Raw genomic sequence first — 57671 nt, 5'->3', positions numbered from 1 at the left:
CCAAGTCGAACGCGAGTATATTTATCCGTTTCTTCCACACGCTCTGGAAAATGGTTTAATAGGTAATCAAAAGCTTTTTGTACAGTTGGAAGAATAGATTCAGCTAGTTCGACTTGCCGAATATCCATTGCTGCTGACGAAGTTGCATCCGTGCGGAAATCGTCTTCTGATAGATTAGAAACAGTAGACACTAACGTGGTGAAAGATGTATCGGACTCATGAGATTGTTCTTTGATAGTTGCACTCAATTTTTCAGCATCAGTGTAAGACAAAGTACTCTGCACTTCACCATCTAGAGTAACTCTTAACACGATGCGATCGCCTAAACTAGAAACCACCCTAATAGTTTCGCCATCCTCTAAAAATGCCGTCCAATCTTCTATGACGTTGAGCTTATCTTGCTTTAACTTTTGATTATTATCCAATAGAATATTGACTAATAAAGTCTCCATTTCTAACCGATGCGTTTCTTCTACTTGGACTTTAGAATTTACACGCTCATTTTCAATCTCGTCATTTGAATCAATATCAGACTCTAGCAGATCCAATAATTGCCTTCTCAAATGAGGAGAAGCATTTAGATCGTCCAACTTTGATTCCTCGTCTTCCCTATTTTCTTGCTTTATTGTCCGATCGTCTAAAGATTCTTCCTGTGTAAAGAAAGAACCTTTATCTGATTCATCCACTTTATCGATTGGATAATCTTCATTATCTACCCGTACCCAATTATCAATTAAACCTTGATTTTCATATAAATGTTTTTGTTTTAGAGAAGTTAAACCTTTTTGCTCTGAAATATGAACTTTACGTTCTCGATCTTTGTTTAAATCTATAAAATAGGCTGCATTAGTTTTGAGTAAACTTATCTGAGCGTAGGCATATTTTTCTCCAGCTAATGAGACTGCAAAATCAAGCGCAGCAATACAACCGTGATAAAAATCCTGAGTTTCGTTTGGACAAATGCAATCTTCTTCTATATCAGAATCTAAGTTAGCTTCTGCACCAATTTGTTTGAGTTTAGCGATGTAGCTGGGAGATAATCTACGGATGAACGAGTTACGATCGCTAATGGCTGGAGTGGAATTAGGATCAGTTTGAGAAGAATTGGTTTCTGTATCTATAAATTTTGCTATTTTAGCTTCTAATAAAGTGAGCGATCGCACCCCATCTTCTTCATCTATTAGCTTAACTGCTCGGTCGAATCCAACCAACAATCCCTGGTAAAAATCTTGGCTTTCTCCTGCTATTGTTTGGTCAGTTGCTATGTTCTCGAAAAAGACAAGTCCTATTTGTTTAAGCCTGGAAATATGATCGAAGGAAAATCTCTGCATGATAGCTAAAGACATAAGCGTTCAGTTACCTTGATAAGGCGTATCTCAATAACCAAAGCTATCACGTACTCATGTTGCTATCGGTAAGTCTACTGGATTAACTGTGTTTAATCCGAACGATACAGAACAAAGCAGATGCTTTTATTCTATTCTTGTTACCAAAAGCGCGATCGCCTAATTACCAACTGCTATTTGACCCTAACCAATTAAAAAAGGACAAATTTACTCTATTTTGATTAAAGTACCAAAATCCCTCCTAACCACCAACTTTGTCATGTTTTGGTGAAATAGCCCTAGCAACGCCACGACTTGGCGTACCGCAAAAAACAGGCACAAACGATATAGATATAGACAATGCTGCTTCCCCAAAGTAAAACTATACATCGATACAACCCTAAAAAATAAACGATCATCCTATAGAGATATCGCGCAAATGTGAGAGTATATCTATAGTTATTTTGAACAATTAGAGTACAGTGATTCACGCCCAAAGTGAAACCATCCTCAATCTTCATTCAAGCAAAAAACTGGTTACAATCTTAACCGTAGCCTCCTTCACACAGAGTCGAACGGTGTGCAATAGGAGAAAAAAATGTCCAATACGAAGGTAATTTCGCTATTTAATCAAGCGGGCGGAGTGGGTAAAACGACAGTCACGCTCAACCTGGGCTATCAGCTTTCTAAGCGAGGCAATAAGGTTCTTCTCATCGATATCGATCCCCAAGGTTCTCTAACTCTCTTCATGGGAATTGACCCGGCTTCCTTAGAAAAAACTGTATTCGATGCCATCGTCAACGAAGAACCTTTGTCCATCCTCAATAAAATTCACGGCATGGATTTGGCTCCTACCAACATTAACCTCAGTGCTGCTGAAATCCAACTGGTAAACATGGATTTTCGGGAAGTTCGCCTCCTTGATGCGATCGCTCCCATTAAGGAAAACTACGACTTCATACTCATCGACTGTCCTCCCAGTTTGGGATTATTGAGTTACATCAGTTTGGTAGCTGCTACTCATGTGTTAGTGCCGATCGAAACTCACTACAAAGCCTTTGAGGGAACCAACCTCCTTTTACAAACCGTTGCTAGAGTCAGAAAGAAAGGAAACCGTTCTTTACAAATAGCCGGGTTTGTTCCTTCTCGCTACGCCGCGACTAACTCCCAGGACAAACGCACGCTCAAAGCAATTCAAGAACAATTCGCTCCCGTCGCTCCGGTTTTTAGCCCAATCCCCCGAATAACTGCTTTTGTAGATGCGTCAGAGAAACAAGTTCCACTTGCTGTCTACGAACCCAGAAATGCTGTGATTAAAATATTAGACCAGTTAGCTGTAAAAATGGAGAAACTCAATGCCAAGTAAAAACGACCAACCCTATAAAGGTAAAGCGAACTTGAACGTTTTATTTGGAGATGATGAAACCGATGAATCGCCTGAAAAAGTATTAAGTATTGACTCAATAAAACTTCCTGCTTCTCAACCCCGTCGATACTTTGATGCCCAAGCAATGCAATCTTTAGTTGAATCCATCAAAGCTGATGGCATTCTCCAGCCTTTGCTGGTTCGTCCTCTAGGTAATAATCTATACGAGCTAATTGCAGGTGAAAGGCGCTATAGAGCCGCTCATGAAATTGGTTTGAAAGAAGTTCCTGTTACTATTCGGGAACTGACAGAGCAACAAGCGTTACGTATAGCTTTGGTTGAAAACCTACAAAGGGAAGACCTTAACCCGGTAGAAGAAACCGAAGGTATTTTGGAACTACTTTCCCATCATCTGGAATGTTCGACGGATGATGTCAGCAAGCTACTTTACCGGATGCAAAACGACGTTCAGAGAACGAATGATAACGTTATCATTCAACCGGAAGCTGAAACGGTTATTAAGGTTTTTGAGCAGTTAGGAAAAATGGGATGGGAGTCTTTTGTTAGTAATCGGCTTTCTCTTTTGAAGCTCCCAGAAGACATACTTGAGAAGCTTCAAGAAGGAAAAATTGAGTATACGAAGGCAAGAGCGATCGCTAAAGTTAAAGATGAAAAAAGCCGAAAAGATTTGCTTGAAACTGCCATATTAGAGAATCTTTCTTTAACTCAGATTAAAGAGCGGATTGCTGCCATCAAAACAGGCACAACAGAAGAAAAAGCAGAGTCAGGTCTAAAAAATCAAATTAAAGAAGCTTTGACAAAAGCTAACAAGTCAAAAGTTTGGAGCGATCCCAAAAAGCAAAAACGCCTCCAAAAAATCCTCACCGACCTGGAAGCTTTGTTAGTAACTTAGGGGACTAATAGTTTAGCTCTTAAGCCTTTGTAAAAAAATGCTCTATCACTTGATAGGGCATTTTTTCATCGATCTAGGTCACGGATTAGCTGTGAAATCGTGCAAGAAAGCTATCACTTTAGAAATAGAAGCCATTTTGAAAATTCTAACTAGCGACAGCAATGAATAATAAATCATCTTTTCGGTAGAACTCACTCAATCTTACCAGTTGATAATTTGGGCTTTTAGAAACGAAAAAAACAAACGGCAATTCAGATCAAATCTTACAAAGGCTCATTACTATGTCACAAGCTAACACTGTCTCAAACTGTATGCTATTTCCTAGAACAGCCCACTTAATAACTCCAACTGACTATCTCATAGAATTCGAGCAAGTTCTAAGCTCTCTCGTCCAAGTCTGGCATAATTATCAGCCGGATGATTCGCTAGCAGCCGAAAGAAAACAAGACCTAGAGTGGCTAAAATCAAAGCTACGCGATTATCGGCTCAACATTCACAACTCATCCAACAGTCACAAGTTTTGGCAAGGCTTGATGGTAGGCAAAGATAGCCGAAGAACCTTATCAGACCAAACTTCCAAATCGGTTGGACAAATTTTATTAGGAGTTTTTAAACCCACAAAATCACAACAAATCTATGACTTTGGAGTAGAAGTTGGATGGTGCTATGCTCGGCTGAAAGACTACTTACAGCGGATTAGAAAACAGCGAAAGTTAGAAGAAGCCCAACAGCATCGCGATTATCAAAAAATTTCTAGCTTAATCCGCCAAACAGATGAGACGGACTCGCTATTAAGTATCGGCTGGGTGCGAGAAAGGAAATTGGGCAAATGAAAAATAGAAAGAGCAAAATTCTGGCAGTTGACGATGCAGCCGATAACTTATTTATGATTCAAACCATCCTTTCGGAAGAGGGTTATTACGTCAGTACGAGTTCTAACGGATTGGATGCAATAGCAAGTATCGAAGCATCGCCACCCGACTTAATCCTTCTGGATGTGATGATGCCTAATGTTGACGGCTACGAAGTGACTTTCAGAATTCGTTCTAATACTCAACTGCCTTTTATTCCAATTCTGCTCGTTACGGCTGACGAATCAACGAATATAGCAGATGGGCTGGATTTGGGTGCTGATGATTTTGTTTACAAACCAATTGAAGTACAAGAATTATTGGCTCGCGTTCGCAGTCTTCTCAGGTTGAAACATACCATCGATGCGATGCAAGAAATGACAAAGGCAAAAGAAGATTTTGTTTCCCGTCTTACCCACGATTTGCGAACGCCTTTGGTAGCAGCCGAGCGAATGTTGTCTCTACTCCACAGGGGTAAATTCGGGGAACTGCCACCCCAGGCGGTAGAAGCGATAACTACAGTCAGCGATAGCAATGAAAATTTACTTGCGTTAGTCAATACTTTGCTGGAGGTACATCGATTTGAAGCTGGATGCAAGAGATTAACGATCGCACCTTTCAACCTTAACAAGATGATTCGAGAGGTGGTAAAAGAACTGGAACTTATGGCTGTTGAAAAAAATTTGTCTCTAATTTATGAAGACACGACTCCAATCAAAATTAGGGGAGACTGCATCGAACTCCGCCGAGTGATAACCAACTTAGTCGGAAATGCAATTAAGTTCACCGATGTCGGTCACGTAAAAATTGCTGTTCGCCAAGATGCTGAATCCGTAAGCATTAGCGTAGAAGATACTGGACCAGGTATTAGATTTTCAGAGCAAACTATGCTCTTTGAAAGATTCCGTACTGGAAATCATGCAGGGGCTGGCTGTGGTTTGGGATTGCATCTATCCCGTCGAATTGTCGAAGCTCACAAGGGTAGTATCCAGGTTATATCGGCGGTAGGTAAAGGTAGCGTATTTACGGTTCGCTTTCCTACTTCAATCTAAACATTTGTTTCAAGATTCATATCATCTTTTTTTGAAGGGTAAATTATGAACAAGATTAGTGTCGCTTTAATTGAAGACCACCATTTAACTAGATCTGGAATCAAAGCAGCTTTAAATGATTGCGAGGATATTGAATTTATTGGCGAAGCTGCTAACGGTTTGCAAGGTATAACCTTGCTAGAAAAAACGCCGCCAGATGTAGCAATAGTCGATCTAGGATTACCGGGATTAGTCGATGGAATTGAATTAACTAAGAGGTTTAAAGAGTTTATCAAAGCTAAAAATTCAAGTCTTGATAAACAGCCGAAAGTTTTGATTTTAACCATGCAGGATAATGAGGATTCCGTACTGGCAGCTTTTGCAGCAGGAGCAGATTCTTACTGCATGAAAAATGTTATGTTTGAGAAGCTGGTGGATGCAATTGTGGAAACTCACTCAGGCGCAAATTGGATCGATTCATCTATTGCCAGAATTGTTTTGGCAAGAATAGATAATCCTTTTGAAGAAGCTGTCATTTCCGCTGGTGTTCCAACTATCTCGATTCATGCTTTAAATCCAGAAGACAAAGAGTTACTTACGGTTAATCCTTTGACTCAACGAGAGAGGGATGTAATCCAGTTAATTGTGGAAGGGTACAGTAACGAAGAAATCTGCGGGGAACTACATATTTCCCTCGGTACTGTGAAAACTCACGTCCGTAATATTTTAACCAAGTTATCTTGTGATGATCGCACTTCCGCTGCTGTCCGCGCTCTTCGTGCAGGTTTGGTTAACTAGAGTTGCGGTAATAACCTACGCTATGCGAATTTGCCTTGGCGCATTCGCATAGCGTAGCGATCGCAATTTTCCTTCCAAGGGTCGCAATATGTTACGCTCAAGAGCCGGACATCGATCTGTGTTAAGGTGTGAGGAAGTGATTCCAGAATTTGATGAAAACGGCAATCTCCCACCTGGAGTGCATTTTTGCGAATGGGAAGAGTTTGTAGAACGATTCGGAACCAACGATCTGAGGTTGCGTTTAATGCGCGGACTGCGAATGGTGATGGAGCAACTCAAAGCAGCAGGCTGTAGAACCATTTATATTAATGGTAGCTTTGTTACTAGTAAACCATCCCCAGGCGATTTTGATGCCTGTTATGATAATGATACCGTGGATATTGATTATCTCAGAATTAACGCTCCTCGATTACTGAATCATTATGACCGTGCTGGACAGAAAGCTAAATATAGGGGAGAAATCTTCCCATCACAGCAACCTGTAGGTAATTATGGAAGCAATTCTTTTGAATTTTTTCAGAGTGACAGAAGGGGAAATGTTAAAGGTATTATCGCCATAGATTTAATCAGGTGGGAATGATGATTAAAAATGAATTAGAGTACCAAGTTAGTCAAGAATGGTTAGAGAAGTTTGAGAAATCTATAGCCGCAATAGAAAAGGATGAAGATAATAAAAAAAATGATTATGAGCGATGGAAAATGAACCGAGAGACATTACAATGTCATTTAGAGAAATTGCAAGCAGAAATTGCTGAATATGATAGGCTAACATCTCACGATAGCCACACGCCGATAGTATTAACGCTTGATGATATTGATGATTTACCCCAAATCTTGATTAGAGCAAGAATGGCAGCCAAACTAAGCCAGAAAGAATTGGCAGATTTAGCTGGGTTGACAGAAGAACAAATCAAACGTTATGAAGATAATGACTATGAAGATGCTAGCTTTCTCGATGTAAGATTTATAATTGATGCGCTGGATATTCAAATTCAAAAAGCTGAGTTTATTGTTCCTTTAGATACCCTCCGAAGAACGCCAGTTACTAAAGAAGAATTACTTTCTTCAAATCAGCGTTGGCAATCGGATAAGGTCAGGAAAAAGTCAGATGTGCTGTCTCAGTAGGCTTGCATTCACGCACTAAACACTAATGCAACTCAATTTAGAAATTGCACCCCACTGACAGCTTTTCGACTACACCCTAACAGACAACCTAGCGGTCTAACTATTAATTAGGCCGCAGTTGCGGTCTAACACGCCATTACAGCGCATAAAACCGCAAACATTTAATTCCTAAACTTACGCTTTTTCAAAGGTTCTACCCAAATCGTGCAGAATCCCGACGTAGCTGCACGCCCCGCAACTTCCAAAGTTACCCCCAAACGCTTGACATCTTTTTTACATTCTAAGTTAGTAAGACTATCCGAATTCCACCTCATCAAATTCCGAGCAAATTTCCCCTCAGCGCTAGTTGCCCACCGCATAGCCTCCGCCTGCTCCTGAGTCAGATGAACCGCCTTCCCCGGCGCAAACCCTCCTTGCGATCGAAGCACACCCATCCATCCCATCAAAGCACCCACACCCAACGTCGTCAATAGGATACCAGCCGCCACCACCAAAGAACGTGCAGAAGTCGCCACCTTTCTCAATTCCGTCTGACGCACCAGAGAATTAACAGCAGAGGCAATCTGCCCCTCTTGCTTCTCTACCGCCACCCGTTCGTAATTCGCCAGCGTCTTATTAATCCGCCCCATCCAGCGAGTAAACGCCAACTCAAAATCCTCCGGTTTTGGACTTTCTCGAATCAGCACTTCCAATCGCCCCGTAGCCAATAAAATCAGGAATATCGGGTCAGTTGGCTCAATTTTACCCTTAAAAGCCAACTCCAACACCTTTCGCCGATATTCCTCAGATTGACCCTCCAGGGCAATATCCAGCAAAGATTTAGTATCAACAGCACCATAGCTCACGGCAACATCCCCGTAGTTTCAAACGCCTCGTAAGCTGACAGAATAAACGACTTAATTCGTTGCCGTCCCAACACTCCAAATTCTTGACTATTCCTTGCCAAATCAAACGTAATTCCCCTCGCATCAATGGCATTCCTTTCCCGCGAATAAAATTTGGGAAAATCAATCACCTTCACCTCATATTTTTTAACTGCATTCTGCACTTCCTCCATCTCTTCCACCGAACTCCAATCATCTTCCAATCCACAATTACGGACTAAAACGTGAGCAATCCTTTTCTCGAAATTCTGCACCGATTTCAAAAATAACTGGACGCTATCATAACCGCCCGTGCAAACAAACCACTTACAAAAACTAATTTGCGATTGTTTACCCAACGCAATCAAGTTATTCTTTTCAATCCAATTCGTCACCAACGGATAAACCTGAGCGGGTAAATTCACAATTACACTATTCTCAAACGCCCATTCAAAAATTTGATCGGCCTCAAAAAACTTCTTCTCATCCTCACTAAAAAGCGCTGACCGACAGACACTTTCATAAATCCGAGACACATCCGGGTTAGACCTATCCGCATCTACAGCCAAAAAAGGATATTTCTTATCCATGAAATACTGAATCAAAACCCTAGCAAACAAACTCTTCCCTACACCTCCCTTCTCTCCATCAATTAAATGAATTTTAGTTGCGTGTTTATCAACACTCTCCAACCCATTCTCGCCTAAATGACCTGGAGCTTTTATAACTGCTGACATTGATGAATCTCCTGTTTTTTCAGCTTCTTCGGTAACAGAATCTGCTAGTTCAACTTGATATTTCGTTCTCCTATTCCTACTTGCCATGTCGCTACACCATAAACTTCTTCACTGTAGGCAATAACTTGCCTGTACTGTTACGATCGCTTATCACGAAAAACCCGTATCATCAAACTCTTCACTACCGACTAATTCAAACAATTCATCTGCGATCGCTCGATTATTTTGACAATTGCTAGAATCCGAATCCGCAGTATTTTCACCATTAGCACTTTCCTCCAGTAAAGGAAACGTTCTAAGAATAGGTTTCCCCTGGTAAAAATTCACCGGATAATCAATCCCCGCTTGGTCGCACAAATACAAAGCGTGCTTTTCCAATGCGTACACCGCTTTCCTAAATATTCGTTCCAACAAAACCGGATCGATATCCCCTTTTTCCTGATAAGCTAATGCCAACCAGTAAGCCCGCAACGGCTGAAGCATCATTTCTCTAGCAGGCAGAAAAAGATTATGCTTAATGTAGGACATTAACAGCCCATCTGCCGTATTTTTTGATGGTTGATACCGCCAAAGAAAATCAACCTTTCCTTGTTTATCCACGAGTACGAACCTCCTGCAAACTAGAATCTTCCGGCGACGAATCCGCTGGTTTAGAAGCATTACAATCGAACTGCTTTTTCAAAGCAATCCTAAAGTAGAAAAACATCCCATAAACATCACCCAACCGATACCCAAACCCATTTTTATCCAATACTTTGGGAATAGAAATATCCGCATTCCAAATAATCGGCAGACGATCGTAATATTCGTTTAATTCCTTTTTCAGGTAATCAGCCGTTCCCCCACAAAACACCAACTCATCGCAATCCGACGGCAAATTCTCATCCAACCAACTGGTAAGACTCCGCACGTATTCAGGACGCGCCTCCTTAATCGCTGCGATGATTTGCTGCACTTCCTCAGCCCGTCTTTCCCTAGTAGTGCTGCGGGCTAATCGCATCAAAGGAGCAGCCTTAATCTCAGCCCCCGCTGCTACAATTTCTGGTGTCAACCGTTCCGCAGTTTGTCCCGAAGTCTTAGCGACCACCTTCTCCACCATGCGGATGAAGCCCAAATCGCTAGTTTTTCCGGGTCTAACATCCCCCCGTTGCACCACCAGCAGACTCGCATTGCGGTAGCCAATCATCGCGATCGCACATACCCGCTCTTTCATCGCCGAGCCAAGTTTCTTATTGTGCATCAAATAGATTCCGCCACCCTCCGGCTTGCAGTTAAACACCAACAACTCCACACTGATGCGACCCGTTGGAGTCTGATAATCCGCCAAAGCCTCCCGCAGCATTCGCTCGAACCGATTTCGGTCTTCATATTCTCCCGGTGGTAGTAGGGTTGCGATCGCAGCTGTAAAATTTGCAGGCAGCTTCAACTTTTCTTTAATCACCCACAAAGCAGCCAAAGTTTTGTGCAGCGCCCTCTCGTACTTCAGTTCCGATAACCCCGCATGAGCGTGAAACCTCTGTCTCGCCAGATACCCGACCGCCCGATAGTCGTTCCTAAAAGCAACCCAAGCAGTATTCTGCGGATCGGCTGACCCCAACTGGTCACTGGTATAAGCCAAAATTGACTCTCGCGGTACGGATGCAACTTCCGGTTCCATACACAGAAGTCGCACTTGCCTGTCCAGTCCCGTAAAGATAATCTTGGTGATCGACCCTCCATAATCGAATACGACCGTAACATCAGGTTCTTGGGCGTTTATAGTTTTACTCATGTCACAAGTTTTTTACTGAAGTTTAAGGAAAGCTGTCCGTACAGAAATCCCCTCACCAATGCCAGTTCCAACCTCAAGAGAAGTCTGGAAAACTGCAACTATTGGGGAATCCGAACGCACTTATTACTTCTTACCCCTACTCAAACCTCTCCCCCCTCAACCGATTGTCCGAATCCCAGAATGCGTAAAATCGAACTAATGAGGTAGGGCGATCGCCAAAATGCTATGCTGTCCTAGTAATGGAAAATTTTCCATTCGACTTAAAGCCAATCGTGTAATTCTTCAAAACAGGCTTCTACCTCTTCCCACGCAGGATAATTTCCGTAGCAAAGGTTACTGCATTGCTGTTCGTATTCTTTCTTCAGAGTTTGGCGTAGTTCTCCTGTTGGAAAGAGCGCCAAACTATTTGAGAATTTCATTGCTTCCGGTGCGTCATAATCTGGAAAGTATTCTCTACTAATGCGTTCGCTATCCTCTTTAAGCTGGCTGTATTCATCACTTTGCAGTAGTTCCTGTACTTCGGACTGTTTGGCTAAACAAAATAGGTCGTAATAATGTCTGGCGTATGCCCCAATTGGTTGCCCATCTTGCTGACTCTTTACTACCTTCGAGTGGATAGTAAACAACTTTTCAACAAAAGTGCGGCGAAAATCTAGCAATAGCATGGGAAAACTGGATTCATCCTCAGTATCAAGACTTTCGCCAATTTCATGCAAAAATTCAGCTACGTAAGAGGAAAGCATCACAGTTTGGGTGGGATACGTACCGCTACGAGTTCCCATCTCTAAAAATACCCGATTGGCGATTGCCTCAATTCCTACAAATTGTCGATCATAAATAAAATAGCTATTCCGATATACCCCCCGCTTCCTTCTTCCCAAAGTTTGTTCCACTCTCAAACCTGAATGATTTCCCACAGCAGTTTCGATCGCTTCCAATTCTCGGTCAACTTTATTAGCACCAAGAAGAGGAATAAACGCTTGTCGGTTCAAAAACAGATCGATATCTTCCGAGAATCGTTCGATTAACTTCCATCCTTTTAAAAGACTTGTTCCACCTTTAAAAATTACTTGATTCGGCCACTGTGTTGCGACAATTCGCAGCGCCTCAGTGACATAATAATCTTTCTCGATGAATTGTTCGGTAAGTCCAAGGGGAGAAAAGTATTCTCTAGCTGCAATGACAGCATCGCGAAAATCAGCGTGTTCAAATAGTTTCACTCAGCTTGCCACTCCTTAGCGTAGCGAAGGTTACTTAACTTCCCAAAAACAAATCGAGAGAGTGGATTTAAGTTATTTCGGAGTTTTTCTAGCTCTTGTGGACTTTTCCTGAGTTCCTGTCCGATCGCTCCCAGCATAGCTTGCACTCGCGGCGGTTCCGACGAAGCAACTGCAACCAACCGTTCAAAGCGTTCGCCTTCTCGAAAATACTCCAACAACCGTTGCTTAGTCTCTGCTGGTGACAACTCGCTCAAATTGCCCCTAGACCTTAAAAAATCAAGTATTGCTGCATCCGTCGCTTCCAAGTAGTTCCACGTTTGGGGTCTGCGGGTGTGCAGTCGGGCGCGAGATCCGATGATGGTGCGAGGAACACTGTTTGCTGAGGTAGCAAACTCACCAGAGATGGCGTTTTGAGTCGTAAACCCCAATAAATTAGCCGCACTCACTCCAGCCGGATGTAAATTTTGTTTTGTCAGCAGCTTTTGGATATCGCTTTGAGAGGGACGACTGCGACCAAATCGTGTCTGACAGGGGCGGTAGTAGAGTCCTTTGCTAACTCGCTCCAAAACTCCATCTGCCGCCAGCCGGGAGAGCGCTTTGCTTACTGCCGTCGGTGGCAGATGGGAGAAATCCGAGTGTCGCCAGTAGGCTTCTGGGCCTTCCTCAACCTGTCTGCGAATTAACTCTGCCGTATTAACTCGACTCCTCTTCATCGCTTGAAACCCAGGCTCAGTCTTATTTCTATTGTCCAACCTATTGCTAATATGTCAAGTTTTTTCGCAAAAAAACTTGACATATTATGCTGCTTCCGTCTCCTGAGAAATCAGTCACTTGGCTTACGGACCGATCGCAAAATGAAAACCTTAAGTTAGAGGTTGTGTTCTGTTCAAATTTAATAGGCTCAACATGACGAACCATAATTTAAAGTCAAAGTAAATTATGACCCGGCAAAAACGAATCGAAAAAATAGGAATACGCTTAACACCAGAAGAATTTAAACTAGCAGAAAAAATGGCTAAAGATTTGGAAACCACTGTCAGCGAGTTGTTCCGATACAAAACCTTAAAAAGCCAACAATTTCAACTGAGCAGTGCAACTTTGTGCCATAAATTAGCAGAACTTAATTTACGACTCAAACCAATTGCGATAGCCACCGAACAAGCACTATGGACGGGAGAAAAAATAACCGAACCAGCAGAACTCAAAGACCTTCTTGAAAAAGCACTTTTCTTACTAAAACAAGTTCAATGGCAACAAATGAATATAAAAATTTCCACCGATTTATATGAAGAATATGAAGATTTAGAAAAATGGGAAGCTAGTTAGTAAAGCCTAGTTTTAGCAAAATGATTGGCAAACAAATCATAGGTAAAAGCTTCACGGGACTGCTCAATTACCTCTTTTCCAAACAAGGCGCTTCACTGATTGGAGGAAACATTGTAGGAGAGACACCCCAGGAATTAGCAGCTGAATTTCGATTCTCCAAACAACTCAACACCAGAGTGGAAAACCCAGTTTATCATGCAGTTTTGGGCGTTCCCTCTGGCGAGTATATACCTGATGCCAAATGGCGTGCGATCGCACTAGACTACCTAGAAGGAATGGGATTCGATAAAAACCTATTTGCGATTATCCGCCATACAGACCGCGACCACGACCACATTCATATTGCAGCCAGCCGCATCAAATTAGATGAAAAAGGAAGTTGCGTATCCGATAGCTGGAACTACTTACGCAGCGAAAAGTTAATTGAACAATTAGAAGAAAAGTACGACTTGACACCAGCTGCACGTAGTTTTGATAAAGAACGCCGCTCTCCCACAACTGGCGAACGGCGACGATTAGCAAGAACGGGGGAAATTAGCACGCGAGAGCAATTGCAAACAGCACTCGATCGAGCAACAGCAGATAGTCCCGCGATCGCTATTTTGATTGACCGACTCAACGAACAAGGCATCAGTGTAAAAATAGAACCCACACCCACAGGCGAGTTAGGCATTAGCTACAAATTAAACGATATAGCTTTTAGCGGCACGCATTTAGGCAAAGCTTACACCTTCAAAGGACTTCAAAAATATAGAGGAGTCAGTTATTCTCCTGAGATAAATTCGGACATTGTTACACAAATGCCAACTTTGGCATCTAACCAGATTTTACAAACAGCAAATAGTAAACCTGATGAAGACGGAAATACAGATAATGACACTGCTGGCGATACTGGCATCAATAACACCGGGAACAATACTTCATCTGAGAACTGCAATTTTAACCCGGATACTTACACAATCTCCAAAGTCTCTCCAACTGTTGAGTCAGAAGATGTATTTCAGGATAAACCATTAAATGCAGGGACAAACTCGCCAGACTTAGCCTCTCAGTGGCAGTCCACGCGAGAAAGTTTGGTGGAAAATGCCTGCTTGCCCCCCGAATTGATCGACCTGTTACACGATAAGGGATGGATAGACGCAGATGACCAAACCCGTGCTGTGTTTACCCTTCGCACGCTTACTGGAGAGAAAACGGGAAGCTGCACTTTAAGGCCCAATGGAAAATTTTCCATTGGGGCTAACGCGGGAACGTCCACTCGAAAATATGACGATAGCGAGAAGGGCATTTTCTGGATAGCGACTCAAAGCGATATTGAAAGAGCCGTCATTGCTAGCGACCCGGTGGAAACGCTGTCTGCGATCGCTCTAGACCCCAAATTCGATCGCACGCCGACTTTGTACTTAAGCATCGATGCCATATCTTCCTTGCCAATAGATTTTCTTAAAGACATTCCCGCTATAGTAGTTGGTTTGAAGGGAGATGAATTTGGCGAAAAATTGTCTAAAGAGATTATCGAAATATTACCTCAAGCCAAACGAATAAATCCTGGCATTGGTGGATGGAATGGGATACTGGTAGCCCAGGTTCAAGAAGCGGAAAACCAATCGGATGAAATTGATGAAACAGACGATGTGCTAGAAGAGAGGCTATGCGATCGCAGTTCTGGCTTGAGCTTAGGTTAACAAATAAATTCTGATATTGCACTAAGGAAAGTGATTTTTACTTCACTAATGATTGATTAATTTCTGAATAAAAAACCAAGATTATTTTCTCGCTGCTAGCGCAGCCCAGCGAGCGCTTTTCATATAAACTATTAAATCCTATGAAGCTGCATTTACCCATCTATCACCTGTCGGGTTTAAGCAGAAACAATTGCCGACTGCTCGAAAAACTTGGCATTAATACAATTCTCGACCTGCTGCTTTACTTCCCCCGCGACTATATCAAGTATAGACGAGTCAAAATATCTGGGTTGCAAATAGGCGATTCTGCCACCATTATCGGCAAAATCAAAAAGCACGAAATTATCAGTCCGCCTAAAAATCCTCGGCTAACAATCCAAACGCTTATCGTTAAGGATAAAACAGGTAGCATTGCCTGCAAGCGTTTCTTCAATCATCCGTATTATCAATCTCAACAGTGGAGAAACGAGCAAATCTCGATGTACGTTAATGGAAGCATTGTTGCTGTATCGGGCGCAGTTAAGGCCGATCGCTATTACGGACGGATCTTATCTTCACCGGAAATTCGATTAATTGACATAGATGAAGCAAGAGACACGAAAAACTCAATCATCCCGATTTATCCATTAACAAAAGGAGTCAGCAACGAACTCGTTCAAGATGCAGTATCCTCTGCTTTGCAACTTCTTGAGTTACTAATTGACCCCCTACCGCAGGATCTCAGACGAAAACATGGTTTGATGGAATTGCAGGAAGCGATCGCTTTTATTCACCAACCCCCAGGTGAATCTCAACTAGAAGCTGCCCGTCGTCGTCTAGTATTTGACGAATTCTTCTATCTTCAGCTATCGTTTCTCTTGCGCCGCCATCAACTTTTGGCAAGTGAGGCTGTTACAAATATCGCTCCTGTTGGCCCACTACTGGAACAGTTTTACTCTCAACTTCCCTTCTCGCTTACCTCGGCTCAACGTCGAGTCATCGACAATATTCTCAACGACATGACTTCCAAAACTCCGATGAACCGTTTGGTACAGGGAGATGTCGGTTCCGGTAAAACTATTGTTGCAGTCGTTGCGGTTCTGGCTGCTATCCAATCTGGTTACCAAGCCGCACTAATGGCTCCTACAGAAGTGCTAGCTCAACAACATTATCGGAAAATTGCCACTTGGTTTGAACCCCTTGGCGTTTCTGTCCAATTGCTAACAGGTTCTACCAAAACTGTCAAACGCCGAGAAATCCACGCACAACTGGAGACTGGCGAACTGTCTGTGTTGGTGGGAACTCACGCACTGCTGCAAGAAAAAGTTAACTTCCATCAACTCGGTTTGGTAGTTATCGACGAACAGCACAGATTCGGAGTCCAGCAGCGGCAACATTTGCTCAACAAGGGGAACAGACCTCACGTACTGACGATGACTGCGACTCCCATCCCACGTACTTTAGCACTAACATTACACGGCGATTTGGATGTTAGCCAAATTGACGAGCTACCACCGGGGCGACAAAAGATCCATACCAAAGTGATTAATCAAGGCGCTCCAGCTTATGATTTTATCCGCCATCAGGTAATTCAAGGTCATCAGGCGTACATCATCCTTCCGTTAGTTGAAGAATCGCACAAGCTGGATTTGAGAGCAGCAGTAGTAGAATACGAACGATTATTAACGGAAATCTTCCCCGAATTTAAGGTAGACTTGCTGCACGGTCGAATGACATCAGCCGAAAAAGATGAAGCCCTCAACTCCTTCCGCGACAACAAAACTCAAATACTCGTTTCCACCACTGTAGTAGAAGTAGGCGTGGATGTTCCAAACGCTACAGTCATTTTAATCGACCATGCCGATCGCTTTGGCTTGGCTCAACTCCACCAGTTGAGAGGTCGGGTTGGTCGAGGTTCGCACCGTTCTTATTGTCTGCTGCTCAATACCAGTAAAACCGCAGAAGCTAAGGCACGTCTTGAGGTGTTAGAAAAGTCTACTGATGGGTTCTTCATTTCGGAAATGGATTTGCGGCTGCGTGGGCCAGGTGTTGTGATGGGCTATCGGCAGTCGGGTATTTCCGAATTTGCTCTGGCGAATATACTGGATGACGAGGAATTGCTGAATTTAGCTCGTTCTATGGCATTAGCGATCGTCAAAAGTAACCCGAATTTAGAGCAACATCCTTTGATGGTTGCAGAACTCAAAAGATGGGGACTGACGAGTTGGAATTGTGCTCTCAATTAACCAATTATCTTAAGGTAAGTAGTCGGACAAAAGAAAACGAGACTGTGTTAAATTGTGCAACACAGGGAAGAGCGATCGCTAAATTAAGACAAGCGATCGCTCTTGATCTTGCAAGCTCACGATTAAATAACCAAAGTTTGGGGGAAAGTTTTCTAAGTAATAATAATTTAATTTTAGATGAGCAACCAAATGAGCGACCGAAAATACAGAAAGCTAAAGCTTTGCACGATTCTGGGTTATCTGAATCTAGATTCTCGGAAAGTTTATCTGTATTTATTTAATTAAAGCGATACCTTGTTACCTCTAATCCATTAGTTTTTTGTCGAGATTCTATGGCGTTTATGACCGCCAAACATAATTCATATTCATCCTCAAACATTCGCCCAGCTAATTCATCTTGTTTGATTCTTTGCCATTCATTCTCAATGCGATTTAATTCGGGGGAATAACTAGGTAATAAAAAAATATATAATCCTTGTGCTGACCATTTTTCATGGTTGGTCTTAGTTAATTTACTTACATGGATCGAGCCTCCATCTTGAACTACAACAGTTATTTTTCCCGTTTCCTTTAATCTTTCTGACGCAAGTGTTGCTTGCCAATCCATTAGTTTTATATAATCCCCGCTCTTGAAACTCTTTAAAGCTAAACCATATTCAAAGCTTTTTCCTGGCTCTAATAAGCCACAAATATTTAATCTTCTCCCTTTGTTTTTAGGTTGTTCAATTCGTTTTTGTTTCCCGATTTTCGCCCAAGTGTATAATGGTTCTGCCCACAAATTAAAGCCAGATTCATCCAAATATTTTAAATAAATTTCTCCGGCACTCGCTGCCAGTTCTAACATTTCTAGATCGTTTCTCTTAATTTCTAACTGCTGAGGATTCTGTTTAGATTTGAGAGACTCTCTAGTTCTCTTCCACATATAGTTTTTTTTTCAAGATTCTGCGGAGGTGGCGTTCACTCAATTGAATTTTTTTGGTATTGGCTAAAATTTGACACAACTGGCGACTACTATAAGTTCGGGGTTCTGTTTCTAATTTTTGTTCAATTTCAGCTAAATCTTCTGGCTGCCATTTTCTTCTTCTTCCTGGTTTCGGAGTATCTTCTAATCCACTGATTTCTCTTTCTAACCAGCGATGTATGGTATTTCTTACCACTAGTTTAGAAACGTTAAAATAGCTGGCAATTTTTTCGACTTTCCAACCTATAGCACAGAGCCTAATTATACTAGCTCTGTCTCTAGTTTTTTGGGAAACAGTTGTCGATTTACTTAATTCCAATAGTTTTTGGTCTTGCGCTTTTGTTAAAAATACTCTCAAAGGTGGTGATGACATTCAAGAATTACCTTTTAGGTTACACTTTTATCTATTATCTCATACCTATTATCGAGCGAATGAATTCAAAAACCTCTAACCCAATTTTTGGTGGCTACAGGACACTATAATACATTTGTTCTATAATTCTTGGCTTCATAGCACTACATCCCAGCCTCAATAGAACTTAACACAGTCTCGTTTTCTTTTGTCCGACTACTTAGTATTTCAGATTGAGTTAGTGGCTCGATCGGCAAATCTGCCCCAATTTCCACTAGAGTAATTTTTGCATTCTCAACCACTGTATTCCCTAGAATTGTGTCGTGCATTGCGTCAAATTTTGAAGCAGCTTCAGCAATGCGTTCGTAATGCAAAATTACATGATAGTGTTTGACAATTGGCTCGCCAGACTGGGTTCGTTCCACAGCATCCCAATCTCGATCCTGACGTTCTTCAGCAAGCTGACGATAACGATCGGCTAACTGTTCTAATGCGATCGCAATTGTATGTTCCTTGGTTTGACCATAGCAACGAATATCTGAAGTAGGACAGTCGCTCAAATCTGTTGACATTTGGCAGATATATTGTCCATTAGCCTGTGGCAACACGGTTAACGAAATCGTTCCGGTAACTGAATTGGGATTCATCATTTACTTCATTGAAAACTAATCTAATGTTGTTATTGCTGATTATGTACTGGAATATGTCTTCTACCCCTGTTGTCACAGTCTGGAATGAATATCAACATGAAAAAATTAACTCCGAAGTAGCCAAAACTTACCCCAATGGTATTCATGGAGCGATCGCTCAACATCTACAATCCGTAGGACTTTTGGTGCAGACAGCAACATTAGACCAGCCAGAACATGGATTAACATCTGATGTGTTAGAGCGGACAGATGTACTAATTTGGTGGGGACACATTGCCCATGACAAAGTACAAGATGACATTGTAGATAAAATTCATCAGCGAGTTTTGTCTGGGATGGGATTGATTGCACTTCACTCTAGCCATTTTTCCAAAATCTTTAAACGATTGATGGGTACGTCTTGCAACCTCAAATACCGTGCTACAGGAGAAAAAGAGCGCATTTGGGTGGTCGATCCAGCACACCCGATCGCCAGTGGATTAAATGAATGCTTTGAAATTCCCACTGAAGAAATGTACGGCGAATTTTTTGATATTCCCCACCCTGATGCCTTAGTATTGATCAGTTGGTTTGAGGGTGGAGAAGTGTTTCGTAGTGGTTGCTGTTTCCACCGGGGAAAAGGCAAAATTTTCTACTTTCGTCCCGGCGATCAAGCATTTCCAACTTATCATCAACCCGAAGTTCTCCAAGTAATTACTAACGCAGTTTTCTGGGCGAATCCAACTCAACCACCAGATATTCAATTTGGTAAGCGTCTTCTCAAGTAAGAATTACGAAATTTAGTTTTTGACATATAAACAGCTTCCTTAACTTTCCATTGTTTGTGAGGGAGTAATTCTTTAACATTTTGTAGTTTAACTAAACTTCTATAATCACCTGTAATTTGAAAAACGACTTTAGCGAGCGCTTGACAACAAGCATCAGGATATTTAACAGCTTGCAATTCAGAAAACCGAATCACCACCCAATTTCTTTCTAAAAAAAACCGATTGCGCTGATTATCTTTATTCCTATCCATACAATGATGAGGTTTTCCCGTTTTTCCGTCATAAGGTTCGTCAATCTCGATATCTATAGCTAAACCTGTTGCTCGATGAACTAGAATAAAATCAGCAGTGTAACAAAAAGATGTACTGGGTATAGGAAACTCACCACCCATGCAGAAATCATAACAATCGGAAAAATAACGGCATAAATAAACAAAAAACTGTTTTTCGCTTACCCCTTGTTGTGTTCCTATTTTCCCCTGGCTTGCTGGTGGTTGAACAATCTCTCTCAATAACTTCTTAAGCAGCTTAGAACGCTTTTGTAACAGAGAGTTATACTGCTCGCTTTCCTTACTTTTTGACTGCGAATAACTCAATTGATAACTTTCGTAGTTAGCTAACTGTTGTTGATATTCAGCCAGTCGTTGGTGATAGCGATTTTGCCGTTGGAAATCCACAAATCGTAGATAATAAAAAACTGCTACTACACAGATTGAGGCACATACCAGCGATAACAGAAAGGCTATAACATTCATGGGAAATAGCCAGTTAATTAACATTAATATTGGAACGCTGACTATCCAAAGCTGAATTACTAAATAATAACGAGAATTATTTAAAACTGGCAGTCGTGGCAGAAAAGGCTGTTGTATTTTAAGAGTAGCGTTTTCTTCCAAAACTGGTATTGGGTTATCCGTACAGAACTGACAAATTGAATCAGGGATAAGAATAACAGGATAAAAACCTCCTATTGAATTCATATTTACACCTCTTGAAACCGAAGTTAATGGTTAAATTGTATCTGTTTTATTGTTGTTTTTTTCCTCTCCATTGGAATAGATTTGGCTATTTTATTGAACATATTCATTGTTATCGTACTCGACCAAAACTTTTACATAATTACCAATTACTAAACTACAAAAAAGGTAGCTATAACCCATCATCTAAAAGAATTACCAACCCTTCCATCTAATTGCCGATGTCATCAAATTATCAATGGGCTAACGCCCAAGAATTTTGGTGGAAATAATCAATTCGTAAGCTACCACTTATGCCAACAAATCAGTCCAATAATACCCAAAAAAGTACCGCAGACCGTCTCAAATCCACGCGGGATAAACTGATTAGGAAAATCAAATCAACCTTGAAAACTGCCACACCAGAAGAAATACTGGAAGTGTGGATGCTAACGAAACAGCAAGAACTCAAAAGAACCACACCAAATTTATCTGCACAGCAGATAGAAACTGTAGTAAAGTCGCTCATCCTAGAACTAGGTTATGACATTATTACTACCTCATCAGACGAAAGTGAAGCCAACGACTTAGATGAAGACAACGATACTTTTGTCGATGACGAAGATGACCTTTCCGAAGAATTATTAGTTCCTAAAAAACAAGTTTCGGCTTTGAAAAAAGTTGAAAAATTAAGGGCTTCAACAAGAAATGGAAAACATTGAATCAGCCATGTCCCAACCAAAATCTGAAACTGACAATACCATAAATCCGCCCGTTGAAGTAGATAACTTCGATTTAAACTCCCTAGAAGTAATTTGGGACGGAAACGATGAGGAAATTGACCTCAAAAATTTAGAAGAACCTACCCCAGGAACGCTAAACATCCTCAATCGAATTGAAACTTTTGATGATTATTTTCATTCTTGTGGAAGGTGGTGAATAATGTATTTAGCCAAAAATTCGTTAGCCAGATATTCGATTCAAGCCGTTCAATTATGGAATCAATTAGAAACGGCTGAAACTCTCGAAGAAGAAGAGGCTATCCTTAAGGAAATCTGGGAAAATCAAACAGACCAAGAAATTGCTGCTGACACGCAAGCCGAACTTGCAGACCAACTAGATGCGGAAATTTATGCCGTTAAAGCACGTCTAGAACATTTAGTCAAACTGCATAATCAGGCGATTGAAAAACTAGAACGTTGGCGCAGCAATTTAGATAAAACTCTGCTAGAATTTCACTCAAAAGGAGTAATTTCTACAGAGATTATAGGGCGTTCGCGTCACATTCGACTCAAAGAAAATCCGCCTAGTTGTGAAGTGTTAATTAACTCTTGTGATTTGCCAGTTGAATACCGTACAGAAAAGCTAGTTGTTACACCAAACAAACGCAAAATTGTAGCCGATTGGAAATGTGGTATTCCTGTTTATGGTACTCGAATTGAACGTAAACTCAGAGTTGAATACGGCATAGTACCATCAAATCTGACTACTACTACTGAGGTAATTTCTCATCGTCAAACTGCATCAAACACTGAGGAAAACTACTCAAATATAACACAAAGTACTGGGCGAAAAGAAAAAGCGATCGCTAAAAGTGTTGATAGTTCTAAGAAGAAAGTGAAAGCACGAGTTAGCTAGTAGTATACCTTATACAAGTATGGGAGGTTTCGCTAACAGCAGATAGCATTTATATGGCTATCTGCTAACCAAATTTTTTGAATTAATTTAGTGTAACTTTATCCATGAACAAACAAAACAACCATTCGTTTGACATTTCAACATTTAACACAATTACTTACCGGATTCATCGAGGTAAAGTTGTCATTTTGATTGAAGATCAAGATAATTACCTCGATATATCATTTCCCATTAAAGATGGGCGTTTATTCGTCATCCTTGGTTCTATTAGAGCCGCCGTAGCTGAAGCAATGACTGATTACTTAGAACTAGAAGCATATAAGGATGAACCACTTTTACTAATCAGTTGAGCTTTGAACAAAAATAAGTTGAATTAACAGTAATAATGGGGGCTAACGCCCATAAGAGCTATGACAAGCTATTAAACAATATAGCAAGATGAAATGGTTTACACCAGAAGAAATTGTAACAAATGCTAATTTATCAGTAAGGAGTGAGGAATTAATTGACTATACTCTTAAATCAGAAGATGAAGAAACAATAGAAGAGAGATTCCAAAAGGTTGGACTGCTATTTGACCGCACTCGTTGGCAAGCAGAAAAACCTTATTTAGCTCCACTTTCGCCAGCTAAAGCTAAAAAAACAACCGTTAATGAACCATCAATTCCTACAAGTGATTCCGACTCCATTGATGAAGATTTGGCAGAGTCAGATGAAGAAAATGCTCTTTCTGAAACCGAAGAATTAAGCAATTTACAATCCGAACAACCAGAAGAACCTTATATCTTCGAGGAGTGTACTGTAGAATTGCACCTAACATTTAAACCAGATGACGGTCATCCCGATGGTCGGATTGTTATCATTTCAGCAAGCAGTCATGGTGACTTTCCAGTTAGCGAAAAAATCAGAGAATCGTCTTTGGGAGAACTACCATCTCCTCTAAAAGAATTGCTTGAAAAACTAGTAGTAGATTTTCCTAATCGCCAAGTGCGGCGACAGATTGCTAATACTTGTAGTCAAAAGAGAAATAAACCCAAAAATGAAGTGAGTAACACCACTACTGCTACAACTTCTACTGAGTCTAAATCTACTGGAACGCAACTAACATTATTTGGAATTTGAATAATCAAACAAACTTTTGGGAGATAGAAAATGACTGGAAAAAAGAAAGTGCTAATTTCCTTTGAAGGACAACAACATCCTGTTGATGAGGATATAGCAAATGACGATAACGAACTGCGGAAACTGCTAACAACTTATTACCCAGATTGCGCTAACGCTGACATTATTAGAAAACCGGGAGAATTGATTACAATAGCTAAACGTAACGGTTCTAAAGGAGCAATAAAACTATGACAACCACTTCTTTAGAATTTCTCATCAATGCACCAGAAGAAGTCAATCCGGCATTATTCATGTGTTGCAAACTGCAACGTTTAGAGCTTGCGGGAGAACTTGATAGTGCAATTATGAAACAAATGATAAAAGCTATTGAATTAGCTATTGCACAAGGAACAGATGATGTAAAAGCAGTGGAACAAACTAAGGAACGATTATTCAATAGTCGTTCTGTAGCTGGTGCAGTTCCAATGGGGTTTTGATATGGCTGTAATTTGGAATGCTAAATCTGCTCTGCAAATCTTACAACAATGTCAACCAATTACTGATTTTAAATCAGCAACCGATTATTTGTTAGCGCATCTCAACACCTATCAGCTACTCAGTCTTTACCAAGAATTGTTTCCTGTGGAATGGGAAAAAAGCCAATCCGAACTCTACTCAGAAGATGGAAATCACAGTTCAAAAGAGTTGGAGTTTATTTCGCTGGTTAGCGAACATTTATTTCCCATTGATGACATGATTGTAGAGGGTGCTTATGAAGAACGCCTCTATCAAATTCCTGTCTCGCCTCAAGGAGTAGATTGGCAAGACCACGAAGAAGGAATTGACGCTTTACGAAGTGGATGGCAGATATTACTTCCACTTTCTCACTCTGGTCGATGGTGGTTGGAATCGGTAGCGGGTGATGATGGAGAATCTTGGTACGAAGGCACTTTTGGATATAGTTTTAAAGATATTGCACCTCCCGAACAAGCTGATTTCAAACTTCTCAAAAGATTAGCTTTTCGTGCTGCATCTCCCATCAACGCTTTACCTACAGCTTTAACAATTCTTGACTTAGAAACTGGCAATATTTGGTTAGACCAAGTTATTTATTACGAGAGTTACTGGAATCGTAATTTTGAGTCAAAACCTTGGACAATTGAGGCAATTAATTCTCTAACGATTGAGTGGAAAAAAGCTACTCAATTACTAAATAAAGCTGACGAATTAATTGATTGGATTGAATCTGACCCGAACACCAATTTTTCGCACATTTTAGCATTATGGAATCTGACATTGCAGCTGAAATAATTCGGGAATTACTGGAAATTGCTCCCCGAAAGTTGTCGGTTATTCAAGCTGAACTTCTCTTTATTGAAGGCGGTACTTACATTTTTCATTATCAATCCGGGGAGAGTTCCAAGTACAAATGTTTGTCTCCAACTACTCTCCGAGCAGCTTTTGCAAATGCACCGATTGATTCGGGTTGGATAAATCCTGAATCGGGAATAGTACGTTGGGGAACTGGTAGCGTTGGGGAATGGACAATTAAATTTGTTCCGCCTCAGAAACACGAAATAAATTTGTTGGAATCAAAGCACTTAATTCCTTTACCAGGAATGGTGTTTTTGGGCTTGAAATCTGATTACTGGATTTGGGCAATTAAAGGTGCAAAATTTGACCCAGAAGCTGAAGCTTTTCACGTTCCTTTGCCCAATGTTTATTTGCATTCTTATCCTTCTTGTGGACGTATTTGTTGGGGAGAGCATAAACCGCCTGTTGCTTCGCCTAATACGATTACAAATGCTTGGGAATTGTTCATTTCTAGTCCCTTTAACGGACATTTGAGTGATAGTAAATCTAAGACTCAACCCAGTGATGTGCGAATGCAGATAAAAAAAGTGGTTAAACGTTCATCTTACCCAGTTAAAGATTTAATCGGCACCAACCAAACAATTGCTAAATTAGTTGCAGCCATAACTGATGATTTACCACCAAGAATTGGTCGATTATAAGTTTGTTAAAGTCGGAGAAAATCTGCCGTCTCACTCTAGCAGTATGTTCGAGTATTTGATTGGCAGTAATGGCATCTTTGTGAGAGCAATTAGACCGGGATTAGAAGCGATAATTCCGGTGGAAGTTTTTACTGCGTCAATTAGAGAATTAGAACGAATTGAACCTTTCGTTCGATTAACTCCCGGACGAATTCCTCAACAAATACTCATTCAAATGTGGAGGGAAAGTTGCATTGCTGCGCTTGCAGAACCACCGTTAGAAATTGTTTTCCATGTTCAGCACTTTTCAGAACAATGGCAATTAGTAATTCCAGAGCAAATGCAAAGTTCTGGTAAGTGTAGAGCGATTGAATATGGTTTAGATTCCTCTTACATTAATGCCACTGTGGAAGTACATTCCCACAATCGAATGGGTGCATTCTTTTCTGGTGCAGATGATGCGGATGAAGGGGGTTTTCGCATCTTTGCAGTTTTGGGGAAAGTAACTGAATCGAGTGTCCAAATTATTTGCCGAGTGGGAGTTTATCGGCAGTTTTGGCACGTTCCGGCTGACTGGATATTTGAATTGCCTAGTTTCGTTGTAGATGTGACAAAAGACGGAGAAAAAGGCAATTCGATTAACAAATTTTACTCTAGTTCTGTTGCGCCATGTTTGTTTGATGACCCTATTGGAGATTTACCTGATGTTCAACTATGATTATTTACAAGCTTCTTCTTTAATTATCAAACAAACAGATTCGATCGATTTTTGGCTAGTTGGGGCGGGAGGAACTGGGTCTTGGCTATCGTACCATATTGCACGGCTGGCACGGAGTTTGGGTAAGTTGGGCAAGAAGGTGCAATTGGCGATCGCAGATCCAGATATAGTTGAAGAGGCTAACATCAGCAGGCAGGCTTTTTGTGACAAGGAAATCGGACTGCCCAAGGCGCAGGCTCTAGCTTTGAGATATTCTATAGCTTGGGGAGTGGACGCGACGGCTTTCGTGCAGGAGTTTGACCCAAAGTTGATTCGCTACGCCTATGACAAGCTGACTATCTTGGTAGGATGCGTGGATACGGCAGCCGGGAGAGCAGCTATTAACCAGGCTCTAGAGTTAAACCAATTCTACAGCCGTTCTGAAATGCCCCGCGTGTGGTATCTTGATTGCGGAAATCATGCCGCAGCCGGACAAATCTTGCTCGGCAGTTCTTTGGAAACTGACCCGGAGTTCTATAATTTTGGGGGGCTGGGATGTGCGAGGTTGCCATCTCCAATGCTGCAAGCTCCTGACCTTTTGAAGCCGAAACCAGAAGAGTTGACAAATAACCTATCTTGTGCTGAGATGGCGGTGTTGAATTTGCAGAGCGAAAGTGTCAATGTCCGGGTGGCGGCTGAGGCGGCGGATTTTCTGTACCGGATGGCTGGGGGTAATCTCAAACGGTTTGCTACTTATTTTGATTTGGAGAGTGGGATGGCGCGATCGATCTATATTACCCAGCGATCGGTGTGTGCGGTGTTGAAATCTATCGCAAGTGAAACAATAACACCATGTTAACCCGATCTTGAGCATCAATCAGATGGATATGCTAGGGAATCCGCTATTTGATCTGCTAACTTTCTTGCACCTACTGCATCAATTTCCTGTAATTGCCCGAGCATTGTTTTCAAATTTTGAAGCCGAGCTTGTCTGTCGATAATCCATATGCGATCTGAATCCCAGAATTCAGCAAGAACTTGAACTAAAAGTTCACTTTCGTCATTTCTGCTACTGGGTAAGTGATTCTGGTTTTGAACGAGCGTTGTGAAAAGTAATTGGCGGAACTGTTTATCCTTCGTTGATTTGCCAATACGATACAATTTTATTCTCAACGCCCAATCAGTAAGTAATACCTCTTGAAAATGCTTAAAAAACTCCAAAAGCCAATGGTCTGCTTGACTAGCTTTTTCAGCATTATTTTCATCACATTGCCACAAAAAATCAATTAATTTTTTCCATACTTCTCTAGCTTTACCGAGGAATCTTAGATTTGAATCCTCTTGATTTATAAGTTTAAAAAGATATTCTCCAACCGTACAAGCTATGTGATTTCTAAATGAGTTGTCAATTATATTTAAAGAACTCCATTCAACAACACAGTAACTTAACGTATCTACAACATCACTTAAAACAATGCAATCTACCAGTCCCACAGATTTTAAAGCCTCAATAAGTATATTTATTCGTGCAGCAACCTCTGTAGGATTAGATTTTATTACCGTGCTTAAGAGTTGAGACTGATCTGTATAGAGTTGTATATTTACATCGCTATATCCGTCCTCTCTTTGAGCGCATTTGTAATCCAAATAGACAGCCTCTCTCTGGCGAATCAAAGTAAAAAGCACTTGACGGCACAAGGCAGTTATAAAATCCTGAACCTCTGTGTTTTCTAGTTGGACTTCTAATACGGGAATTAATACCGCTCCTAAAAAATTCCAATCGATTTTGCAATTACACAATCCATATTTTAGCATACGAAATACTATTTTAAGACATGGAATTAGTAGTTCTGGAGTCGAGTTAAAAGCATCAATGATAGATAATTCAGGAATTTTTTTCGTTACAAATTGAGATTCTAAGTTAGACCAACTTTTCTGAACTTCAGGATGTTCTCCATTACTTATTGGATCTGCAATCTCATGAAGTCTAATTATTGGAACCGAATGGGTATCCTCTTGCAAAATTGCTTGATTGGATAGGATTATATGAGTTAGTGCAATTAGGCGAGCTATCCAAGGAGTTACGTTGATTAGTTCTTGAGTGAGTGTATGATCTAGCCCATATTCTCTTATCCACGAGCGCATAAAAGCCGAGGTATTGTAATTGCGGACACCAATAATGCAACGGAAAGCAGATGCTCGAAGTAAGGTTTCAGATTTGCATCTTCGCAGCAACTTAGGGGCTGTATGAGCAAGAAAAGCTTCAGCATTTATATTGTAATTTTGACAACGGCTTGAAACATCTAAATTTATCGGCAGATTAGAAAAATTACTAGCATAATGGGTGATATAGCAATCCAAATCTTGGTTTAGCTCGTTGCTAGGAGGCTCCAGGACAACAGTAATCATCGCCCAAATTGTATCTAGAAAAGCTTTTTCTTCCAAGCGTTCTTGTAAAGAAGTAAGCTGTTCTTCACTTGTTAAAAGAGTAACAAACTTCCTATCTAGTTCTGGTGTCTTTTGCAACTCACCATCTAAAATTTGTCGGCACATCATTACGATTTCAAAATGCTTAAGATTCCAAAGCGCAGATTCGGCTTTAGCATCAACTTCAGCATCTTCAGGCAGAGTGCCAACGAAGCGAAAGCTTTGAGTTCCATGTTCATCCTCTTCTGATTTAGCATCAACTTCAGCATCTTCAGGTAGAGCATCCACGAAGCGAAAGTTTTGAGTTCCATGTTCATCCTCTTCTGACAGCCAGTTGTTGTCTTCAAACCAAGCTCGGATTTTTAATGCACGATACTGGCTAACCTCTGGAATCAAATTAAGCTGGTTATTATCCCAGTCTTCCAAAATTCGAGACTTTGCATTAAAAGGAATGTCTCCCTTTAACCACATTCGGAGTATTATGCCTAAAAGGGGAATTTTTCGGTGAGATAGCCGATGAAATTCAATTAACTCTTGATATTCTTTTTGCGATAATTTTGTCCTAGCATTAAAAGAATCGAATGCGAAATTTTGCCCTTCATCAATCTCGTCAAACTCTATCCATATTAAAAGTTGTACTGATGACAGCAGAGGTAATAAGGAACCTTTCAAAAGATTTGGATCGTATTTAGCTAGCGAAATCAGTACCCCAAGCATTGCAACAGTGTCAGTACACTCAAAGATGATTGATATAGAACGTTCGAGTTCTGCTTTAGTCGGACGGCTGTAGAGCCATCCCTCTAGTGTCATTAAAAAACAAGCAACAATATTTGGTGACCAAGTATACTTGCGATGCCAATACAGGGCATGGCGACCACCTTTGAAGTGTTTTCTATCCTCGCCAACAAGCAAAGTTACGCCATCAGTATCAGTCTTTGGCATACCCTCCAGTTTGTTTTTTGCCCAGTGGTGTTCGTGCCAATAATCTGTAGCTACATTACAAAGGATTGCAATAACATCAACTGCAAGAGGTTCATTTATTTGAAAGAGATAAAGAAGTGGGACAAATTTGAATGTACAAACATCAAGCTCATGAGATCCTTTTGTTCCAAGATTATTATCTAACAGTTCAGAGGATCGCTCGAACTCATAGTGATAACCAGGCGGTGAAATAGTCAGAGCTAAAAGTAATTCAGCACCGAGTTGTGGATTGACACGAATAACAGCACGGAGATATACACCATTCTCCTTCAACATGAATTTTCTAAAATCACAATTTACTTTACCTGAAGGGCCTTTCGGGTGCGCCGATTCAAGTATACCTACTCCTGGAAAAATTATGGAACAACTCGTGTGAGTTGATGCTAATTCTGTTGCGGGAATCACTTCTCGTCCTGCCAAAGCTCTCAACAGCCATACTGAACGCTCTGGAACAAGTTTTAGTGTAAAAATGATACAAGCAAAAGCTGCTGATGAGGAATTATGTAACCAGTACCGTTTCTCTTGGTCGGGATCGGGTAACAATACCTTATGAGCCAAATCAACAATTAGTTCTGCAATCTGATCTCGCAGTGGGAATGTTTCTGCAACGCCCCAGTTAAGGCAAGCTTCTGCTGCTTTAAAAATTAACTTAGAGTTTTCTATCAAAGCCTCTTGATTCTGCGCTAAAAGCCAACGCCAAACAGGTTCCCACAGATGTACTTTTGGAGTTCCAATTGTACGTTCGTATAACATAAGCCTTTGGCTTGCGGACATTGACTGGAAAACTCCAAAGTAATCAGGAATCGGCTCGGTTGCGATCGCTAGAAGACGAGAGATGAGACGCTTTATGAAAAAAGGAAGGTGTTCGCCGGAACAGCCTTGGAGAACTGAGCTTGGCTGTCTGCTCAAGATCGCGCCATCAAGAAGCAAGTCAATAAGCTGTAAATGATTGCCTTTCTTGGCCTCTTGAAGCAATTCCTGCCATGTTTCAGTTTCTTCTGATTCCATCACAAGATACAAAGCAAACCAGCGCACTGGCTGCGACCAAAGAGGATTTCTCAAAATCGTTGCAAACTCACTAACCTCTAGCTCACGACGTTTCCCCAGAAGGTAACGAAACCTTGCACAATCTCCTACAAAACGGTGTGTGACAGCTACTTTTTCTTCTACAACTCGAAGACAGTCCCGCCGCACCAAAGTATATAGAGTTGTCGGAGCGATACCTAAGTCATAAAGATACAGATCAGGAGTAAATTTATCGGCTAATGAAATGGCTGTTTCAACTAAGACACGACCTTCTTCACTGACCTCGTACCCATTCCCTACATGAGAGCGCCAGAACCAAGCGAGTAGGTCTAAGTCATTTTTGAAGGATGAAACATTGATATTATCCTGTTGAACGCTACTAATCAGCCAGTCAAGAAGCTTAAGGTTTAAAGCAGGGCCAAACTCATCAGCACGTTGGACAAGGCTCGCAACGTTGCCTGGTAAAGTATTGGATGACTGAAGATCGTTTATAGGTAGTTGTGGAAGCTTAACAACGTTTATAGAAAGTTCTGCGCCAAGTCTAGTAACAATTTTGTTGCGAACTCTGGATTCAGCATCTGTATGTGTCACGAGTACAAAACGCACATCCGTTGATGTTTCGTTAGCTAGAGCATTTTGAAGGAGGTTAAGTACACAATCAAAGCTTTGATCATCGGCATCACTCAGGTCATCTATGATGATGATGGGTTTCTCAATTACCTGAGCTGCTAGCAGTTCATCAATACGTCTTGTATCTCGGCTGGATGTGGAGTCTGGAGTTTCTGTAAAGAAAAGAATGTCAGACGGATGGAGAAACAAGCGCGTGTAGTCTTGAAAGCTTGTTTGCATACCCAGCTTGCAAAGTGCGGATTTTCCAGATCCCGATGAACCGATGAGAAGGGTTATTCGGTTCGTGAGTACAGATGCTTGTAGCTGTGAAAGTAAATCTTTCCTGGGTAGAGACAGACTGCTACCGAGTGTATGTCGAATACCACGAAGTTGATAATCCGAGCGACTGAATAATCTTGCCAGTGTTGCTTGGAACGCTTCCAAGCTTTTATCATTTATGAGTTCCCGCCATATAAGAGCGCTTATACGCTCAGGAGATAAGCCTGAACCAAGTTGAAAAAGATAGCCTAACCATCGTCCAATAGTTGTTTCAGTATCTTCATCCCGTGACAAGTTTTCTAACTCCGCCGTTAAGTCATCTTTTGGAGTGGAAATAAGCTGATAAGTGACACGAGATTTAAATTCAGAAAGTTTTTTAGAATCTTTTTCTTTTGATCTAGTTCCCCACCCCTGAATAACATCATGGGTATTTCTATCGCCTTTGATATCCTCATTCTCTCCAGAGATTACAAATCGTAAATATTTTATCAACTCCGGTGTGCATTCAGAAGCAAGATTAAAAATTTCCCAAAGTTCATCTAGTGCTTTGTGAACTGCACTGTCTGAAAGAGTTTTTTTTGCTTGCGTGATAGTCCAAACTACGTCTAATTCAGCCAGGTCTGAAATGGCTTCACTAAGAATTTTATGACCAATATTCGGATCTTGTTGATCGGTGCGAGAAGCTTTTTTCCATCGCCTAACAATTGTTAACAACGTTAATAAAGATTGGAATTCAAAACCACTCAAAGCATTAGAACCACCTTCTGCTCGATTGGGTTGTTTTTCCTGCCATTCATTTCTCAGCTTATTAAACTGAAAAAGTAGATCGAGTTCAGATATTATTGCAGTCGAGTTTGTTGTTTCACTATCCACCATGCCTAACCCTAGCTTTTCCTATAAAAGTTTGTTTACCCTTTGGGTTTAAAGGGCGGTTACCACCGCCCCATAGAAAAAATCCCAACTTAAACCCTATTTATATATGTAGGGTCAGCTTCGATTCTCTGATCAAAATCCATATTCTCCTATTGTGCGATCGCTCTCCCCAGCCTGTCCATCAAATCCGCCGGAGCGCTATTGGGACACACGAATGAGTATTTATCCTCATCTTGCGGTTTGATTGCCAACTCCACCAGCCCTGTATCTTCCTCCTCTTCAAACAGAACCGAACTAGCGATCGCATCAACCATTAGTCCCATTTCCATCACCTCAAAAACACTTCCAACGGTCAACACTTGACCGAATTTCAACCTGCTAACGCTTAGATAGTCTCGCCATACCTTTTCCACAATAAATATTAGGAGAAATCAACACATGGTCGCCACAATTGTCACCGAAGAAGGACTCAAAATTCCCGTTTTCGATGCCGCTTACACCGATGCCAAAGGTCGCAATGTAGGCAAGTTCTTCAACAACCCAGAAATCCTGCGCCACTCGATTCTGCAAGCAATGTTTCAACCAGAAGAACTGCACTCATTAATGATAGTCAAACTTGACAAATCCAATCCCGATTCTCGCCAACTACGCGCCAGCATCCACGACCCAGAAGACGGAATTAAGCGACGCATGATATTTCAATCTGGCAATAGTTATTACTTCGGTGACGAAACCCTAGCCAAAAAGATAGGAGACTTATTCGTAACCGAAAAAGACACCGCCTGTCGCTACGGTTCCCTTCTCGTCAGCACTTGTATGTCCGGCGTATCAGAATGCGACCATCTACGAATAAAAATTGTTGATTTCACCGACCCACAATATGCTAAATATCGCACCGGAGACTGTCACGGTGCCATCAGTTCCGAATTACTCAAAAGCATCGGCGGCGAGAAAAATCGAGCTTGTCAATTTCGTTTTGCTTGGCTAAGTAGTTGGAATTCAGAAAATACAGAATCCACACCCCAAGTTAGCTTTCTGGCTAAAGGAACCCTGCGTCCCGATGACAATTTACTCGACTCATTAGCCGATTCTGAAGGTAACAAACCCCAACTAATTTTAGACCGTTCTAGCATCAAAGGCATCAATAAAAAACAACTCAAAGAACTCATTCCTTGTGGCGATTACGAATTACCCAAAGCCATCCTTGGTAATCGTAAAAACAGTCAAATCGGCATCACCCAAACCAGCTGGCAATCCACCGGAATTTGGTTCGATGAAGCAGCCCAAAAACAAGACTTAGTACCAGCAGCTAAAGTCGAAGCTCAAAGACTCGCAGCACTACAACGCGACCCGATGAAATTGCGCCAAGCCATGATTGAAGATTATGACAAACGCGAAGCATATTTAGCCCGTTTGAACGAAAGAAAACTCAAAGAACAGCAGGACAAACTATCAACTACAATTGACGATGAAATCAACATTGATACCGAAGAAAGTACCGAAGATAAAAAGCGGGAAAGACAGGACATTCAGATGCTAAAAGCCGATAAATTCGGACTGATGATAGGCAGTCCCGAATTCACTAATATGGCAGAAAGGTGGCTGGCATCCAAATGGCGAAATCTAGCAACCAGAGGTGCTTTATCAATGACCTCTGCAATGGCTTTACCCTGCGAAGATTTACCCAGAGGTGTTGTTTGCGCTCACCATTTGAAAGAAGGAGAATGCGTTCAAGGTCGATTCCCCATTCTCAACAAAGATGGTTTGAGAATATACCAGAATATCCACGCAAAAAACCTGGAAAATATTCCAGATGAAATCCGCACTGTGATGGCAAAAATTAAAGGTGTAATTTGGTTCCATCCCAAAGACTTAGAAAAGTTCCATCAAGGTGATTTTGACGGTGACGAACCCTTTGGCATCGAATCTCGAAAAATCCCTCACATTGCCCAACAAATCTTACCAGCACAAGACGGATTATTTGAATTTGGGAAAGTAACACAAGCTGAGAAAATTCCCTATACCAAAGCTAAGTATCGAGAAGACGACCCCGAAGTTAGAGAAGGTAAAGTTAAAGCAGGTCAACGCAAATTTACCACCCTAGAACAAATCGGCGTTGCCAGTTCTCAAAATGAAGTCGGAATCGTCGCTTTAGCTATCGGCAAAGTAGCAGCAGCTATTCCCAACCCTGGCGAAGATGAAAAGTTATTTCTCAAGCAACAAAAGCGATTCATTGCTGCTCTTAGCATTATGGAACAGTACGAAGTTGACTACCAGAAAAACTCGCTGCGTGGTAAAGATGCTAAAGAAGTGAAAGAGAAAACTGGTTTAAATCCCGATACTTTACTCGAAAAAGTAGATGAGTGGTGCGACAAACACAAAAGCTGCACTTACTTTTTCCAGTATAAAGGAGACGAGCAACTGTACAAACAGTTTCCCATGCCAGCCGACTTCCCCAATCCTATTTACGTACTAGCCAAAGAAGCCGTTAATCCTTATTGGGAACAAACGCGACTAATTCACCGAAACCGAGATGAATTTCAGCACATTCTTCCCCCCATTCCAGCTTATCTAATCGTGTCAAAAGACGAGCGCAAACAACTGGATGCAGCAGGTATTGAGTACGAAAAAGAAGGTAAGGAATTGCACGTTCCTTATCAGTACAAAGATGCCTTACTAGAGAGAGAAATTGAGTATCGCCACAGCAAAGAAATTGACATATTATGGTCAGAAAATGAATTACAATGGGCGAAAGACTTAGTGCAACGCTTTCAAGAAGACAAGAGTATTATCTACGAGCGCACTGGCAGCGACATCAAAGCGCGAAAAGAGGAAATGGGCAAACTTTATGATAGTTACCGAGCCGAAAATGACGAAATTTGGGATACTCCTGACCGAAAAACTAGGGCGGCTCATGCCTTATTTCAAGCTACCCACACTTCTGATAATTTAAGCAAACATCGGACAATTTGCCAGAAGGTAGCAGAGGAATTAGAAATTACCTTTTCCCTACAAGAAGACTACGAATTACTGAACGAAGCCTTACCACGAGATGTCTACGTTCTGCAAGTTCCTTTCCAAAAAGTGAAAACAAAAGATGGCAGAACTATTGACCTACCTAACCAATGGAAAGACGCACTCGATAGCAAAGGTATTGCCTACGAAGCTACTACTCATCCCGAATTACCACTTGTTGAATTCGCCTTCAAAAACTTACCCCAAAGTATGATAGCGAAACTCGATGCCAAATACGGAGATAATTCCAACGACCATATCGATACCGACTCTTTAAAAGTAACGAATTACTCCGGTAATGAAACCCGACTTCTCATTGTTCCTCCCGTCGATTGTCGCTGGATTGAGTCTCAAGATAAAGCAGGTAGAGGCGCACTTGTCTACAAATTATTCATGGATGAAATCTGCGATGCTCTGTCAAATTATCGGGTAAATCAAATAGAAGTCGTCAATGTCAAACATCCCGATAATGACTACTCAGAAGAGGATTTTTCCAAGTCAAAATGGAACGCTCGGAAAGTTACTTTGCAAGTGGGGACGATCGATTTACCTCCGACTCACGAAAAGTATTACCGATTTCAAGGCACTCCCATTATCCAGCTTGACGGAAAAAATTTGGGTACATTTTCCCCCGATAGTCCTAAGTTACCCCCTGGAACTACTTTTGAGGCGACGCTTTCTCCTGATAAGGGCGGTAGGTCGGTTATGCTGAAGATCGATCGCGAATCGATTCTATTGCCTGAAACTCAACTGCCACAAATCGATTCACCTGCTGCCATTGCTCAACGCGATCGCGCGCAGTACAGCGCCAAGAGCGATCGCACTCTCCAACCACCACTAGAACGAGCTTCAAAACCAGAAACAGCAATTAATAACCCAAAACGCGACAGCAGCAATGCTAAAGCGGACAACTGGCGGCTTTCTCTGCAAGATACCCTCTTTAGCGTCGTTTCGGAAACTTACAAACAACGGCGATCGCAGCTTCCTTCCCATAGTACCCAGCACTTCAAGTTTGGCGATAACCAATGGACTGCTTACGTGCAGCCGAACGGTGATTGCTTTGTCAGAAACGAATCCAAACGCACCGTGTTTAAAGCCAACGTCCACACCGAGGAAGTCCAAATTCCCCTAACAGAGCAAGCAGCGGCTCGTTTCCAAGAGATGATTGTGGAACGAGAGAAAGCTTTGTCCCAGCCCCGAACTACTCTCGCGCCTGCGGTTGAATCGAAACCGAGAGAGTTGGAAATGGTTTAGTCGAGTGTAGGGGGTTGGAGATTTAAGGGCGATATGCTGGGAGGCACGCTACGCGATCGCACAAGCCCCAATGGAAAATTTTCCATTGAGTTATGTCACTTACTTGTCACACTATTTACTACAACATTGCCAACTGACTGCTTGTAGTGACGCGAAGCCGAAAAAAGCACCTAAAAAAAGTAGGTAATTTTGTGCATTTTTTACCTACTTTTTCCTAGTATTTCCTCCTATTACCTCTTTTTTCCTATTTATTCCTACTTTCGAGCAAATTTCGTAGACTTTATTGCGAATAATTCTTGTTTTTGGAGGGATTTTTTGCACATCCAGCACTACTCATTTTTCCCTTAGTTTGGCAGCAAGCCATGTCAATTGTACGCACAAAAGCAAAAGTTAAGTATTTATACTGTGTTGTAGTTATTCTTGATGCCTGTTGCAGCAGATTCTAGAAGTTTGGCTAAGGATTATATATATCCAAATTCCAACAGCGATCGCACCCCTAACCAATCGTCTGTGGGTGCTTGTCCTAATTTTGTTGTAGCCAATATCCCAAAAGCTGAGGGTATAGATGATGCGATCGCACTTCCGCCAGCTAAACCAGTCGCCTCTAGTGCTGCTAGTTCGTAAGATCGCTCTCAGCCAAGTGGACGATACACCCCCTTCCGATATGTTCCAATTTATCGGAATTGTGGCCGAATAAAACATAAACCGAAAGAAACAACCTTATTTCCATCACTATTGCTGAAAATTAAAGCAATGCCAGCAATGGATAAATCAATACAAACCTTACCAATCAAGGTTTAGTCGTTCTCCGACTCATAAATCTCAACAATGCTTGGTTTAAATAACCATTGCATCGAACACTGCTGGCATCAAATCTCAATATACAACCCCTAATTAACTCAACTTAACTAATGTGCTTACAACCACAACCAATCCAACCAAAACTTTACCACCCAAAAGCGGACGAACTGAAACCGTTCGAGTACGCTTAACCACCTTAGAAAAAGAAAATTTAGCGAAAAGGGCGACAGAAGCAGGCGAAAAAACCGTCTCTGATTACCTGCGAAAACGCGCTTTTAATTCCGTCTATACCGTACCTGCTATCAACGAACAAGCCTGTGGCGAACTGCGGAAAATGAGTACGCATCTTTACCAAATGACAAGGTTCCTAGAAAAAGCAGTACAAGCAGGACAAATCCCCACACAAAGCCTTGAAGTTCTACAAGAATTCAGCAAAACGCTGGGTGAGTATCACCAAGAATTAAGAGGAAAAATCGTCAGTGAATTCTTCACTGAACCAAATACGTAGCAAACCACAACCTATTTCAAAAACCTATTTTACCAGCAATTCCTACTTGTAGGAGATTAACAATGCCTACCAAATCCACAAGTAAACCCAGACAATTTTCCGCCCCAAAACGCGATTGGTCTGTCCTAACAGCCACAGAACCCAAGCACGTCAAAAAGCTAGAGCATATTCAAGAAACTCTCGATGCTGTCATCGAATCAATCCAAGAAGAAGGCGGTATTGAAGACTGGGAAGACTTCAAAAACTTTGTTGAATCCTTCAACAAACGTCCTGACAGAATCAACGAATCTGGAAATCAAAAAGCCAGTATCAGCATAGACTTAGTTGCCGAAGGAAAAGGTGATGAAGTTTCTGGCTTTGTTTTCTACTTAACTAAAGACCCCAGCCATAGAACCAGCGGTGTCTATTTAGTTAAAAACCTCAAACAAGCAGGAGTTGAAACCAAAGAAAATAACAATTACTATACTCCATCTCATGTAATGGATTTAATCGGGTTGGAAGCCAGCGATGAATTAGAAGATGACGAACTTTCCGAAGATTTAGACGACGATTTAACCGATTTAGAAGATGATGAAGAACTGCCCAAACCCAATAAAACAAGCAGCAACCTATCTAAATCAAAATCATCACCTTCTCGCCAGAATACCAAACAATCGCCAAAGCAGGAAGAGGATGATATTGACCAACTACTATCCGATGACGAAGATACTCCCATAACAACTGGAGTATTGGGTAAGATTGCTAAAAATCGCAATACCCAAAAATCAATTAACAACGTCGAACCCCAACAATCAGAAACAAAATATCCTCTGCTTGACTCACTAGAAACTTTCCTTAAAGAAACCGAACATCAGGGAGAAATCGCAACCACCAGAGGCAGCGAAATCAACGGCATAACCGTAACTGGTTTAACCGTTCAAAGCGCAACTTTAATGGGTCTAATTGGGGCTAAAACTGTTAACGACTTAATCGATTATATCAAACAAAGCAGGGAGAAAGAACAAGCTAACAAACTAGAAAACATCCTCGAACAAATTGACTCATTAAACCAACGAACCGATCGCGTTTCTGTTCGCGTACAGCAAGCCGATGTCATTGCAGACATGAAAGCAATAGACGATCGCACTGAAAGGCTTACAGAACGTACTAAACAAGTATTAGAACCCCCGGCTACAACTCAACCAGAAAACCTCGAAATAGAGGAACGCGCCAAAAGAAACGGTTCGCACCACATTAGCCCTAATAAGACTGATGAAATCACAGTCGATCGCACTCAATCCAACGCCGTTCAAATTGGAGAAAAAATCGACAATTTAGGACACAAAATAGACCCCAAATACAAACAATCGCCATCTCTACAGATAGATAAACAAGCCAACATCAGCGAACAACTCGACCAAATTCAAAAATATTTAGGCAACCTGTCAAAAAGACTAGACCGCCTAGAAACAATCGTTGATGAACTAGAGCAAAAAATCACCCTCAACCCATCCCTTGAACAGACTAATTCAAAAACATCCGTGCCTCAAATTACCACACCTAATCCAGCCCCCATAGAAGACGAACCAGAAGATCTTCTTACCAAAATCGTGACTCAAACCAAAGTACAACAACAGCGAGAAGCGGTTGCAGATTGCTTAGTCAATTATGCTTTCGCCACCGGACAATCTCCCCAATCTGGAATTCCCTTCGATGACGGCGGCATTCTCTATGTAACTGCCGAAAAAAATAAAGTTAATCTTGCTATCAATGGCAGCGATGGTAACGAAATTTTCTCTGGAATCAAAGAGGGCGATCGCTGGAAATTCGCTCAAGACAAATTAACCCCAGAAGAAAGAGAAACCATCTTCAAATTACCTCAATCAGAACCAGAATACGACACATTAGCAACTGCTCAATCACTGGTTGACAAATTTCAAAACACCTTCCCCAAACGCTTCAGCGGTGAAAAAGACCCTGTATTTCCCTGGCGAGAACCGCGCCGGGAAGACGGCACTCCAGGGGCGGTCAAATACGAATTTGAAATCTTGGATTTGCCCGACGGTTCTAAACAACTAATCGGAACCGACCCCCGCCAAAGCGATGCCCAAGTCTTCGATGCCATTCTGGTCAAAGGAAAACCTCCAGAGATTCGAGAATGCCACATTTCGATTGAAGAAATGGAATCTCTAGTCGGTTCCCCAGAGAAAGAAAAACAGCACCGCCGACATAACTCACCAGAACAATCAAAAGAAGACGAAAACGAACTACAAGCTTAATTTAATTCAGGAGAAAACCAATGCACAACAATTACCAAACCACCAACTTTATGACACATAAACGCCGCCATCCCTTCAACCAATTCTTACGGAAATTCAAACTCAATAGTGCTGACTTAATATTCATCGCAGTTTGCCTAATTGCAGCAATTTACTTAACCCTAGTTCAGCCTTTATTTGTCAGCGTATTCGGCTGTGCTACTTTACTATTCTTTGCCCTTTGGCAGATTGTTCGTACTGTTCCCATTCTCGAAAAACTATTAGGCAGCAAAATTCGATATTGGCATTTAGCTACCGCTGTTATTACAGTGACAGCTTTACTCAACAACTTCCAAACTCCAGCCCAAGCCATTTTCCTAAGCGGTCTGCAACAATTTATGACCAATCTAGCAACTGAAGCGGGTGCTGCTGGAGGAGGAACAGCCGTTGATGCTACCGCCATTACTCTCATTTTCAATGCCATCCGAGGCATATTTCTCCTATTAGTAGCCGCCGCTGCTTTATTCGCCTATAACCAAGCGCAACAAGGAAACGATTGGCGACCAATTGTAACCCAAGTCGCCCTAGCTTTCGGTATTGTTATCGCCATCGATGTTGTCACTTTCTTATTCGTCGGAAACGGAACTGGTGGAACTGCCCAATTAATGCCCAATGTTCCCCCACTTGGAGTCGGCACAATCCTAACATTTCTCAAATAAAACAAGGAGCCACCAATGACTTTTCGAGATCCTGAAAAAGACTATATCAGAATCAATAAAATCTTGGGAAAACAAGCAAGTATCGGCTTCATTCCCGCCAACCAAATCGCCCCTTGGTTTTTCCTAACCGTCATTTCATACATCTTGACAATGGGATTCTTTAACTTAGGATTAGGTTGGTTCTTCACCATCTCGCTTTGGTTAATCGTCAGTTGGTGGCTTCTAACAGGAAATCAACCCCATTTATTCACTGACAAATTCCGAAAACCTCCAGGGAACGAATGGTGCAACGGCGACAGTCTCTACATTTCTCCCATCCCTTCTCTGCGTCCTAAGAGCCTCCAAGGTAAAGCCTACGATTCCCAAATCCGAATCAAGCAAAAACCTAAAATCGTCCCCAATCAGTACGGAGGAAATAGCCGATTTATGCCATTTCAAAACGAAATTAATCTCTGTTGTTTAGTCGAAATCGATAAAGACGGTAGACAAGTATCGGGAATGCTCCTCAATAACGGTTCAAGCTACCAACTAATATTCGGATTTCGCACTCAAGGACTTCATAACTTACTCTTTAAAAGCGAAGTATCCAACTTTACACAATCTATAGAAGAGGGAATGAAAGATATCCTTCCCGGTGAAAAAATCACCTTCTGTACTGGTTGCTATAGCGATGATAATTCTAGACGTAAACAATTAGAAAACTTAGCCGATACTGCTAACCTAAAACCCGTTTCCGTCCTCATCCGCAACGAACAGCGCCGCATTCAACAACTAACCCATAAAGGTAGCAGACAAATCTGGGAACAAATCGCTTTCTGCACTTGGACAGCCGATGGAGAAGGCGAACAAACATCGAGAGATTTGATTGGCAAAGCTATTGATGGCGTAAAAAATTTGTGGGATGCACTTCTGGGAACGATTACTGGTAACACCCGCATCTATAAAGAACAGTTTTACACCAAACTTTTGCTTAACGCTTTTGAACAAGGGTTCATTCGTTGGGAAATTCTTCTAAACACCAAAATGGGATTAGAAATCGCTCCCATGAATACAACCGAACTTTGGGAATGGCTTTGGCAAAGATTTAACAATGGTGAACCTCCCGCAGTCCCTCAAATTGTCAAATTAACAGAAACATCCACAGGCTATAAACTCAGCGAGAAAAAAACAACTGAAAAACACATTTGTACCGTCTTAATCGAAGGAATTAACGGCGTATCTTCCTGTCCCGAACATCGTCAGAGTAACAACCGCGTGTATTTAGCAGGAAAAGGCAAAGAATGCGGTGTTTTAACCATGTACGACGCACCCACAGGTTGGACGAATACCCGACAACAATTGAAATGGGTTTGGGAAGTAATGTCCTCAACTTACGTCCACAATACCGAAGCTTGGGTGGAAATTAGCGTCGGAAATAAAGTGGTGGTTAATGACAACCTAGCACGACAAGCGAAAGGAGCAAAAACTGCCAGTACCAGAGCGATAACTAAAGGACAAGGACGCGATATCGGTGCTGAAATTAAACAAGAAGAATCTTTCGATGCACAACGTAGGCTTTATAAAGGAGCCATACCTTTAAATACAGCAGTTGCCTTTTTAGTTTATCGAAATACTTCTGAAGAACTCAACCAAGCCTGCAATGTCTTATCCAATAGTTTTGGAACTGCAAAAGTTATTCGCGAACGCAATATTGCCTGGGATATTTGGTTACAATGCCTTCCCATTACTTGGAAATGGTTGCTACATAGCGGCTCATTTTTTAGCGAACGTCGCCTCACTTTAGACACCGAAACTGTCGCCGGAGTTCTCCCTCTAACTGTTCCCCGCGACATCGATAACAAAGGAGTCGAATTTATCACAGAACGCGGTGGAAAACCCATCTTTATCGATTTATTTTACGAACAAATTAGCCGTGCTTTAATCACTGGAGAATCTGGTTCCGGTAAAAGTGTTTTAGGATGGCGTTTTGCGATAGAAGCCTTAGCGAATAACATCCCAGTTGTGGGAATGGATATCAGCAGCGGTGGTAACAGTACCTTCAAAACAGCGATCGAACTTTTAGGCGATCGAGGCGCATATTACGACATCAGCCAGGGTTCTAGCAACCTAGTAGAACCCCCAGATTTACGCAAGTTCGACAAAGCGGAAAGAGAACGCCGAATGGAATCTTGGAAAGAATTTATCCGCAAAGCACTCGTTGCGATCGCAATGGGAAAAATCCACCACCCCCACCTAGCACAAAGAGTCGATTCAATTATCCTCAGAATGCTCGATCTGTATCTCAGAGATCCAGAAATTATTGCTCGATATAATAGAGCATTTGAAAAAGGTTGGCAATCATCCGAATGGCAACAAATGCCAACTCTTCAAGACTTATTGAGATTTTGTAGTAAAGAAAGATTAAACCTCAAATCTTTTGAAGATTTAGACAGACTTGCAATTAACCAAATTCTCAGCCAAGGTAATGCCTTACTCACATCCCGCTTAGGAAAAGCCATTGGTAGACCAAGCACATTTTCACCAGAACCTGCGGTTAAATTCTTCGCCTTATCGGGATTATCCAACGAACAAGATGCTTATTTAATGGCAATTAACGCCCACACAGCTTGCATCCGTAACGCGCTTTCTCATCCAAAAAGCCTATTTATTGGCGATGAATTAAGTGTACTTTTAAAGAAGGATGGATTCGCATCTGTTGTGGGAGAACTCTGTGCGACTGGGAGAAAAGATGGCATAGCCGTCGTACTTTTAAGCCAAGATTTCGATGCCATCTGCGAATGTTCTGCTGGTGCCCAAATCATGCAGAATATGGTCTACAAAATTACCGGAAGAATCACGAATTCTGCTGTATCAGCCGCACAAAAACATTTAGGTTACGACCCACAAATTATCAGCAGAAATGCCACCGAAGCTTTCTTTCCCAGAATTGCCGACCTCTACTCCTGCTGGCTGATTGAAAAAGGCGGAAGATTTTGGCGGACGCGCTTCTATCCCGGAGAGATGATGTTGGCATCAATTGCTAATAATCAAAATGAAAAAGAAGCCCGCTCACGCATCATGTCCCAATACCCTCCAACCCTCAAGGGACAACTCCAAGGGCTAAAACATTTCACCCAAGAATATATTCCAGCGATGAAAGAAGGAAAAGGCTTCGACCATATTGGTCGAAATTCAAAGATGCTTGAGAAAGCATCCTAATCACTACTAACAAATAGCAAATGAATTCCAAATTAACTCTAATCGCTCTCTTACTTGGAATGGGATTAACTACCCAAATCAATCCAAGTCTTGCTCAAACAACTCCACCTTTTGTTCCTGGAACTCAAACACCAGGAGTTAACACTCCCGTTTCTTCTGGTAGTTTCTTCGCTCCTATCGAAAGTGTCGCCAAACAAGTCAATGAATTTATTGGTGACATCGGTGGATTCGTTCAAAACGAACTATTCGGCACCTTAAATCAGATACTTTCCTCATCTTTAGGAGCCATCAAACTCCCTGATTTGAGTCAAGTTAGCAGCCAAATTATGAAGGCTCCCACATCGAGTACCGAAGGTACTAAACTATCAGATTTACTCGAAACAAAATCAAGTCAATTAGATGGTAAAGGCTCCTACACTATCATGTCCGAATTCGACGGACAAGCGCAAAGAAATGCAGCTATTGGTATTGCCAATGGTTCTACTCTTAGCCAACAAGCTCAAACAAATAGCCGCCAAATTTTGGAAGCCACCAAACAAAACACTCAGCAAAATGTTCAGTTGGGCGAAGAATCCCAAAGTCTTGACGTTACCCAACAAATCCTACAAAACCTTTCTCAACAAACCGCACTTAACGCCCAAGTAAACGAACGAATTCTCCTTGAAGCTCAACAAGGTCGAACAGATCGAGCGATTAATAACGTTCTGCTGTCCCAAGCTGCTAAGGAGATATCTGCGATTAACACAAGCGATCGCAGAGGCAGTATAGCATCTGGAAACCAAGCCAGCGTGCAAGCCGGAATGCTCATGCTTCCCGGCGGCGGTTATTTAGGAAAACCAAGCGAAAGCACAACAAACAGATTTACCACTTCCAATTAATCTTTATGGGCGCGTGGAATCAACTCCACCGCCTGATTACCCCTCAATATTTCCCATTAAAAAATGATGCAATTTCTCGCACAAATTACGCCACCCACAACAGGTGGAGAAGGGTCAGCCTTAGACCTAGTTAACGAATCAATTAATCTGGCTAGGGCAACATCAGAATCTTGGAATGGAGTTTGGATTAACACGATCGACCCCACTGCTTCTGGACTTTGGGTAGGTCTAGTATCCCTGGGCATTACCCTAGCTGCCGTTAGCATTCTCTTCCTAACTTTAACCAGTGGAAAAGACATTATCGAAAAACAATCTTGGTCAGAATTAGCCGCATTATTCATCTGGCCAATTGTCATCATGTTATTCCTTGGTGCTAACGGAAAATTGCTAGCAAATACCGTCATCTTTACCAGAAGCTTCGCCTACAAACAAGTCCAAAGCGTTCTCGAAGCCCAATTAGGCGAACTCACATTTAGAGATGCGATTTCCAATATTACTATCAGTAACATCGGCAAACAACAACTCGAAAATCTTTACAGCGAGTGTCGAAATAAAGTAGGAGAAGAACTGGTAACTTGCTGGAACTCCAAACAAGAAGCCGCTCAAAAAATTGTTGATGAAGCTGAAAAACAAGCTGCTGGTTCCACCCCTTTAAAAGCCTTACGAGCCTTTGCCGAAACACTTTGGAATAACACTTTACCCGGTGCTGCCCAAGATGCCGTTACCTTCATAAATGACCCAGGTTCGGTATTTAGAGAAAAAGCAATTCCCATCATCCGATTCATTCTATACAGCTTACAATGGGCATTTGTCAACATCCTGGAAGCCGCACTTTTACTAACAGCATTATTCTCACCCATTGCAATGGGTTTATCCCTACTCCCCCTACAAGGTAGACCAATTTGGGCTTGGGCAACAGGTTTTTTGAGTTTATTCGGCGTGCAACTAGGCTACAACATTATCGTCGGACTAGCAGCCGTTGTTTTAGTCAACTCTGGAGCCGAATTAGCCAGCGATGTTGCCTTTTTATTCTTCATCAGTATATTCGCACCCGGACTAGCTCTTTTAATCGCTGGTGGAGGTGGAATTGCCTTGTACAACGGCATCGCAGGTAATGCCAAACAATTGGTCGATGTGTTCAGCAACGCCATCGGAGCAGCAACAACTCTGGCAATTAACAAGGGATTCAGATAATATGAAACTCCAACGATTAAAACAACCCGCTCTGCTGCCAGAAGCCAAAAGTTTACTTGCTTTGTGCTTCCTGATTCTAACGGGAGTCAATATTATCACCCTCATTCTCCACTTATTCGTAGCGTACCGAATCAATTCGGTAGCAGCTATGAAAACAACGCAAGTCCAATTAGTCAACGGTCAAACTTATTACGTTTCCGAACGCGATCGCTTTTTCAGATACCCATCTGTTATCCAAACCTTCGTCAAAAATTGGACTGAATTAACCTTTAACTGGGATAACAAAATCCCAGGTACTAACGAAACAGATTCTGGCATCAAAGTCAACTCAAAAAAAGTTCCTACCAGCACTTATTTTGCTTCCTTATTAATGGAACCAGAATTCGGAAAAGCTTCCCTATCTCAAATAGCCGAACTCGTTCCCAGTACAGTATTTTCCGGTCAATTACGCTCCACTGTCATTATCTCATTCATCTCAGAACCTAGAGAGATTCGTCCCGGAGAGTGGGAAGTTGACATGATAGCAACCCGACTGCTTGTAGACCGCTCATCGGGAAAAGACGAAAGAATTCCTTTCAATCGGACTTTTAGGCTAAAGGCGGTAGAAATTCAAACCTCGCCTTTGGGAAACCAAGCTTCTGCATTTGAACAAAAAGTCTACGAACTTCGTTCCGCCGGATTAGAAATTAATCGAATTACTGAATTTAAACCAAAATAAAGGCAGACTAAACTATGAGCGCAACCAAACCACCAACAAACTACGAATTTGACGACGAACCAGATGGAATAGAAGAAAGCGGAAACGGCTTATCTCCTAATAGTAATGGGCATCGAATTTATGAGGTTAATTCCCCTACTAATTCCAATAATTCCCAGGTAGTTAACAATAATGACTCCCAAATCAGTCGAGATGATGAACTGGAATTTGCCGGATACGATGAAGAAACAGACGAATTGCTCGCATCTGAATACAAAATCAAACAAGAAAACGAACAAGCAGAAATTCGTCCAGTTTCCGAAAAACCCTCAGTTCGGATGTTTTCAGTGCTGACTGGTACTGGAGTTGTTCTCGGCACTTTTGGCTTTCTCTGGTTTACCTTCTTTGCTCCTAAACCCGTCCGCCAACAAGCAAAAACATCAACGCCTGAAGTTACTCCATCTTCTCCTAATGATGAGTCAGCAGAACTCAAAAGCCGACTAGCCTTTCAAGACCAACAACGCACATTGGAAGCTCAACCACCTACACCTAAAGAACGCCCAACTCCTACTCCTACCGCTACTCCTGCACCTGCACCGAAACCTACACCTAAAGCCGTACCAGTTGCTAGAACTCCTGAGCCTCCCAGACGAGTTCAAAACTTTAATCCACCACCTCCACCGCCGCGACCCGCCCCATTACCTCCACCACCACCCAGAATAATACAGGCTGTTGCTCCTCCACTGCCTCCCACTCCGCCGCCTCCTCCCCCACCACCATTACCGTCAAAACCATCCCCTCCTTTACGCCCTACCCAATCACCACCGCCTCCGGCTGAAAAAGTAGACCCCTACGAGCGTTGGGCGAAATTAGCTTCTTTGGGACAAAGCAGAGGAGAAATCGCTGATGCTCCGGCGATCGAAAGTGCTGTAGCTAGCAATTTAGTAGCTTCCCCCAGTACGCCTCCTACTCTAGCGATCGCACCAACAGAAGGAAGCAATATTGCACCACCAACTACACCAACCTACTCGGCTCAAACACCGATCGTTACAGCAAGCACTACACCAGCATCATCCCCTGGCGCAATTGTAATTTCACCAACCTTACCCCCCACTACACCAATAACGACACCAGCGGCAACATCCATGCCATTTCCGCAAGACCAACAACCGCTCAGTCCCCAAAACACGCAACCAACACAAGTAAATCCACAATACACCCACCCCTCAGCTACGCCAACAGCAGAGCCAGAGATAGCCAGCGCCACTATTGGAGATACCAGACTTGCTGATTCCAATCCAAGTACGACCTCAAGTGGAATGAGTACAGGAGAAATTGGCATTCTCAACCGCACCCCTATCAATCAAAACACCAATATTGACATAGCCACCAAAGAGATCGCCATCGGGTCATCTGCCAAAGCAAAGGTAATCGTGCCGATGATTTGGGACGAAGCAGGTCAAAGCCCCACTGGTGGAAGATTCGCCGTCCAATTAACCGAAGATATGAAGGCTACCGATGGGGCGATCGCCTTACCATCTGGTACCGTTCTCATCACTGAAGTACAGAACGTAACTCGCTCAAATCGACTGGTATCTCAAAGTGTGGTAGCACTTGTCTATCCCGACTCCAGCGGACGCATCCACCAAGTACCGATACCCCCTGGGAACTTGCTAATTCGGGGAGAAGATAATCAACCCCTGATTGCTGAAGGCTTATTTGATAGAGGTTCCGAAATCGCCAAGACAGACGTTTTAGTAGGAGTTATCAACAGTTTGGGACGAGTAGGAGAAATCATTAATCGACCCACTCAAGAAGTTTTTAGCCAACAAAGGGGCTATTTTGGTAGCACTACCATACAAACAACTTCCAAGCGCCGACCCAGCGTATTAGCAGCAGCTTTAGAGGGATTCTTTACACCCACAGCCGAACGGCTGCGAGAGCGATCGGACCGCGCCACGCAAGAACTTTTAAAACGAGGCAATGTAGCAATTGTTCCAGAAGGAACTGAAGTTTCAGTATTTGTCAATTCCTTTGTTTCATTACGTCGATAAACCTACTCATTCACTGCACGAAAATGAAAAAACTAACTCAAAAACTCTGTTTGACTTTACTTTCTCCTGCCCTAATAACTTTCACCATTCTAGGTACTATAAAAGTTGGTCAAGCTCAAACATCAGCACTCAGAATAGTACAAAGAGATGCAGCAACAAATACAACTACTAACCTCCAAGTATGGGCTGGTCGAGCTAGCGTTATTGACTTTACCCAAACAGGCGAAGTTGTGACTTATATTCGATTGGCAGATCCATCCAAAGTTGTGTTTAACACTGATGCGGAATTAAAAACTAACCAAGCTCGAATGATATTCGTTCAGCCAATTCAACCACTACGATTCCCAGGTGCTACCACAACTCCCATTACCAATTTATTCATTAAAACTCTCGATCGCCAAGGAGTTGAACGTCTCTACACTTTCAATATCGTTCACCGTTCTGGACGACCTACTAATAACGGCATTAGCATCTCCTCAACTACACCCAACCCACCCAACCGCCAACAGAATCTACCCGTAGCTAACGCTCCAACTTTATCGCTTGCTGATATCGAACGCGGTTTAGAAGTTGCAATCAGAAGAGGCTACACTACTGCTAACGACCCTGTGGTATCCAAAGTTCGAGAGTTTCTCGCTCTAACCCGAAATGGTACAAATATTGCTAGAGCGGTTGAAAGAATCAATCTGTCAATGTCTGTGGTTATTTCGCTAGCAAAGTTAGGGCAAAGTGAAATTCCCCTGTCAACTCAACCGATTTAGCGCGATCGCTCCACTCTTCTCGATCTTTGTTGGCGAATCTGGTCATCTAATTTAGCGATGACCTCCTCTAGTTGTAAACCCACTTCTTCCATTTCCAGACGTGCGCGACGTAAATTGCCTAGCAGTCGTTTATCGACCTCAATAGCTGGCATATAAATAGGGTCTGTCATGGTAGCCTCCATTCAACCTTAATTTCTTCAATACTGCGTTCTAAAGCTGGAATTCTTTCTTGAGTAGTTACAACCACTTTCTCTTAAGTATGTACGTTAATTATATGAGATTCAATCTCAATAAATTCTCTTATCTAACCTGCCATCTTATGGATCGACCGATTCTTTTGTAAGTCTTCAATCAGCTTATCGACGCGCCCTTCATAAGAAATGTATGGCATTTTAAAAACAGGTCTTAGTTCTTCCCAACCCTTGACTTGAAAAAGATAAGGAGCTAACTTTTCTAACCTGGAACGATGTAACTTAAATTCCATGTTCATTTCCCTAATCTTTAATAGTAAATCTTCGGGAATAGAAGTTTTCTCAAAAATATCTAATTCCGAAATACCCTTAACTGCCATGCTGTCTACTAACAACACATAAAGCCTTTTCCGTGATGTGATATCTGGTAATAAATCGAGTTTAGTGGATTCTAAAAATAATTCGCGCTTCTCAATTTGTTCTGGAGTTAGCGTTCCATTTAAATATTCAATTAATGGATCTTTTTCAGCTGTTAAGACAGTTGGTGCTACTTCCGCTTTTATGCTTTTTTTTTACGAGCGATTGCTTCGTAAGGATCTTCATCCCCTTCTGCATATTGCATCAACTCTGTCATCGACCAACCTATCGCATAGGCAAACTGCATTAACTTTTGCAGTCTTGGATCGGCTTTTCCCTCGCACCAGTTAGCCAGAGTATTGAATGCAATTCCAGTTAGTCTCCCTAATTCCCTAGAGCTACCAACACGCTCATCTTCCACCAACGCCGTTATTAACTGACCGAGACGTTTGTGGACTCTACTATCTGCTACTACGTTTTCTTCTACTTTTGCTGACATTCCAGTTTCCAACTAGCCAAAGAGTAACAGCAGGGGTGGTTAGACGGCCTACATTATACCAGGATAGCTTATTTGACTGTTCTCACAGATCCCTGGTTTGATTTAATACACATTTAAGCTATTTCGTCAAGCATAAATTAGATGCGACTTCCCTGAGTATATAAAGTAACTCAGCGTGATGCTTCAACCCTAACTTTAACAAATCTTTACTTGATCAAATTTATGGTCGATTATAGTATAGTTTATGGTCAACCTTATGAAAGCGTCAATCTGATACAAGTCAGTAATCGGCTTTTCTAAGAGTATACCCTTTCAAAAAATAATTTTGCCCCACTCTAAACTCTAGCCGAGTCACAAGTGAGGCTATTATTCCAAAAAAGCGAACAGTTATTCAGAAAAACCACCTTAGAATCCCCATTCTGAAAGTTTTTCTTTAACCAAATCGCTCTCTTAATACCGGACTACTGGAATACCGAAGCCGGAGTACCAGAGCCGCAATACCACAGTCGGAGTACAGTCGGAGTCTCTACCGACTATTGGCAGTGCTTCCATATTAAAACATTGGAAGCTCTGAATCAATAGCTATGTCCTAAATTCTAAATATATTAGGACAACTTATTCTGCGACTCCGGCTCCCTCAAACCCTTCATAATGGAGCCAAAATGCACTATCTTTTCCAAATCCGAAATAAAACATACAGCAGGTTAAAAAACACCTCTTCGCAACGAGAAACACATAAGCTGCTAAATTTTCGGATAAATCTGGCAGCGAGTAAAGCTACAAATACTTACTCATTCAACAAAAAACAACCATTCACCCAATTGAAAGTGAGAAACATCGCTTTTTCCCTTGAAACTTTAGGATTTCAAGGAGCATAAGCGTGAATAACTCATCCCATAACGACTTAACTGCCCACCTGCATCAAGGCTTATCCCGCATTCCTTCTGACTGGCAACTCTGCCTGCTCGACGGCAAAAAAGTCCCGCAGGGTATAGGCTGGCAGCAAAAACCACTAACTCCCGTCCAAATGAAAGAAGCCGTAACCAACGGCTGGATAGTGGACAAAGCCGATGGCACTCAATACCGCTGTTACCCCAAAGGCTACGGACTGATTACAGGTACACCAGTCACCATCAACAGCGAAACCTTTTACCTGATGGCACTAGACCAAGATGGAGCTTCTGCTAGAGAAAAAATTCTGCAACTTTCAGGTGGCGAAGAACTGCCCAAAACAGTCGCCTTTACCTCCGGTCGTCCGGGGCGCTGTCAATACCTATTCCTCATTCCAGAACAATACGCCCCATCGCTTCGTACCAAAAAATTCCTCACCGACGTAACTGGAGATGATGGAAAAAGCGAACAACTAGAACTGCGCTGGACTGGACTACAATCTTGCCTACCTCCCAGCATTCACCCTACCACAGGCGAATATATTTGGGTTTCCGGTTGTGCTCCCGATGAAATTCCCATAGCACTCGCACCCATCTGGCTCATCGAAGCCATGCTCGTCGAAAATGAAATAACAAATGGTTCCTCCACACCTCATACACATTACCAAGAACCAAAATGGACTGATATTGATTGGGCATTATCCTATCTTGCCGCCTTATCCCCCAGCCGAGTCGATGACTATAACCAATGGTGTAATGTGGGAATGATTCTCAAATCCATTGACAATTCTCTGTTTTATGAATGGGATAAATGGAGTCGCCTATCTTCCAAATACCAACCAGGGGAATGCGAGAAAAAATGGAAAACTTTTAACAAGAATGGTGTTGGTATTGGTACCCTCGCACACTGGGCTAAACAAGACGGATGGACTTCACCATTCAAAAACAAAAATGTAATCAATAACGGCAAAAATTACCAAACAAATAGCAGTAACTCAAATGGTAATGGTAATCATCATTTCTTGTACGACCAAGTAACAACCATCGTTACTAGCAACCTAAACCCACCTCAACAGACAGCAGCCATTATCGAATTATCCTCTGATAACAGCTATCCCTTAAAAGGAGTCAAAGATTTAGCAGTTGAAATTGAAACTTATATTAATCAAACAGACAGCAAAACCGAAAATGTCTTAGAACTTAAAAGACTCCTCAATTATCGACGCGAACAACTAAATATTAGTCAAATTTTGCCTACACCCTTAGCCTCAGCACTTTTAAGTAAAGCCAATTCCGACTGCATTGACCCGGTTTATCTTTACCAATATCTCCTAGCAGCTTGTGGTAGTGAAATGGGCGGACACATTGGCATTATTGGTAAAGAAGGTGCAACCTTAACAGATAGTTGGATAGAGTATCCTATCTTTTGGACAATGGTTGTTGCTTTACCATCAGCGGGGAAAAGTCAGACAATGCGCTCTGTATTTAGCCCTATCAAAAAACGTTATAAACAAGCCAAAACCGAATATCAAAAAGTTCAACAGCAACTAGAAAACTTAAAAGAACAATGGGAAGAAAAGTCTCAGCAACAAAAGGAAAAACTTCAAGATAGCCCCGAAAATCCCCGGATATTCAAAGCCACAATGCCTGCTCCTCCTCCCAAAAAAATCATTGAAGCTGGAAGTCCTGAAGGTGCCATACGTCGGATGAGCGAACTAACACCCAGAACTGGTTGTACCTGGGTCTTTGATGAATTGGTGCGCTTGTTGAAATTAGATCAATATAAAGATAAAGGAGGCGATACTCGACAAATCTTACTCCAAACCTGGAATGCTCCTGCTGATATTGAGTTTGAACGTTCTAAGGAAGAAAACGCTTTTCATCTTAAAGATATCTGTTTAAATTTAACAGGAGCTACTCAATTATCCAAAGTCAAACAATTATTTAGCGACCCCGATGATGGTGATGGATTAATTAGTCGATTTTTAATCGCACTACCAACAACACCCAGTAACTTTGCCGTTTGGTCAGATTTAAAAGTCGCTATCGACCAAGAATTACAAGAATTGTACGACCACCTACGCTTACTACATAAACGGTTGTCACAAACACAAGAAGACGAGGAACAGGAACTATCCCCGCTTTTCTTGTCCTTTACTAAAGAAGCACAACAACGCTGGAAACGCTGGTGGGAAGAAGTCAGGCGCAATCAACAAACTGTAGAATTTGAAAATCCCGCGTTTTTTGCTTATTTGGGTAAAATGCTCAGTCAAACCCTGAGATTAGCCCTGTTGCTCCACTGCATGGAATTGAAGTACGAACAAAAAAACGACCCATTCCAAGTCGGTATTGATACCTTAGAAAAAGCCATCCTCGCCGCTAAATTCAGCATCGGACAATTCCGCATTCTCCAAACTAACAACCACGCCACTGACGAAATGCCAGGTCGCCTCTCCCTCATTCACGCTTATGCTCTGCGAAAAGGGACAGAAGTATCCGCAGTCCAAGTCCAAAATAGCGTTTTCAAACGGGCTAAACCCAAGCCCACCTTAGCAGAAATCCGTCAGGACTTTGCCATCCTCACAGAAAATGGATACACTGTTTTATCTGGCAAAGGAAAAGACCTTCGGATTAGGGCAATTCCGGTAGACCAAGCTCGCGTCGGAAATCCGAAAAGTTCCGAACCCTACTCCGACACATCTCAAAACTTCCGAACGCAGACTTCAAGAGGCACTCAGCCTCCCGTTACCCGAATTTCCGACTATTCCGACAATTCTTGGACAACTCCAACCAGTAATGGCGACTTACAAAACAATTCCAATAATTCTACAAATGGTCGGAATTGTCCGAATTATGACGATGCTGTACCCTCAAAAGTAGATTTCGAGCCAATTTCCGATGAAAATACCGCGTCGGAAATTTGTCCGAACGATGTCGGAAATTCCGAAAACATTCCATCTAGTAACGTTCCGACATCGGAAACACCAGCACGGGGGAACGACGGAAATTGCGACGATGTAAATGAGCGATCGCAAAAAGAACGTCATTTAACTCTTGAGCAATTGCAAACTCTGCTGGCTTACTATTCGAGTGCAAAAGCCCTTGCACAAGCTAGTCCAGAAATGCCTACCGAGAGTATCGTTTCCTTATTTGCGCCGTTAGATAATCTGCTCAGAAGTTGGGGTATCGAACCAATTGGCAGAGTTTCGGAACAAGTTCCTTATAATCCGCAACTGCATCAACCAGACACGGACGATTTAATTGAAGGAGAACTGGTATTCGTCAGATTTGTCGGATATAAAGATGGTTCGCGCATTCTCTGTCCTGCTCAAGTCAGTCGCGCTCGACATCACTGAGTTTAGTCTTAGCAACGTGGCTCAATGGAAAATTTCCATCGGAACTGGCTGGAAAATTTAAAAGACAGAGGCTAAATCAGAATGTAGCTCAACCTTTTCATCATCTTCTAACCAACCGGACATTTCTAATAAACAGTCCGCTCGATTGCGGGCATATAACGATAAGATATTTCGAGCTGATTCAATCGGAAAATCTTTTCTCCAAGAGAGTAATTCTCTTTGCATCCCTGCTAATTCCAATAAAAATTCTTGGGGAACATTGCTAGCAGACCATTCAATCATTAAAGCAGCTTCTCGCAAAAGATGATTGGTTAATGAATCTTGTTTGGGATTGATTGATTGCTGCGATATAGTAGCAAGAGTTGAGGCTAAATTACCCAACTGTTGCTGCCAATCTAAAGTAATGAACCGTTCATATAATTTTTGGCGTTCCATTAGCTGACCTCTAATAAACGACGTACAATTTTTTCTATTCTCTCTCGCAGTATCGGATTTTGGATTTCCATTGACCGATTTTGTTGACGGGGACGGATATTAATTAAAGATTCAAAACCAACTGATTTGTTTTGAGTAAACCAATCTGCACCCCAAACATCTTGCTGTTGACTGCCATTTTCTAATAAAATTTCTTCGCAATCTGCATGAAGTTCCCCTCCTCCGGCAATAATTTCTTGTGTTACATCTACTGCTAGTTTAATCCTTAATCCAAAATAGGTTTCTGCCATTTGCTCAATTTGTTCTGAGGTGGCAGGTTCGCGAATAATTAGAATTATCTTTAAACAACTAGTATCATCAGTTACTATAGCTTCTGTAGAAAAAATTGTACAAATTTTAACAGAAATCTAAGAGTTTTTCTAGTACTATTAGGTTACGACATTAAACTTCCGATCGTATATCGCTGCTGCGATGAAAGTTAGTCCCACCTAAAATTATAAATTTTATTTGGGGACTGCGCTGAATATTTTTGTTCAAAAAAACGAAACATCAAATAAACTCCGCGCCTACCGTCGCGGAACTAAAAAAACTTGCCCTTCAACTCACCGATATCCGCTACAAAAAATTCGGTGAATATCTCGAATAGGAGATTAAAACAATGACCATTGAAGCTATCAACGACACATTTTTTCCCGTATTTTTATTTATCGTTTTCTTTAGTAGTGCTTGCTGCTTTCTCTACAATCCTGCTGAAATCGCATACCTTTCTTCGCTTCAAATTGAAACGCCTTTACCGTTAATTCAACAACAGCAACTAGTTGTAGAACCCAAGCAATTGATGCCAGAAACAGTTACTATCAATACTCAGTTGATTACACTTCGACAAGCTCGATCGATCGCCAGTGCCATCAAAAAAGCCAACCCTTCACTTGGTATTCAACAAAAAGTAAATGGTTCTGATGCTAGCGTCCAATGGCTGCGAATTCAAATTAAAAATCGTTTGGAACAAGCACCAGAACTGGTAATTCCAATTATTTCTGAACTTGCTCCAGCTGCATCCAGTTCGCAGCCCAAGTCTACAAAGGTTTCTCGTCATAACACCCACAACCGAAAAGTTAGCTAGCATTACTTCTGCTAGATGTGTATATACCGCCGTCTAATTAAATCTAGCTCGGTTTTTTCCGTATCTATAATCTCTAGCAAACTTTCATACCAACCCATGACAAGTATTCCTGCGCCGGAAGTGAAAGTGGGTTTCTGCATCTGCCAAGGTTTTTATCGCATCAGTAATCGCCATTCTAGTTCCACTTTTTACAGCTAGCAGTAATTTTTTTAACTTATCAGCTATAACATTAATGTTCCGTGCTAGACAAAATCTAGACATGGCTGACTCTCCTTTCCTTCCATACTACAACTCATAATCGCGAACGGTTTTTTTGGGGATTTCGTCAGTGATTGACGATAAATCGAGGTTTTTGTCGGGGGGATCGGTAAATACGGATTTGACGATCGGGGATAGCATCGACAAAGATGCGATCGCTCCGGTGACTTGGTTGGGGTGTACTTCTAAATACCTCTGCAATTGTTCTAGGTTACGATGACCGGAGATTTCCTGAATGATCCTTAAAGGAATTCCAGCGTTGCTCATCTGCGTCAGGGCGGTGCGGCGAAAAGAATGGGTGGAAACACCTTCAATGCCAATACGGGCGCAGGCTTCTCTTAAAAAACGGGCGGCGGTGTCGGGGTTAAGATAGCCGCAATAGCGACCGGGGAATAGGTAAATTCTGCCTGCTTGCGGTCGGTAAGCTTTGAGGGTAATTCGCAGGTCTTCTAGCATGGGGATGTTACGGGTGGCGAGTTTACCTTTAGTATGATTTTTGCGGACAATCAAAACCGGGCGCACTTCGCCAGCACGGTTATAAACGTCTTCGGTGAATAAGGTACAAGCTTCGGCGATGCGACAAGCACTAAACAAACAAACAGCAAATAAGGTACGGTCTCGCTCATTGGTTAGCCCCTGATTAAATAACAAATCGATTTCTTGGGGCGTGAGAATTTTCGATTGTCCATAACGATT

General features: G+C 41.9%; 56 protein-coding genes (1 of these 56 running past the window's edge). 36 read left to right on the top strand and 20 right to left on the bottom strand.

Features of this window, described 5'->3' with window-relative positions; all coding sequences use genetic code 11:
• Positions 1-1346 carry the 5' portion of a hypothetical protein gene (locus ACE1B6_RS09775; RefSeq protein WP_413257069.1) on the bottom strand. Its footprint begins 244 nt before the window's first position, so only the first 1346 of its 1590 coding nucleotides appear in the window; the start codon lies at positions 1344-1346; its stop codon lies beyond the left edge, outside the window.
• Between the two features lie 577 nt (positions 1347-1923).
• Between ACE1B6_RS09775 and ACE1B6_RS09770 the strand changes: the two genes are divergently transcribed.
• From ACE1B6_RS09770 to ACE1B6_RS09740, 7 genes are all read left to right on the top strand, one after another.
• Positions 1924-2691, top strand: coding sequence for a ParA family protein (locus ACE1B6_RS09770; protein ID WP_413257068.1), 768 nt, complete (start codon positions 1924-1926; stop codon positions 2689-2691).
• Positions 2681-3604, top strand: a complete 924-nt coding sequence (locus ACE1B6_RS09765) for a ParB/RepB/Spo0J family partition protein (protein ID WP_413257067.1) — start codon at positions 2681-2683, stop codon at positions 3602-3604. The genes ACE1B6_RS09770 and ACE1B6_RS09765 overlap by 11 nt, the downstream gene beginning before the upstream one ends.
• A 281-nt stretch (positions 3605-3885) precedes the next feature.
• Positions 3886-4437, top strand: a complete 552-nt coding sequence (locus tag ACE1B6_RS09760; RefSeq protein WP_413257066.1) for a hypothetical protein — start codon at positions 3886-3888, stop codon at positions 4435-4437.
• Complete coding sequence (locus tag ACE1B6_RS09755) at positions 4434-5507, top strand: hybrid sensor histidine kinase/response regulator (protein WP_413257065.1); 1074 nt, start codon at positions 4434-4436, stop codon at positions 5505-5507. The genes ACE1B6_RS09760 and ACE1B6_RS09755 overlap by 4 nt, the downstream gene beginning before the upstream one ends.
• Before the next feature lie 45 nt (positions 5508-5552).
• Positions 5553-6284: a response regulator gene (locus ACE1B6_RS09750; protein WP_413257064.1), complete on the top strand. Its 732-nt coding sequence runs from the start codon at positions 5553-5555 to the stop codon at positions 6282-6284.
• A gap of 136 nt (positions 6285-6420) precedes the next feature.
• On the top strand, positions 6421-6864 hold the full coding sequence (locus tag ACE1B6_RS09745; protein WP_459562996.1) for a DUF6932 family protein: 444 nt from the start codon (positions 6421-6423) through the stop codon (positions 6862-6864).
• Positions 6861-7409 carry a helix-turn-helix domain-containing protein gene (locus tag ACE1B6_RS09740; protein WP_413257062.1) on the top strand — a complete coding sequence of 183 codons (549 nt, stop codon included), beginning with the start codon at positions 6861-6863 and terminating at the stop codon, positions 7407-7409. Before ACE1B6_RS09745 ends, ACE1B6_RS09740 begins: the two co-directional genes overlap by 4 nt.
• A 161-nt stretch (positions 7410-7570) precedes the next feature.
• On the opposite strand, the gene ACE1B6_RS09735 is transcribed toward ACE1B6_RS09740, so the two are convergent.
• From ACE1B6_RS09735 to ACE1B6_RS09710, 6 genes are all read right to left on the bottom strand, one after another.
• Positions 7571-8254 carry a DUF6753 family protein gene (locus tag ACE1B6_RS09735; RefSeq protein ID WP_413257061.1) on the bottom strand — a complete coding sequence of 228 codons (684 nt, stop codon included), beginning with the start codon at positions 8252-8254 and terminating at the stop codon, positions 7571-7573.
• The gene (locus ACE1B6_RS09730; RefSeq protein WP_413257060.1) at positions 8251-9096 is read right to left on the bottom strand and encodes a P-loop NTPase family protein; all 846 of its coding nucleotides are present in this window, start codon (positions 9094-9096) and stop codon (positions 8251-8253) included. Before ACE1B6_RS09730 ends, ACE1B6_RS09735 begins: the two co-directional genes overlap by 4 nt.
• A 63-nt stretch (positions 9097-9159) precedes the next feature.
• Positions 9160-9609 carry a hypothetical protein gene (locus tag ACE1B6_RS09725; RefSeq protein ID WP_413257059.1) on the bottom strand — a complete coding sequence of 150 codons (450 nt, stop codon included), beginning with the start codon at positions 9607-9609 and terminating at the stop codon, positions 9160-9162.
• On the bottom strand, positions 9602-10780 hold the full coding sequence (locus ACE1B6_RS09720; protein ID WP_413257058.1) for a ParM/StbA family protein: 1179 nt from the start codon (positions 10778-10780) through the stop codon (positions 9602-9604). The genes ACE1B6_RS09725 and ACE1B6_RS09720 overlap by 8 nt, the downstream gene beginning before the upstream one ends.
• A gap of 260 nt (positions 10781-11040) precedes the next feature.
• Positions 11041-12000: a nucleotidyl transferase AbiEii/AbiGii toxin family protein gene (locus ACE1B6_RS09715; RefSeq protein WP_413257057.1), complete on the bottom strand. Its 960-nt coding sequence runs from the start codon at positions 11998-12000 to the stop codon at positions 11041-11043.
• On the bottom strand, positions 11997-12713 hold the full coding sequence (locus ACE1B6_RS09710) for a DUF6088 family protein (RefSeq protein ID WP_413257056.1): 717 nt from the start codon (positions 12711-12713) through the stop codon (positions 11997-11999). The genes ACE1B6_RS09715 and ACE1B6_RS09710 overlap by 4 nt, the downstream gene beginning before the upstream one ends.
• A gap of 226 nt (positions 12714-12939) precedes the next feature.
• Here ACE1B6_RS09710 and ACE1B6_RS09705 point away from each other — a divergent pair, with 226 nt between their 5' ends.
• The 4 genes from ACE1B6_RS09705 (at position 12940) to ACE1B6_RS09690 (ending at position 17517) form a co-directional block, all read left to right on the top strand.
• The gene (locus ACE1B6_RS09705; protein ID WP_413257055.1) at positions 12940-13326 is read left to right on the top strand and encodes a hypothetical protein; all 387 of its coding nucleotides are present in this window, start codon (positions 12940-12942) and stop codon (positions 13324-13326) included.
• A 20-nt stretch (positions 13327-13346) separates the two neighbouring features.
• Complete coding sequence (locus ACE1B6_RS09700; RefSeq protein ID WP_413257054.1) at positions 13347-15011, top strand: relaxase/mobilization nuclease domain-containing protein; 1665 nt, start codon at positions 13347-13349, stop codon at positions 15009-15011.
• A 140-nt stretch (positions 15012-15151) separates the two neighbouring features.
• Positions 15152-17236 carry an ATP-dependent DNA helicase RecG gene (recG, locus tag ACE1B6_RS09695; RefSeq protein WP_413257053.1) on the top strand — a complete coding sequence of 695 codons (2085 nt, stop codon included), beginning with the start codon at positions 15152-15154 and terminating at the stop codon, positions 17234-17236.
• 44 nt (positions 17237-17280) lie between these two features.
• Positions 17281-17517: a hypothetical protein gene (locus ACE1B6_RS09690; protein ID WP_413257052.1), complete on the top strand. Its 237-nt coding sequence runs from the start codon at positions 17281-17283 to the stop codon at positions 17515-17517.
• Here ACE1B6_RS09690 and ACE1B6_RS09685 read toward each other — a convergent pair.
• The 3 genes from ACE1B6_RS09685 to ACE1B6_RS09675 all read right to left on the bottom strand — a co-directional run bounded on the left by ACE1B6_RS09685 (position 17514) and on the right by ACE1B6_RS09675 (position 19199).
• Positions 17514-18158 (bottom strand): transposase, encoded by a 645-nt coding sequence (locus ACE1B6_RS09685; protein ID WP_413257051.1) that lies wholly within the window; start codon positions 18156-18158, stop codon positions 17514-17516. The genes ACE1B6_RS09690 and ACE1B6_RS09685 overlap by 4 nt on opposite strands.
• A complete protein-coding gene (locus tag ACE1B6_RS09680; protein ID WP_413257050.1) occupies positions 18142-18570 on the bottom strand; it encodes a helix-turn-helix domain-containing protein in 429 nt (142 codons plus the stop codon). Before ACE1B6_RS09680 ends, ACE1B6_RS09685 begins: the two co-directional genes overlap by 17 nt.
• 143 nt (positions 18571-18713) lie before the next feature.
• Entirely contained in the window at positions 18714-19199 is a 486-nt protein-coding gene (locus tag ACE1B6_RS09675; protein WP_413257049.1) for a hypothetical protein, read from the bottom strand.
• Positions 19200-19252: 53 nt separating this feature from the next.
• Here ACE1B6_RS09675 and ACE1B6_RS09670 point away from each other — a divergent pair, with 53 nt between their 5' ends.
• Positions 19253-19966: a ThuA domain-containing protein gene (locus ACE1B6_RS09670; protein WP_459562995.1), complete on the top strand. Its 714-nt coding sequence runs from the start codon at positions 19253-19255 to the stop codon at positions 19964-19966.
• Here the strand turns inward: ACE1B6_RS09670 and ACE1B6_RS09665 are convergent.
• Positions 19939-20946, bottom strand: a complete 1008-nt coding sequence (locus ACE1B6_RS09665) for a hypothetical protein (RefSeq protein WP_413257047.1) — start codon at positions 20944-20946, stop codon at positions 19939-19941. The two genes, ACE1B6_RS09670 and ACE1B6_RS09665, sit on opposite strands and share 28 nt — an antisense overlap.
• A gap of 290 nt (positions 20947-21236) precedes the next feature.
• Here ACE1B6_RS09665 and ACE1B6_RS09660 point away from each other — a divergent pair, with 290 nt between their 5' ends.
• The 11 genes from ACE1B6_RS09660 (at position 21237) to ACE1B6_RS09610 (ending at position 27214) form a co-directional block, all read left to right on the top strand.
• A complete protein-coding gene (locus tag ACE1B6_RS09660; RefSeq protein WP_413257046.1) occupies positions 21237-21644 on the top strand; it encodes a hypothetical protein in 408 nt (135 codons plus the stop codon).
• Between the two features lie 7 nt (positions 21645-21651).
• Positions 21652-21861, top strand: a complete 210-nt coding sequence (locus tag ACE1B6_RS09655) for a hypothetical protein (protein WP_413257045.1) — start codon at positions 21652-21654, stop codon at positions 21859-21861.
• A gap of 3 nt (positions 21862-21864) precedes the next feature.
• On the top strand, positions 21865-22560 hold the full coding sequence (locus ACE1B6_RS09650; protein ID WP_413257044.1) for a siphovirus Gp157 family protein: 696 nt from the start codon (positions 21865-21867) through the stop codon (positions 22558-22560).
• 104 nt (positions 22561-22664) lie between these two features.
• Entirely contained in the window at positions 22665-22910 is a 246-nt protein-coding gene (locus ACE1B6_RS09645; protein ID WP_413257043.1) for a hypothetical protein, read from the top strand.
• Positions 22911-22998: 88 nt separating this feature from the next.
• Complete coding sequence (locus tag ACE1B6_RS09640) at positions 22999-23682, top strand: hypothetical protein (RefSeq protein ID WP_413257042.1); 684 nt, start codon at positions 22999-23001, stop codon at positions 23680-23682.
• 30 nt (positions 23683-23712) lie between these two features.
• Positions 23713-23916, top strand: a complete 204-nt coding sequence (locus ACE1B6_RS09635; RefSeq protein ID WP_073594904.1) for a hypothetical protein — start codon at positions 23713-23715, stop codon at positions 23914-23916.
• Entirely contained in the window at positions 23913-24161 is a 249-nt protein-coding gene (locus ACE1B6_RS09630; protein ID WP_413257041.1) for a hypothetical protein, read from the top strand. The genes ACE1B6_RS09635 and ACE1B6_RS09630 overlap by 4 nt, the downstream gene beginning before the upstream one ends.
• Position 24162: 1 nt before the next feature.
• Positions 24163-24975, top strand: a complete 813-nt coding sequence (locus tag ACE1B6_RS09625; RefSeq protein WP_413257040.1) for a hypothetical protein — start codon at positions 24163-24165, stop codon at positions 24973-24975.
• Positions 24948-25679 carry a hypothetical protein gene (locus ACE1B6_RS09620; protein WP_413257039.1) on the top strand — a complete coding sequence of 244 codons (732 nt, stop codon included), beginning with the start codon at positions 24948-24950 and terminating at the stop codon, positions 25677-25679. Before ACE1B6_RS09625 ends, ACE1B6_RS09620 begins: the two co-directional genes overlap by 28 nt.
• Positions 25648-26376 carry a hypothetical protein gene (locus ACE1B6_RS09615; protein WP_413257038.1) on the top strand — a complete coding sequence of 243 codons (729 nt, stop codon included), beginning with the start codon at positions 25648-25650 and terminating at the stop codon, positions 26374-26376. Before ACE1B6_RS09620 ends, ACE1B6_RS09615 begins: the two co-directional genes overlap by 32 nt.
• Positions 26363-27214 carry a ThiF family adenylyltransferase gene (locus tag ACE1B6_RS09610; RefSeq protein ID WP_413257037.1) on the top strand — a complete coding sequence of 284 codons (852 nt, stop codon included), beginning with the start codon at positions 26363-26365 and terminating at the stop codon, positions 27212-27214. Before ACE1B6_RS09615 ends, ACE1B6_RS09610 begins: the two co-directional genes overlap by 14 nt.
• A 14-nt stretch (positions 27215-27228) precedes the next feature.
• Here ACE1B6_RS09610 and ACE1B6_RS09605 read toward each other — a convergent pair whose 3' ends face one another.
• On the bottom strand, positions 27229-32553 hold the full coding sequence (locus tag ACE1B6_RS09605) for a P-loop NTPase family protein (RefSeq protein WP_413257036.1): 5325 nt from the start codon (positions 32551-32553) through the stop codon (positions 27229-27231).
• 146 nt (positions 32554-32699) lie between these two features.
• Positions 32700-32909 (bottom strand): hypothetical protein, encoded by a 210-nt coding sequence (locus ACE1B6_RS09600; protein WP_413257035.1) that lies wholly within the window; start codon positions 32907-32909, stop codon positions 32700-32702.
• Positions 32910-32988: 79 nt separating this feature from the next.
• Between ACE1B6_RS09600 and ACE1B6_RS09595 the strand changes: the two genes are divergently transcribed.
• The 11 genes from ACE1B6_RS09595 to ACE1B6_RS09545 all read left to right on the top strand — a co-directional run bounded on the left by ACE1B6_RS09595 (position 32989) and on the right by ACE1B6_RS09545 (position 49866).
• Positions 32989-36819 (top strand): hypothetical protein, encoded by a 3831-nt coding sequence (locus tag ACE1B6_RS09595; RefSeq protein WP_413257034.1) that lies wholly within the window; start codon positions 32989-32991, stop codon positions 36817-36819.
• Positions 36820-37242: 423 nt separating this feature from the next.
• Positions 37243-37443, top strand: coding sequence for a hypothetical protein (locus ACE1B6_RS09590; protein ID WP_413257033.1), 201 nt, complete (start codon positions 37243-37245; stop codon positions 37441-37443).
• Positions 37444-37732: 289 nt separating this feature from the next.
• Positions 37733-38128, top strand: a complete 396-nt coding sequence (locus tag ACE1B6_RS09585) for a plasmid mobilization protein (RefSeq protein ID WP_413257032.1) — start codon at positions 37733-37735, stop codon at positions 38126-38128.
• Between the two features lie 62 nt (positions 38129-38190).
• Positions 38191-40386: a hypothetical protein gene (locus tag ACE1B6_RS09580; protein ID WP_413257031.1), complete on the top strand. Its 2196-nt coding sequence runs from the start codon at positions 38191-38193 to the stop codon at positions 40384-40386.
• 20 nt (positions 40387-40406) lie between these two features.
• Entirely contained in the window at positions 40407-41084 is a 678-nt protein-coding gene (locus ACE1B6_RS09575) for a hypothetical protein (protein ID WP_413257030.1), read from the top strand.
• Between the two features lie 15 nt (positions 41085-41099).
• On the top strand, positions 41100-44282 hold the full coding sequence (locus ACE1B6_RS09570; protein WP_413257029.1) for a hypothetical protein: 3183 nt from the start codon (positions 41100-41102) through the stop codon (positions 44280-44282).
• Positions 44283-44302: 20 nt separating this feature from the next.
• Positions 44303-45160 carry a hypothetical protein gene (locus tag ACE1B6_RS09565; protein WP_413257028.1) on the top strand — a complete coding sequence of 286 codons (858 nt, stop codon included), beginning with the start codon at positions 44303-44305 and terminating at the stop codon, positions 45158-45160.
• Positions 45161-45223: 63 nt separating this feature from the next.
• On the top strand, positions 45224-46354 hold the full coding sequence (locus ACE1B6_RS09560; RefSeq protein WP_413257027.1) for a hypothetical protein: 1131 nt from the start codon (positions 45224-45226) through the stop codon (positions 46352-46354).
• A 148-nt stretch (positions 46355-46502) separates the two neighbouring features.
• Positions 46503-47072, top strand: a complete 570-nt coding sequence (locus ACE1B6_RS09555; RefSeq protein WP_413257026.1) for a hypothetical protein — start codon at positions 46503-46505, stop codon at positions 47070-47072.
• A gap of 14 nt (positions 47073-47086) precedes the next feature.
• Entirely contained in the window at positions 47087-49105 is a 2019-nt protein-coding gene (locus ACE1B6_RS09550; RefSeq protein WP_413257025.1) for a hypothetical protein, read from the top strand.
• A 23-nt stretch (positions 49106-49128) separates the two neighbouring features.
• Positions 49129-49866, top strand: coding sequence for a hypothetical protein (locus tag ACE1B6_RS09545; RefSeq protein ID WP_413257024.1), 738 nt, complete (start codon positions 49129-49131; stop codon positions 49864-49866).
• Here ACE1B6_RS09545 and ACE1B6_RS09540 read toward each other — a convergent pair.
• The 3 genes from ACE1B6_RS09540 to ACE1B6_RS09530 all read right to left on the bottom strand — a co-directional run bounded on the left by ACE1B6_RS09540 (position 49863) and on the right by ACE1B6_RS09530 (position 50913).
• Complete coding sequence (locus tag ACE1B6_RS09540; protein WP_178381629.1) at positions 49863-50036, bottom strand: hypothetical protein; 174 nt, start codon at positions 50034-50036, stop codon at positions 49863-49865. The genes ACE1B6_RS09545 and ACE1B6_RS09540 overlap by 4 nt on opposite strands.
• A gap of 134 nt (positions 50037-50170) precedes the next feature.
• A complete protein-coding gene (locus ACE1B6_RS09535; RefSeq protein WP_236739123.1) occupies positions 50171-50455 on the bottom strand; it encodes a lipase in 285 nt (94 codons plus the stop codon).
• Positions 50456-50616: 161 nt separating this feature from the next.
• The gene (locus tag ACE1B6_RS09530) at positions 50617-50913 is read right to left on the bottom strand and encodes a helix-turn-helix domain-containing protein (protein WP_073594923.1); all 297 of its coding nucleotides are present in this window, start codon (positions 50911-50913) and stop codon (positions 50617-50619) included.
• A gap of 880 nt (positions 50914-51793) precedes the next feature.
• Here ACE1B6_RS09530 and ACE1B6_RS09525 point away from each other — a divergent pair.
• Entirely contained in the window at positions 51794-55159 is a 3366-nt protein-coding gene (locus ACE1B6_RS09525) for a DUF3987 domain-containing protein (protein ID WP_413257023.1), read from the top strand.
• Between the two features lie 57 nt (positions 55160-55216).
• On the opposite strand, the gene ACE1B6_RS09520 is transcribed toward ACE1B6_RS09525, so the two are convergent.
• Together ACE1B6_RS09520 and ACE1B6_RS09515 are read right to left on the bottom strand one after the other, a co-directional pair.
• Positions 55217-55594 carry a hypothetical protein gene (locus ACE1B6_RS09520; protein WP_413257022.1) on the bottom strand — a complete coding sequence of 126 codons (378 nt, stop codon included), beginning with the start codon at positions 55592-55594 and terminating at the stop codon, positions 55217-55219.
• Positions 55594-55920: a DUF5674 family protein gene (locus tag ACE1B6_RS09515; protein WP_413257135.1), complete on the bottom strand. Its 327-nt coding sequence runs from the start codon at positions 55918-55920 to the stop codon at positions 55594-55596. Before ACE1B6_RS09515 ends, ACE1B6_RS09520 begins: the two co-directional genes overlap by 1 nt.
• A gap of 332 nt (positions 55921-56252) precedes the next feature.
• On the opposite strand from ACE1B6_RS09515, the gene ACE1B6_RS09510 reads away from it, so the two are divergent.
• Positions 56253-56717 carry a hypothetical protein gene (locus tag ACE1B6_RS09510; RefSeq protein WP_413257021.1) on the top strand — a complete coding sequence of 155 codons (465 nt, stop codon included), beginning with the start codon at positions 56253-56255 and terminating at the stop codon, positions 56715-56717.
• Between the two features lie 84 nt (positions 56718-56801).
• On the opposite strand, the gene ACE1B6_RS09505 is transcribed toward ACE1B6_RS09510, so the two are convergent.
• Complete coding sequence (locus ACE1B6_RS09505; protein WP_413257020.1) at positions 56802-56978, bottom strand: hypothetical protein; 177 nt, start codon at positions 56976-56978, stop codon at positions 56802-56804.
• Positions 56979-57002: 24 nt separating this feature from the next.
• On the bottom strand, positions 57003-57671 hold a 669-nt coding region (locus ACE1B6_RS09500), incomplete at its 5' end, for a tyrosine-type recombinase/integrase (protein ID WP_413257019.1).

The organism is Floridaenema fluviatile BLCC-F154 (assembly GCF_041929135.1).
GTDB lineage: Bacteria > Cyanobacteriota > Cyanobacteriia > Cyanobacteriales > Aerosakkonemataceae > Floridanema > Floridanema fluviatile.
This window is presented reverse-complemented; position numbering and strand designations above follow the sequence as displayed.

Excerpts from the sequence above, each read along its gene's own strand:
- ACE1B6_RS09770 (WP_413257068.1), top strand. The coding sequence starts at position 1,924 with ATGTCCAATACGAAGGTAATTTCGCTATTTAATCAAGCGGGCGGAGTG.
- ACE1B6_RS09765 (WP_413257067.1), top strand. The coding sequence starts at position 2,681 with ATGCCAAGTAAAAACGACCAACCCTATAAAGGTAAAGCGAACTTGAAC.
- ACE1B6_RS09760 (WP_413257066.1), top strand. The coding sequence starts at position 3,886 with ATGTCACAAGCTAACACTGTCTCAAACTGTATGCTATTTCCTAGAACA.
- ACE1B6_RS09755 (WP_413257065.1), top strand. The coding sequence starts at position 4,434 with ATGAAAAATAGAAAGAGCAAAATTCTGGCAGTTGACGATGCAGCCGAT.
- ACE1B6_RS09750 (WP_413257064.1), top strand. The coding sequence starts at position 5,553 with ATGAACAAGATTAGTGTCGCTTTAATTGAAGACCACCATTTAACTAGA.
- ACE1B6_RS09740 (WP_413257062.1), top strand. The coding sequence starts at position 6,861 with ATGATGATTAAAAATGAATTAGAGTACCAAGTTAGTCAAGAATGGTTA.
- ACE1B6_RS09730 (WP_413257060.1), bottom strand. The coding sequence starts at position 9,096 with ATGGCAAGTAGGAATAGGAGAACGAAATATCAAGTTGAACTAGCAGAT.
- ACE1B6_RS09720 (WP_413257058.1), bottom strand. The coding sequence starts at position 10,780 with ATGAGTAAAACTATAAACGCCCAAGAACCTGATGTTACGGTCGTATTC.
- ACE1B6_RS09710 (WP_413257056.1), bottom strand. The coding sequence starts at position 12,713 with ATGAAGAGGAGTCGAGTTAATACGGCAGAGTTAATTCGCAGACAGGTT.
- ACE1B6_RS09705 (WP_413257055.1), top strand. The coding sequence starts at position 12,940 with ATGACCCGGCAAAAACGAATCGAAAAAATAGGAATACGCTTAACACCA.
- ACE1B6_RS09700 (WP_413257054.1), top strand. The coding sequence starts at position 13,347 with ATGATTGGCAAACAAATCATAGGTAAAAGCTTCACGGGACTGCTCAAT.
- recG (WP_413257053.1), top strand. The coding sequence starts at position 15,152 with ATGAAGCTGCATTTACCCATCTATCACCTGTCGGGTTTAAGCAGAAAC.
- ACE1B6_RS09685 (WP_413257051.1), bottom strand. The coding sequence starts at position 18,158 with ATGTGGAAGAGAACTAGAGAGTCTCTCAAATCTAAACAGAATCCTCAG.
- ACE1B6_RS09680 (WP_413257050.1), bottom strand. The coding sequence starts at position 18,570 with ATGTCATCACCACCTTTGAGAGTATTTTTAACAAAAGCGCAAGACCAA.
- ACE1B6_RS09675 (WP_413257049.1), bottom strand. The coding sequence starts at position 19,199 with ATGATGAATCCCAATTCAGTTACCGGAACGATTTCGTTAACCGTGTTG.
- ACE1B6_RS09670 (WP_459562995.1), top strand. The coding sequence starts at position 19,253 with ATGTCTTCTACCCCTGTTGTCACAGTCTGGAATGAATATCAACATGAA.
- ACE1B6_RS09665 (WP_413257047.1), bottom strand. The coding sequence starts at position 20,946 with ATGAATTCAATAGGAGGTTTTTATCCTGTTATTCTTATCCCTGATTCA.
- ACE1B6_RS09660 (WP_413257046.1), top strand. The coding sequence starts at position 21,237 with ATGCCAACAAATCAGTCCAATAATACCCAAAAAAGTACCGCAGACCGT.
- ACE1B6_RS09655 (WP_413257045.1), top strand. The coding sequence starts at position 21,652 with ATGTCCCAACCAAAATCTGAAACTGACAATACCATAAATCCGCCCGTT.
- ACE1B6_RS09650 (WP_413257044.1), top strand. The coding sequence starts at position 21,865 with ATGTATTTAGCCAAAAATTCGTTAGCCAGATATTCGATTCAAGCCGTT.
- ACE1B6_RS09645 (WP_413257043.1), top strand. The coding sequence starts at position 22,665 with ATGAACAAACAAAACAACCATTCGTTTGACATTTCAACATTTAACACA.
- ACE1B6_RS09640 (WP_413257042.1), top strand. The coding sequence starts at position 22,999 with ATGAAATGGTTTACACCAGAAGAAATTGTAACAAATGCTAATTTATCA.
- ACE1B6_RS09635 (WP_073594904.1), top strand. The coding sequence starts at position 23,713 with ATGACTGGAAAAAAGAAAGTGCTAATTTCCTTTGAAGGACAACAACAT.
- ACE1B6_RS09630 (WP_413257041.1), top strand. The coding sequence starts at position 23,913 with ATGACAACCACTTCTTTAGAATTTCTCATCAATGCACCAGAAGAAGTC.
- ACE1B6_RS09625 (WP_413257040.1), top strand. The coding sequence starts at position 24,163 with ATGGCTGTAATTTGGAATGCTAAATCTGCTCTGCAAATCTTACAACAA.
- ACE1B6_RS09620 (WP_413257039.1), top strand. The coding sequence starts at position 24,948 with ATGGAATCTGACATTGCAGCTGAAATAATTCGGGAATTACTGGAAATT.
- ACE1B6_RS09615 (WP_413257038.1), top strand. The coding sequence starts at position 25,648 with ATGATTTACCACCAAGAATTGGTCGATTATAAGTTTGTTAAAGTCGGA.
- ACE1B6_RS09610 (WP_413257037.1), top strand. The coding sequence starts at position 26,363 with ATGTTCAACTATGATTATTTACAAGCTTCTTCTTTAATTATCAAACAA.
- ACE1B6_RS09605 (WP_413257036.1), bottom strand. The coding sequence starts at position 32,553 with ATGGTGGATAGTGAAACAACAAACTCGACTGCAATAATATCTGAACTC.
- ACE1B6_RS09595 (WP_413257034.1), top strand. The coding sequence starts at position 32,989 with ATGGTCGCCACAATTGTCACCGAAGAAGGACTCAAAATTCCCGTTTTC.
- ACE1B6_RS09590 (WP_413257033.1), top strand. The coding sequence starts at position 37,243 with ATGCCTGTTGCAGCAGATTCTAGAAGTTTGGCTAAGGATTATATATAT.
- ACE1B6_RS09580 (WP_413257031.1), top strand. The coding sequence starts at position 38,191 with ATGCCTACCAAATCCACAAGTAAACCCAGACAATTTTCCGCCCCAAAA.
- ACE1B6_RS09575 (WP_413257030.1), top strand. The coding sequence starts at position 40,407 with ATGCACAACAATTACCAAACCACCAACTTTATGACACATAAACGCCGC.
- ACE1B6_RS09570 (WP_413257029.1), top strand. The coding sequence starts at position 41,100 with ATGACTTTTCGAGATCCTGAAAAAGACTATATCAGAATCAATAAAATC.
- ACE1B6_RS09565 (WP_413257028.1), top strand. The coding sequence starts at position 44,303 with ATGAATTCCAAATTAACTCTAATCGCTCTCTTACTTGGAATGGGATTA.
- ACE1B6_RS09560 (WP_413257027.1), top strand. The coding sequence starts at position 45,224 with ATGATGCAATTTCTCGCACAAATTACGCCACCCACAACAGGTGGAGAA.
- ACE1B6_RS09555 (WP_413257026.1), top strand. The coding sequence starts at position 46,503 with ATGAAAACAACGCAAGTCCAATTAGTCAACGGTCAAACTTATTACGTT.
- ACE1B6_RS09550 (WP_413257025.1), top strand. The coding sequence starts at position 47,087 with ATGAGCGCAACCAAACCACCAACAAACTACGAATTTGACGACGAACCA.
- ACE1B6_RS09545 (WP_413257024.1), top strand. The coding sequence starts at position 49,129 with ATGAAAAAACTAACTCAAAAACTCTGTTTGACTTTACTTTCTCCTGCC.
- ACE1B6_RS09540 (WP_178381629.1), bottom strand. The coding sequence starts at position 50,036 with ATGACAGACCCTATTTATATGCCAGCTATTGAGGTCGATAAACGACTG.
- ACE1B6_RS09530 (WP_073594923.1), bottom strand. The coding sequence starts at position 50,913 with ATGTCAGCAAAAGTAGAAGAAAACGTAGTAGCAGATAGTAGAGTCCAC.
- ACE1B6_RS09520 (WP_413257022.1), bottom strand. The coding sequence starts at position 55,594 with ATGGAACGCCAAAAATTATATGAACGGTTCATTACTTTAGATTGGCAG.
- ACE1B6_RS09510 (WP_413257021.1), top strand. The coding sequence starts at position 56,253 with ATGACCATTGAAGCTATCAACGACACATTTTTTCCCGTATTTTTATTT.
- ACE1B6_RS09505 (WP_413257020.1), bottom strand. The coding sequence starts at position 56,978 with ATGTCTAGATTTTGTCTAGCACGGAACATTAATGTTATAGCTGATAAG.